This window comes from Planktothricoides raciborskii GIHE-MW2 (genome assembly GCF_040564635.1).
Classification (GTDB): domain Bacteria; phylum Cyanobacteriota; class Cyanobacteriia; order Cyanobacteriales; family Laspinemataceae; genus Planktothricoides; species Planktothricoides raciborskii.
In genome coordinates, this window is record NZ_CP159837.1 from 4,846,220 (window position 1) to 4,903,890 (window position 57,671).

The 57,671-nt window shown below is 43.8% G+C and carries 42 protein-coding genes and 1 riboswitch (1 of these 43 cut by a window edge); of the genes, 25 read left to right on the forward strand and 17 right to left on the reverse strand.

Going from position 1 to position 57,671, the window contains the following annotated elements:
- Positions 1-1,056 precede the first annotated feature (1,056 nt).
- Positions 1,057-6,435: a hypothetical protein gene (locus ABWT76_RS20850; protein WP_354634900.1), complete on the forward strand. Its 5,379-nt coding sequence runs from the start codon at positions 1,057-1,059 to the stop codon at positions 6,433-6,435.
- Between the two features lie 654 nt (positions 6,436-7,089).
- Entirely contained in the window at positions 7,090-7,350 is a 261-nt protein-coding gene (locus ABWT76_RS20855; RefSeq protein WP_054465741.1) for a hypothetical protein, read from the forward strand.
- A gap of 146 nt (positions 7,351-7,496) precedes the next feature.
- On the opposite strand, the gene nadB is transcribed toward ABWT76_RS20855, so the two are convergent.
- From nadB to ABWT76_RS20870, 3 genes are all read right to left on the reverse strand, one after another.
- A complete protein-coding gene (nadB, locus tag ABWT76_RS20860) occupies positions 7,497-9,251 on the reverse strand; it encodes an L-aspartate oxidase (RefSeq protein ID WP_082348805.1) in 1,755 nt (584 codons plus the stop codon).
- 146 nt (positions 9,252-9,397) lie between these two features.
- A complete protein-coding gene (gene psbU / locus ABWT76_RS20865; RefSeq protein ID WP_054465740.1) occupies positions 9,398-9,829 on the reverse strand; it encodes a photosystem II complex extrinsic protein PsbU in 432 nt (143 codons plus the stop codon).
- A gap of 197 nt (positions 9,830-10,026) precedes the next feature.
- On the reverse strand, positions 10,027-10,227 hold the full coding sequence (locus ABWT76_RS20870; protein WP_156331640.1) for a hypothetical protein: 201 nt from the start codon (positions 10,225-10,227) through the stop codon (positions 10,027-10,029).
- Here ABWT76_RS20870 and ABWT76_RS20875 point away from each other — a divergent pair.
- Complete coding sequence (locus ABWT76_RS20875) at positions 10,226-10,975, forward strand: DUF561 domain-containing protein (RefSeq protein ID WP_190878545.1); 750 nt, start codon at positions 10,226-10,228, stop codon at positions 10,973-10,975. The genes ABWT76_RS20870 and ABWT76_RS20875 overlap by 2 nt on opposite strands.
- A 188-nt stretch (positions 10,976-11,163) precedes the next feature.
- On the opposite strand, the gene ABWT76_RS20880 is transcribed toward ABWT76_RS20875, so the two are convergent.
- On the reverse strand, positions 11,164-11,655 hold the full coding sequence (locus ABWT76_RS20880) for an ureidoglycolate lyase (protein ID WP_054465818.1): 492 nt from the start codon (positions 11,653-11,655) through the stop codon (positions 11,164-11,166).
- Between the two features lie 54 nt (positions 11,656-11,709).
- Complete coding sequence (locus ABWT76_RS20885) at positions 11,710-12,870, reverse strand: histidinol-phosphate transaminase (protein WP_054465738.1); 1,161 nt, start codon at positions 12,868-12,870, stop codon at positions 11,710-11,712.
- 247 nt (positions 12,871-13,117) lie between these two features.
- On the opposite strand from ABWT76_RS20885, the gene ABWT76_RS20890 reads away from it, so the two are divergent.
- A complete protein-coding gene (locus tag ABWT76_RS20890) occupies positions 13,118-14,221 on the forward strand; it encodes an inositol-3-phosphate synthase (protein ID WP_354634901.1) in 1,104 nt (367 codons plus the stop codon).
- A 581-nt stretch (positions 14,222-14,802) separates the two neighbouring features.
- Here the strand turns inward: ABWT76_RS20890 and ABWT76_RS20895 are convergent.
- The 3 genes from ABWT76_RS20895 to ABWT76_RS20905 all read right to left on the reverse strand — a co-directional run bounded on the left by ABWT76_RS20895 (position 14,803) and on the right by ABWT76_RS20905 (position 17,010).
- On the reverse strand, positions 14,803-15,024 hold the full coding sequence (locus ABWT76_RS20895) for a DUF6887 family protein (RefSeq protein ID WP_054465736.1): 222 nt from the start codon (positions 15,022-15,024) through the stop codon (positions 14,803-14,805).
- Positions 15,025-15,180: 156 nt separating this feature from the next.
- Positions 15,181-16,650, reverse strand: a complete 1,470-nt coding sequence (locus ABWT76_RS20900) for an ATP-binding cassette domain-containing protein (protein WP_354634902.1) — start codon at positions 16,648-16,650, stop codon at positions 15,181-15,183.
- A gap of 36 nt (positions 16,651-16,686) precedes the next feature.
- On the reverse strand, positions 16,687-17,010 hold the full coding sequence (locus ABWT76_RS20905; RefSeq protein WP_190878553.1) for a hypothetical protein: 324 nt from the start codon (positions 17,008-17,010) through the stop codon (positions 16,687-16,689).
- 918 nt (positions 17,011-17,928) lie between these two features.
- On the opposite strand from ABWT76_RS20905, the gene ABWT76_RS20910 reads away from it, so the two are divergent.
- From ABWT76_RS20910 to ABWT76_RS20920, 3 genes are all read left to right on the forward strand, one after another.
- Positions 17,929-19,302 (forward strand): NB-ARC domain-containing protein, encoded by a 1,374-nt coding sequence (locus tag ABWT76_RS20910; protein ID WP_354634903.1) that lies wholly within the window; start codon positions 17,929-17,931, stop codon positions 19,300-19,302.
- Positions 19,303-19,935: 633 nt separating this feature from the next.
- A complete protein-coding gene (locus tag ABWT76_RS20915) occupies positions 19,936-23,421 on the forward strand; it encodes a S8 family serine peptidase (RefSeq protein ID WP_054465731.1) in 3,486 nt (1,161 codons plus the stop codon).
- 252 nt (positions 23,422-23,673) lie between these two features.
- Positions 23,674-24,312 (forward strand): MarC family protein, encoded by a 639-nt coding sequence (locus ABWT76_RS20920; protein ID WP_156331639.1) that lies wholly within the window; start codon positions 23,674-23,676, stop codon positions 24,310-24,312.
- A 991-nt stretch (positions 24,313-25,303) separates the two neighbouring features.
- Here ABWT76_RS20920 and ABWT76_RS20925 read toward each other — a convergent pair.
- The gene (locus ABWT76_RS20925) at positions 25,304-27,157 is read right to left on the reverse strand and encodes a hypothetical protein (protein WP_354634904.1); all 1,854 of its coding nucleotides are present in this window, start codon (positions 27,155-27,157) and stop codon (positions 25,304-25,306) included.
- Between the two features lie 931 nt (positions 27,158-28,088).
- Positions 28,089-28,643, reverse strand: a complete 555-nt coding sequence (locus ABWT76_RS20930; protein WP_054466864.1) for a phycobiliprotein lyase — start codon at positions 28,641-28,643, stop codon at positions 28,089-28,091.
- 480 nt (positions 28,644-29,123) lie between these two features.
- Here ABWT76_RS20930 and ABWT76_RS20935 point away from each other — a divergent pair, with 480 nt between their 5' ends.
- Entirely contained in the window at positions 29,124-30,782 is a 1,659-nt protein-coding gene (locus ABWT76_RS20935) for an MBL fold metallo-hydrolase (protein ID WP_054466862.1), read from the forward strand.
- A gap of 238 nt (positions 30,783-31,020) precedes the next feature.
- Here ABWT76_RS20935 and ABWT76_RS20940 read toward each other — a convergent pair whose 3' ends face one another.
- Both ABWT76_RS20940 and ABWT76_RS20945 read right to left on the reverse strand, forming a co-directional pair.
- On the reverse strand, positions 31,021-31,332 hold the full coding sequence (locus ABWT76_RS20940) for a DUF6679 family protein (protein WP_054466861.1): 312 nt from the start codon (positions 31,330-31,332) through the stop codon (positions 31,021-31,023).
- 432 nt (positions 31,333-31,764) lie between these two features.
- The gene (locus tag ABWT76_RS20945) at positions 31,765-32,616 is read right to left on the reverse strand and encodes a prephenate/arogenate dehydrogenase (RefSeq protein ID WP_054466860.1); all 852 of its coding nucleotides are present in this window, start codon (positions 32,614-32,616) and stop codon (positions 31,765-31,767) included.
- 569 nt (positions 32,617-33,185) lie between these two features.
- Between ABWT76_RS20945 and ABWT76_RS20950 the strand changes: the two genes are divergently transcribed.
- The 8 genes from ABWT76_RS20950 to ABWT76_RS20985 all read left to right on the forward strand — a co-directional run bounded on the left by ABWT76_RS20950 (position 33,186) and on the right by ABWT76_RS20985 (position 42,943).
- Positions 33,186-34,718, forward strand: a complete 1,533-nt coding sequence (locus ABWT76_RS20950) for a pentapeptide repeat-containing protein (RefSeq protein ID WP_054466859.1) — start codon at positions 33,186-33,188, stop codon at positions 34,716-34,718.
- A 924-nt stretch (positions 34,719-35,642) separates the two neighbouring features.
- On the forward strand, positions 35,643-37,205 hold the full coding sequence (locus ABWT76_RS20955; RefSeq protein WP_054466858.1) for a pentapeptide repeat-containing protein: 1,563 nt from the start codon (positions 35,643-35,645) through the stop codon (positions 37,203-37,205).
- Between the two features lie 55 nt (positions 37,206-37,260).
- Complete coding sequence (locus ABWT76_RS20960; RefSeq protein WP_054466857.1) at positions 37,261-37,866, forward strand: DUF1517 domain-containing protein; 606 nt, start codon at positions 37,261-37,263, stop codon at positions 37,864-37,866.
- Positions 37,867-37,999: 133 nt separating this feature from the next.
- Positions 38,000-38,866 carry a hypothetical protein gene (locus ABWT76_RS20965; RefSeq protein ID WP_190878563.1) on the forward strand — a complete coding sequence of 289 codons (867 nt, stop codon included), beginning with the start codon at positions 38,000-38,002 and terminating at the stop codon, positions 38,864-38,866.
- A gap of 65 nt (positions 38,867-38,931) precedes the next feature.
- Entirely contained in the window at positions 38,932-40,536 is a 1,605-nt protein-coding gene (locus ABWT76_RS20970) for a helicase C-terminal domain-containing protein (RefSeq protein ID WP_054466873.1), read from the forward strand.
- Positions 40,537-40,687: 151 nt separating this feature from the next.
- Positions 40,688-40,900: a DUF2839 domain-containing protein gene (locus ABWT76_RS20975; protein ID WP_054466872.1), complete on the forward strand. Its 213-nt coding sequence runs from the start codon at positions 40,688-40,690 to the stop codon at positions 40,898-40,900.
- A 1,075-nt stretch (positions 40,901-41,975) separates the two neighbouring features.
- Positions 41,976-42,353 carry a DUF1815 family protein gene (locus tag ABWT76_RS20980; protein ID WP_054466855.1) on the forward strand — a complete coding sequence of 126 codons (378 nt, stop codon included), beginning with the start codon at positions 41,976-41,978 and terminating at the stop codon, positions 42,351-42,353.
- A 437-nt stretch (positions 42,354-42,790) separates the two neighbouring features.
- The gene (locus tag ABWT76_RS20985) at positions 42,791-42,943 is read left to right on the forward strand and encodes a hypothetical protein (protein ID WP_156331802.1); all 153 of its coding nucleotides are present in this window, start codon (positions 42,791-42,793) and stop codon (positions 42,941-42,943) included.
- Between the two features lie 165 nt (positions 42,944-43,108).
- Here the strand turns inward: ABWT76_RS20985 and ABWT76_RS20990 are convergent, their stop codons facing one another.
- A complete protein-coding gene (locus ABWT76_RS20990) occupies positions 43,109-43,642 on the reverse strand; it encodes a cyclic nucleotide-binding domain-containing protein (RefSeq protein ID WP_054466854.1) in 534 nt (177 codons plus the stop codon).
- A gap of 809 nt (positions 43,643-44,451) precedes the next feature.
- Here ABWT76_RS20990 and ABWT76_RS20995 point away from each other — a divergent pair.
- Positions 44,452-44,667, forward strand: a complete 216-nt coding sequence (locus ABWT76_RS20995; RefSeq protein ID WP_054466853.1) for a hypothetical protein — start codon at positions 44,452-44,454, stop codon at positions 44,665-44,667.
- A gap of 268 nt (positions 44,668-44,935) precedes the next feature.
- Here the strand turns inward: ABWT76_RS20995 and glgP are convergent, their stop codons facing one another.
- The 3 genes from glgP to ABWT76_RS21010 form a co-directional block, all read right to left on the reverse strand.
- Positions 44,936-47,539, reverse strand: a complete 2,604-nt coding sequence (gene glgP / locus ABWT76_RS21000; RefSeq protein ID WP_054466852.1) for an alpha-glucan family phosphorylase — start codon at positions 47,537-47,539, stop codon at positions 44,936-44,938.
- A 585-nt stretch (positions 47,540-48,124) separates the two neighbouring features.
- A complete protein-coding gene (locus ABWT76_RS21005) occupies positions 48,125-48,535 on the reverse strand; it encodes a GFA family protein (RefSeq protein WP_054466851.1) in 411 nt (136 codons plus the stop codon).
- Between the two features lie 532 nt (positions 48,536-49,067).
- Complete coding sequence (locus tag ABWT76_RS21010) at positions 49,068-50,006, reverse strand: hypothetical protein (RefSeq protein ID WP_190878567.1); 939 nt, start codon at positions 50,004-50,006, stop codon at positions 49,068-49,070.
- A gap of 610 nt (positions 50,007-50,616) precedes the next feature.
- Positions 50,617-50,762, forward strand: a riboswitch (cobalamin riboswitch).
- A 122-nt stretch (positions 50,763-50,884) separates the two neighbouring features.
- Here ABWT76_RS21010 and ABWT76_RS21015 point away from each other — a divergent pair.
- The 6 genes from ABWT76_RS21015 to ABWT76_RS21040 all read left to right on the forward strand — a co-directional run bounded on the left by ABWT76_RS21015 (position 50,885) and on the right by ABWT76_RS21040 (position 54,608).
- Positions 50,885-51,640, forward strand: a complete 756-nt coding sequence (locus ABWT76_RS21015) for an energy-coupling factor ABC transporter permease (RefSeq protein ID WP_054466847.1) — start codon at positions 50,885-50,887, stop codon at positions 51,638-51,640.
- Positions 51,641-51,735: 95 nt separating this feature from the next.
- Positions 51,736-52,065, forward strand: a complete 330-nt coding sequence (locus ABWT76_RS21020) for an energy-coupling factor ABC transporter substrate-binding protein (protein WP_190878569.1) — start codon at positions 51,736-51,738, stop codon at positions 52,063-52,065.
- Between the two features lie 150 nt (positions 52,066-52,215).
- Positions 52,216-53,019, forward strand: coding sequence for a cobalt ECF transporter T component CbiQ (gene cbiQ / locus ABWT76_RS21025; RefSeq protein WP_190878571.1), 804 nt, complete (start codon positions 52,216-52,218; stop codon positions 53,017-53,019).
- Positions 53,003-53,827, forward strand: coding sequence for an energy-coupling factor ABC transporter ATP-binding protein (locus ABWT76_RS21030; protein ID WP_190878573.1), 825 nt, complete (start codon positions 53,003-53,005; stop codon positions 53,825-53,827). The genes cbiQ and ABWT76_RS21030 overlap by 17 nt, the downstream gene beginning before the upstream one ends.
- A gap of 171 nt (positions 53,828-53,998) precedes the next feature.
- On the forward strand, positions 53,999-54,442 hold the full coding sequence (locus ABWT76_RS21035) for an aspartyl protease family protein (protein WP_190878576.1): 444 nt from the start codon (positions 53,999-54,001) through the stop codon (positions 54,440-54,442).
- 37 nt (positions 54,443-54,479) lie between these two features.
- Positions 54,480-54,608: a hypothetical protein gene (locus ABWT76_RS21040; RefSeq protein WP_277926247.1), complete on the forward strand. Its 129-nt coding sequence runs from the start codon at positions 54,480-54,482 to the stop codon at positions 54,606-54,608.
- 23 nt (positions 54,609-54,631) lie between these two features.
- Here ABWT76_RS21040 and ABWT76_RS21045 read toward each other — a convergent pair whose 3' ends face one another.
- Positions 54,632-55,627 (reverse strand): serine/threonine-protein kinase, encoded by a 996-nt coding sequence (locus ABWT76_RS21045; protein ID WP_190878578.1) that lies wholly within the window; start codon positions 55,625-55,627, stop codon positions 54,632-54,634.
- 917 nt (positions 55,628-56,544) lie between these two features.
- On the opposite strand from ABWT76_RS21045, the gene ABWT76_RS21050 reads away from it, so the two are divergent.
- Both ABWT76_RS21050 and ABWT76_RS21055 read left to right on the forward strand, forming a co-directional pair.
- On the forward strand, positions 56,545-57,165 hold the full coding sequence (locus tag ABWT76_RS21050; protein WP_190878580.1) for a COP23 domain-containing protein: 621 nt from the start codon (positions 56,545-56,547) through the stop codon (positions 57,163-57,165).
- 217 nt (positions 57,166-57,382) lie between these two features.
- On the forward strand, positions 57,383-57,671 hold the beginning of the coding sequence (locus tag ABWT76_RS21055) for a trypsin-like peptidase domain-containing protein (protein ID WP_354634905.1). 1,202 nt of this gene lie beyond the right edge of the window; the window shows 289 of its 1,491 coding nt (coding positions 1-289); the start codon lies at positions 57,383-57,385; its stop codon lies beyond the right edge, outside the window.

Genomic DNA, 57,671 nt, shown 5'->3' on the forward strand with positions numbered 1-57,671 from the left:
TAACAGGTCAGCCTAGGTCTGATAATCCAATACTGCTAAGACATCAGAGCCTAGTTTACAAAACTACACAATTGAAATGCTCTGAAAAAAAACTCCACCAGAATATTTTAGGGAACCTATCAATGACCTTTCCCGTCTTGGAGGGAGTAGGTTCACTAGAGTGGTGCCGATCAAATTAGTGAGCCTCCCATCAGAATAGATCGAGGCAAAGCAGATAAAAGGTAGAAAAATGAAGATGGATACTGGTAGCTTTGAAAAAATTAATCACCCTGGCATCCTTCACTCATTAATTCTGGATCAAATCTCCGGTTTAATTGAGATTTTCAGGGGAGTTAATCTGGTGGGTAAAAATTCATTGATTATTTCTATTTAATTAATAAAATACATAATGATTAATGATTCACGAGCCATGTCTTTGGTGCAAAATCTGTGGCTTTAGGTTTTTTTGTTGATTTTTTATGCAAAAAATATAAAATTACTAAAATTAATTTATAAAATATATGATTAAGAATTAAATTTCTAGCTTAATTATATCAATTTTTTTAGTGCTTTTTTTATAAAAAATATTGAATTTTCTGCTGAATGTTTCTTAATTACAAAAAAATACATCTATGTTCACGGCTCTGAATAAAAGCTATTAAAATTTAATAGCTTTTAATTTAATATTTTTGAAGTTTTTATAAAGTTTAAGCTTTATAAAAACTTCAAAAAAACATCTAGACAGTTAGAAAAAAATAAGCTACAGTAGAAAAAATAAGCTACATAAATTATAGGATAGAAATAAAATTTATGCGTTGTCTTGGGCAGAAACAATAGGAAAATCACCGAACACCCAAAAAACGACTGCATTAGATAGACCATATATCAAGAATATTCAGGGTAGCACTTATACAATCCGCAAAAAAACATGAAATTGCGATCGCCTAATCAGTCGATGCCTAAGACAAGGAAGGATGGCAAATGTATATTTTCTGAACAATCCCCAAGAAAATTTTCCTCAGAAAATTACCACAAACATAAGACCAGAGTTTAATTCAGGAAAACCGGAGAATTATTATGGACGACCAAAATCAAAACAATCAATTTGTCACCATCGATCTCATTGACGTGACCAATGGAAATGGCACAACCGCTCAAGTGAAACTTGAACAAGTCGAAGCTGGGGTTCAAGTCAGCCTTGATAAGATAAATCCCATCGGCGATATCCGGGGAGTTTTCTTTAATGTTGCTGACAATGCTGCATTAGAAGGAATGACCGTCACGGGAGACAATGTAACCAGTTCTTCTTTTGCCGCTGATAGTGTTAATGATTTGGGTGGTGGTGTGAATGTTAATCCCGATCTATTTGATGGTGGGGTAGAAATTGGTACAGAAGGAATCGTTACTGATGACATCCAATCCACGACTTTTACTCTATCTAATGCAGCGGGTGATTTAACAGTCGATCAGTTTTTGAGTCAGGACTTCGGATTACGTCTAACCAGTGTTGGGGAAAATCGCTCCGCCAGCAGTAAATTAGCAGGAACCGCCCCAGCAACGACGGAAGCGACTGAAGAAGTAACCGAAGAAACAACGGCGGAAACCACTGCGGAAACCACTGATGATGTAACCGCAGAAGCGACGGCGGAAGTAACGGAAGACGCGACAGAAGCGGAAATTATTTCTGCCGAAATCGCTGAGGTAGAAGATTCCGGTATTTTTGATGAGGATGTTTATCTTGAAGAAAATCCAGATGTAGCTCAAGCGGTGGCAGCCGGTGAAACTACTGCGATTGAACATTTTGTCAAATATGGCAAGTATGAATTCCGTCAATTCAGCCGCATTTTTAGTGTTGAGGCTTACTTAGAACAAAATGCTGATGTGAAGGCAGCGGTAGAAGCGGGTGAAACTAATGCGATCGCGCACTACCTCCAATATGGTCAATTTGAAAAGCGTGAATTTAGCTATATTTTCAAGAGCAGCTACTACCTAGAACAAAATGCAGATGTAGCCGAGGCGGTTGAAAGCGGTGTCACCAGCGCCCTGGAACACTTTAAAAAATACGGCATGAAAGAGGGTCGGAAGTTTAATCCCTTGATTAATACTGAAGAATATCTGAGCTTGAATGCTGATGTGAAGGCAGCAGTAGAAGCCGGTGAAACCAGCGCGATCGAGCATTTGTTTAAGTATGGTTGCAAGGAAAAACGCAAGTTTAGTCGTGCTTTTGATGTCCAAGAATATCTCAGCCTGAACCCTGATGTGGCTGAAGCTGTAGAAGCTGGTCTGACCACAGCATTTGAGCATATGTTTAATTATGGGTTCACAGAGCTACGCAAGATCAGCAAGTTTTTGGATCTGGGCTTCTTTGCTCAAGCGAATAGCAGTTTACTGCAAAGTGTTTTCAATGTGACTGAAGTTGCTCAAATTGATGCGACTGCACTGGTTTCTTATGCGATCGACCAGTCCTTTGCCCAAGGGTTACAAACTTCGGAATCTTTCAACCTCAGCAGTGCGATCGCCAGTCTTTCTGGTTTCAGCAGCCAACAAATTAGCAGCTTGTTTGATGTCAGCAGTGCCACTGAAGTTAGCTTTGGTTCCCTGGTTGAATTCTTTAGCAATCTGTTTACCTCTCTGGAAACTAGCTTCACCAGCCAACAGATTAGCAGCTTCTTTGGTGTAGCTACAGTCAGCGAAATCAGCTTTGAATCTCTGTTAGAATTTGTCAGCACCAGTTTTAGCACTCTAATCAGCAGTTCTTCTAGCACATCCATCTCATTGGAGTCATTGTTAGAGTTCATATCCTCGAGCGAAGGTCAAGAAGCGATCGGCGGTGCAATGGACGATGATGCCGATAATGCCAATAATGCTGATAATGCTGATAATGCCAATGGTGATGCGGAGCTAGTGCTAAATATTCCCCTGCCTTCTGACAGTCAGCCGATCACCCCAGTATCTCCGGAAGAACCGGGCGATCAACCGAGCGAAGAACCGGGCGATGATGCTTCCCCAATCCCAGCACCCACGGCGTTTCTTGATGTTCAATACATTATCAAGAACAACCAAGACAAGTTGGCAGAACAGTTCCCAGAGTTTGATTTCGCGAACCTGACCCAAGAGCAAGTAGACGCTATCTTGAAATTTGCCCAAGACACACGGTTGAACACTTCCGCTTTTGTGAATGTGTCTTACTTCTCAACGGTGATTCAGACCAAAGTCACCAGCAAACTGATTGCCCAAGGCTTGACTGAAACAGAAATTGCCGGACTCAGCCAGGAAGAGTTGATCAAGAAAGGTATTGAACTCGGTTTCAGTCCGACCCCATTGATTAAATTAGGATGGCTGAAGTCAGCGAACGGCAAGAAGCTGGAAGCATTGGGCATTAAGATCGAGAATAACCTCGAACTGTTCGAGTTTATTACCTCTAAGGAAGGTTTAGAACTAGGTCTGAATTTGTCGCCATTCTTTAACCCTGGTTTTGCCAAGAAAATTCACAAGGATAAGATTCGGGAAAAATTCGATATTGCCGACGGGGAAGAAGGCGTTGCTCAACTCGAAGAGGCACAAGTTCTCGACAAAATCTTTAGCAATGGTGGCATCGTTATCGACATCCGCTTCTATAAGGAAGTTCACATAGAAGCACTGAAAGCATTTGCGGCAGATTTAGGGGTTGCAGTTGATGACCTGACCGATGAGCAAATTACTGATTTTGCTCTGAATGAAGGGAAGGAACAAGGACTCGCACTGTGTCCGTTTAAGTTCGATGTTCTAAGTGAGACTTACAGCGATAAACTCAAGGAATTCTTTGGGGTCGAAGATGTCGAAACCCTGACTGAGTATGAACTAAAACAGTTTATCTTTCGGCCTGCTGTAGAAATGGGAATCGATCTTACCCAAGTGGTCGATGTCCAATTCTATAAGACTAAATTTACGGCGGCGCTGACTCAATATGTTGGGGCAAGTTTTACCGATCAAGATGTGATCAATTTTGTGTTCGGTAATGGCGCTCCTTATGTTGATGAGGAGTATTACAAGGCTCAATATGGCGAAGAAGTCACCGCTGATGGTTTGCTGGTGAAAGACCTGGAAGGTGAAGAATTGAAAGCCTATATCTTCACGGAAGGTTTGGAGGCTGGTTTGACGAAACTTTCAGCATTTGATATTGCTAAGTACAGCACAGATCATCAGGACAAATTACTCGCTTTCTTTGGTGTCACCGATGTGGCAGAACTCAGCCAAGGTCAAGTCCGTGAGTTCATGGTCAAGGAAGGCTGGAAGTTTGGCATTAATCTGTCTGATTATGTTTCTGCGGAAGATATCGAACTCTATCGCACAGAAAATGCAGCCCTGCTGAAAGAGTTGTATGGGGTGGAAGATGTCAGTACCCTCAGCGCTGAGTTGGTTCTGGATGCCGAGTTTGGCGGGTTGACTGATGGACTAGATGCTGACTTCTGCTTGAGTGGCTTGGTGACTAAGCTGGGTGAAGCGGCTGTACTGTCAGCCTTTGGGGTAGATTCGATCGCCAAAGTCTCCTATAAGCAATTGGTTGAGTATCTGTACTCCCAACCAACTTTGGAAGGCGTTGAAATCTCACCATTCAAGGTGAGTGAATATGTCAAGGCTAATGGTCAAGCGATCGCCGATGCTTTAGGTATTGATCTCAAGGAAGTGGCAGAACTCAAGCCTGATGAGATTGTTGAGTTTATGCTCGGTGAAGGGGCCGCACTTGGTATCAGTCTTGAAGGGTTCGTGGCAAGTGCTTACTTTGAAACCACCTACGCGGCGGCGATCGCGGCTTCCGGTAAGGATGTTCAGACCTGGTTAGCGGAAGATTACAAGACCATTGATGCTGGCTTCGTCGGCTATCAGTTTGAAAACTTGACCGCTGAGGAGCAAACCACCATCTTAGATGCTTTAGGTATCACTTTGGCTGAAGGCGCTACTTTAAGCACTAAGCAACTGATTGATATTGCCTACAGTGCTGAATTCAAGGAAGTCTTAGGGGTTGAAGAAGTCAAACTGTCTGCGATCGACATTGCTGGCTATGTTGAAGCCAACCAGCAAGCACTGATTGACTACTTTGCGGCACCAGGTATCAAGATTAAGAGTGGCTCTAAGAAGTTTAAGAGCGGTTCTCTCAAGTTTGGTAAGAGCGGTTCCCTCAAACCCAAGAGTGGCTCGCTGAAGTTTGGCAGTAGCTCGATTAAGCTCAAGGGCGATCGCTCGATGAAGCTCAAAGCCAAGTCTCTGAAAGTTCAGAAGAGTGGCAACCTTAAACCCGATCAAATCGCTCCGGTTGATACTTTCGATGTCACCAAGCTGACCGATAAGCAAGTGATCGAGTTCATGTTCGATAAGGGTGTGGAACTCGGAATCAACCCCATAGAATTCGTGGAAGTTGATTACCTGAAGGCAGAATTCGCAGTTAAAATCGCCGAACGTTATGGCATTGATGTGACTGCGGTGGCTGAACTCCCTGATGCCATAGTGGTTGATGCGATCTATGGCGGTCTGTCTAATGACATTGACTATGAGTTTGTCCGGGCTGAGTACGGCGCTGATTTAACCAGTAAGTTTGGGGTGGCGATCGAGCAAGTCACCGACTTACAAGTTCTGCAATATGTCTATGAAGTCGGCGTTGCCAGCGAAGTCAATCCTAGCGGCATCAAGATTACTCCGGTTGATGTGGAAGGCTTTGTTAAGGCTAATGGTGAGGCGATCGCCCAAGAACTCGGCTTGAAACTGGAAGAGTTACCCACCTTCAGTTATGAGGATGTCTTTGGCTTCATCTTCAAGCAAGGTGCTGACCTCGGTCTGAACCTCAAAGGTTTCGTCAACTTCGATTACTTCAAGGCCGAATTCACTCAAAATATTGTCTTCAACTATCGCGAAGAGAATGTCTTCAACATCGGTGCGGACAAAGTTTATGAATTCATAAACTCTCCCGAAGGGCAAGGTTTGTCCGCATCACCCCTGTACGATCCAGCATGGTATCGTGAAACCTACCTAGTCGATCTGAATGTCGATCTCAATGGTGATGGTGCCATTGATGAAGAGGAAGAGCAAGCTGAAATAGTCCTGGATCTCAATGGCGATGGTAAAATCGATGATGTTGAACTCAAAGACTTTGCCACGGGTCAAGGTTTAGACAAAGGTCTGGAAACTTCTAAGCACTATGACTTTGACAAGGACTTCGCGGAGGGTGCGGTTGCTCAAGATAAGCTCTTGGCTTATGCAGGCGTCCAGTCGATTGAGGATGTCACTTTCAGTCAGAAGTTAGAATATCTCACCGGCCAAGGTCTGATTGATGGTTATGTGTTCAGTGGCTTGCAAGCGATCAAGGATAAGCCAGAAAACCAAGATCCGCTGTTGAACAAGACTGGTGCTGCTTCTCTGGATGAAATTACTCCGGTAGATTTGTACCAAGCGGCTACTGAGTTGCAACTGTTCTCTGTCTAACTCACTGTCTAACTGATTGTCTAACTGTGTAACGATTTGTTTATGACACCAAAGGGCTGCAATCTTCAAGTTTTCCTAGGGGCAGCCCTTTGGTAAGCAAAACAGTTAAATTTTGATCTCTCCAATTGTGATTTCTCCAACCCCCCGAAACATCCGGGGAGTTTTTTTATGTCAATGGCCGCAAATTTGTAGCACTTACGCAAGTGGCGATCGATCTCAAGTTCAGCCTTAGTAGAGATAAATTAGGTTGGGTTTCCCCACAACCGGGTTAATTATAATAACTACGCTGATTTTTGCGGGCGCACCCGGAGTAAGGAAACATGGGTGACTGCACCGATCTTTCTAGTAACTTGGCTAGAATCGATCCGTATTTCACTTGCCGCTGACTTGGCTATAATTTGACTTGGCGATCGCTTACCATAAGCAATTATTACCAGGATTGATTGATCTGACGATGCAAAGTTAGCCAAAATATAGTCAAGCGATCGCCACCAGAGTAATCATACTCCGTAAATCTACGGACATTATTGCGTAATATTACGCATATTCGTTAGTTATACTGGACAACTCGGTGGATTTACTGATATACTAGAGGTAGATCGAGTCACCAAGTATAGCTAATTTTCTTGGAAAACGATCAAAGGGGGTTATAAAATGGGTGCTATTTTAAAGCTTACAGCTACAGCATATTTGCTAATTGGGCTAGGAATTGATGCCTCACTTATTTCGTTACGTTCATCAGAGACTCAAGACAGAGCATCTGGCAAATCTTATGATCGGCCAACTTTTGTGCAAATAATTATGCCTCAAATTGTGGCACAGGATCCACCTCCACCAGATAAACCTCACCCGGATGGGGGAAGTGAAGGAGCAGGTGGACGCTGTGTAGTAGAAATATTTGATTTAGCTGTTTAATCAGACTGCCGTCGATCCCGTGAAGCGAAGCTATCGCACTTAGGGGCGAATCGCCACCATTAACCACCAACATTAGCCGTTAACCCTAGTAACCCCTGAGTCTATGGGACAAATTGTCGTGGGCTGATAAATCAGCCATTGGTGATTTATGCGCTACCGGAGTCTGAGTTAGAAACCAGGGCAGACTTCCACCAAGTGTTTCTTTTTACCATTGTGTGAACTTGCCAATTAGGATCCGTGTGCGGAAAATCGCTCCGATAATGCCCCCCTCTACTTTCGGTTCTAAAAGCAGCACTGGTAAGTATTAAATAGGCGACATCTAAGAGATTGCGGGTTTCCGCCCATTGACGTAATTGCCCATCGGCATCCGCGAGAGATAGGCTAATGGGCAGGCTGGGTTCAAGGTCGATCAGATATTGGGTAATGGGTAAAGCGGCAAATTCAGTTTGCCACGCGGTGACTTGGGCGATCGCCTCAGCTAAACCCGCTTGTCCCCGACATATCCCGGCACTTTGCCACACCACGCGAGGTAAATCCTGCCGGATCTGTTGGATTTTGGCTTGTTGACTCGGCCAAGTTTCCCAAACCGAGATGTTCGGGGAACTGTTCGGGGCAGTATTGGTTAACGATTCATTGGGCGGGGAACTGGGTTGAAGATGACCGAGTTGTGCGCCAAATACAATACATTCGAGCAGAGAATTACTGGCTAAACGATTCGCCCCTTGAACTCCGGTGCTGCTGGTTTCCCCCACGGCATATAAACCGGGGATAGAAGTGGCACACATTAAATCGGTGACAATTCCCCCCATCCAATAATGGGCTGCTGGTGCGACGGGGATCGGTTCATTAAATAGGTCAATGCCCCACTTTTGACAAACTCGAATAATGTTGGGAAAACGATAACGAATTTTCTCTACGGGAATTGGGCGTAGATCCAACCAAACATGGCCGGTGACTGGATCTGACCCCCGATGTTGCAAGTGGCTAAATATGGCTCGACTGACGATATCTCTGGGAGCTAGTTCTCCCGATGGGTGGTAGTCAAACACAAATCGACGCCCTTGATCGTCTACCAAGTGCGCCCCTTCTCCCCGGACGGCTTCACTGATCAGGAAGCGGGGGGCACCGGGTTTGGTTAAAGCGGTAGGGTGAAATTGAAAAAATTCTAAGTCTCTTAAAATTGCCCCGGATCGCCAAGCGATCGCTACTCCATCTCCCGTACTCACCGAGGGATTGGTGGTTTGAGCGAAAACTTGACCTCCTCCTCCAGTAGCCAAGACTACGGCACCGGATCTCACCCAGTAAATTTTCCCTTGATAAACTAAGCAGACTCCCTGACATTGAGGCGTCGTGGCCGAATTCTGCGGACTGTCGGGGGGCGAATTTTCTTTGAGCCAAAGACTAATCGCCAGGGCGGGAGAAAAGATTTTAATATTCGGTCGTTTGAGTACCTGCTCGGTTAAGGTACTGACCACGGCTCGCCCAGTGGTGTCGGAGGCATGGAGCACCCGGCGGCGCGAATGGGCTGCTTCTAAGGTCAACGCCAAGTCGTTTTCTTTCCGGTCAAAGCCAACCCCAAGTTTGATTAAAGATTCGACACATTCTTTGCCATGTTCGGCGAGAAATTTGACCGCTGGAAGCTCACAGAGTCCGGCGCCCGCTTTGAGGGTGTCCAGAATATGCAGTTGAGGTGAGTCGTCAGAGGCGATCGCCGCAGCCATTCCCCCCTGAGCCCAATCACTGGCAGAAATTGTTAGCTGATCTTTGGTAATTAAGCCCACTTGTAACGATTCTGGTAGGCACAATGCCGCATAAAGACCGGCGGCTCCAGCACCCACCACCAGGACATCAAAATAGTCCAGAGAGTCTTTAGCAGAAGAGAGTAAGTCTGATGGATTCACCAATGAAAAATCGCCCCTTGTCGGTTGCTTGGTTTGATCTAGAATTATGGATCTATTTAACCTTACTCGGCAAAGGGCGATTTTATTCAAAGTCTAACTTTTTAGTGATGTGGCGACAGGAAATTCTGGCCAATCAAAGCGCAATTTTACTTATAGTAGCCTTTGTTAATGCGATCGTCGCCTTCGATCAACTCTGGCAGTGGTTCGGTGGCGGTGAATTTGTCTAGATTCTCTTGTAAACGAGCTTTTTGCGTTTCGGAGAGTCCAGGAATGTTTAACACATCCTCAACCTTTTCATACGGGGCATTTTTGATAATTTTACTGGCCAGATTCGGATAGAACCCTTGTAACTCGCGAAATGAACGAATATTGGTGTTATTTAAATCGATTTTGTTGCCGATTTCGTAAAATTTGTCTTCCAGGGGATTGCGAAGCTTGACTTCGGCGAATAGGAAGGGCGCATTTTGGGCGAACTGGGTTAAATTAGCCGCTAATGCACTCTGGGCAGAACCCATCCATCCCAACAGACTTAGGCTAAATACACATACAACCGCCAATGAGCGCAGCAATCGTCTCATAAATTACTCCCAATCTGACTCATAAACATTATTGGAAATTATTGCAGAATTCTGGCAATTTAATATCTCTGACTAGCAGATCAATGCCCTTACACCAAGAAAACCCCCTAGGTTTGGTGACGAGAAAGTACCAAACCGGGGGGCAATGATATTTAACAATAATCAGGTATCGAACACAATAGCTTGGCGGTGAGTCGCTACTTTGAAGGCGGCAGGAGCGATCGCTCCCTAGGATGAGTGCCTTGCGGAGAATCCGTGGTAAGGGCGGTGGATGGTTGGTGTCCGCCCTTTTGGGTGAATTGTAAAGATTGATGAATGATTTTGATTCCCAGGCTGACTGGCTTCGATCGCCGGTCAATGTCAAAATGAGGATGATCATTTTCGCAGGGTAGAACCATGACGATTCAACCAAAACTACAGAGAGCATTCCAAGAAGGCCGCGCTCTTAAAATTATTGCCGGACTGACCAACTTCGATCCGACCAGCGTCGCCAAAGTGGTTCGGGCTGCCGATCGCGGTGGGGCTACTTTTCTGGATATTGCCGCTGACCCAGAATTGGTCAAATTAGCCAAAAGCTTAACCAACCTGCCTATCTGCGTTTCTGCGGTAGAAGCCGCCAAGTTTGTCCCGGCAGTCGCTGCCGGTGCGGATTTAATTGAAATCGGTAATTTTGATGCGTTTTATGCCCAAGGCATCCGGTTTGAAGCGGCAGAAGTGCTGCAACTGACCCGCGAAACTCGCGCCCTGTTGCCGGAAATTACCTTATCTGTCACCGTTCCGCACATTCTGGAACTGGATCGACAAGTAGAATTGGCCGAAGCATTGGTCAAAGCTGGGGCGGATATTATCCAAACCGAAGGCGGCACCAGCAGCCAGCCCGCTCACCCCGGCACTCTGGGCTTGATTGAAAAAGCTGCCCCCACTTTGGCAGCAGCGGCGGAAATTTCTCGCGCCGTATCCGTGCCCGTGTTATGTGCCTCCGGCATTTCTAACGTCACAGCCCCAATGGCGATCGCTGCGGGCGCCGCTGGTGTCGGTGTTGGTTCTGCTGTCAACCGTCTGGAAAGCGAAATCGAAATGATCGCTGTGGTGCGTAGTTTGGTTGAAGCCTTGGCTACGGTCAGCCGTTCTCAAGTTGCGGTGTAGGATCAAATTCGCTGAAAAATGTGGATTCCCGCATTCGCGGGAATGACTTAAAAATGTAGGGTGGGCAAGATTTGCCCACCCTACGAAACCGTAAATTAATGTACTGAAAAATGTGGATTCCCGCATTCGCGGGAATGACATATGGCGAGTAAAATGGGCAAAAATTTGCTCACCCGAGGAAACAATTTCTAAACAATTTCAAACTCTAAACCGTCGGATTTACGGAAATTATATGTGAAGTGATCCACCACATTAGTATCACTCAATTCTAGATTATAAAAATCCACAAATTCATGCTCAAAATAGGGGCCAGCGTGCCAAGTTCCTACTTCTAATTTAATAAAACAATTACCGGGAATCCGAAACGCTTTCATCTGTTCCCGGTTGGGGACTGCACTCTGACTGGGTGGGGCAACAACCATAAACCAGTCTTTTCCTTCCAGAGAACCTAAACATTGAGTGCATTGCCCGTGACGGGTAATCTGATGAAATTTTCGCCCTATTTGATTCAGGCGCATAATATAAAATCGGGGAATGCCATTTTTCAGGTTTAATTGAGCATCTTCCGCATCAAACATTTTGCCATGACCCTGGGGGAAAATTACTTGACCGTAAGGGTTAAAATTTTCCTTTGTAATCAATTGCGCGGGGATTTTTTGTAACAATATTGATGGATTCATAGCCAATAAAATTAAGGTTCGGGTGGGATAAAAGCCCACCCAAAAAAGCGATGTTTACAGGTTTAAGCCTTGCAACCGTTCTAAGGTGCGCTGATTTTCCTCTGGGGTGCCGATGGTAATTCTTAAACCACCTCCGGTATGGCGAATCAAAGTCCCCTGGGCTTTGAGTTGTTGGGCAATTTGACTCAAAGCTGGATCCATTTGAGCGGGGCTGGTGTTTTTTAGGCGCACATAAATAAAGTTCGCGCCACTGGGCCAAACTTGCAGTTGGGGAATTTTGACTAAGGCATTATATAGGCGATCGCGTTCCTGAATAATTTCGGGAATAGCTTGAAGTAAAGTTTGGCGGTGAAGTAGGGCGGTTTGGGCCGCTGCTTGGGTGAACCCAGGCAAGTTATAAGGCAAACGGACTTTTTCCAGGATGGCAATTAGTTCGGGATGGGCGATCGCATATCCCACCCGATGACTCGCTAAACGAAACGCTTTGGAAAACGTCCGCAAAATCACCCAGTTGGGATGTTGGGGCAATTTTCCCACCAAAGTGGTTTGGCTAAATTCAAAATAAGCCTCGTCAATCACCACCATAATTTCTGGGGGCAACGTTCCGATCCAGTTTAATTCTGCTTCGCTGAGGGGGTTCGCGGTTGGGGAGTTGGGATGCACCAGAAACACCGCCCGGATTGGGGGATTTTCCGTGGAGGCGATCGCGGAGCGTTGCGGATGCAATATCGCTTCCTGGGCAGCAGTGAGGTCAATTTCAAAAGTTGTTTCAGACCGTCCCACCTCTACCACGGGAATTCCCAGGGTTTTGGCGATAATGGCATACATGGAAAAAGTGGGATTCGCCACCAAAATTGCCCCCGACCCCCCCAAACAAGTGGCAATCAGCAGGGAACGAATCAGTTCATCAGACCCATTGCCCACGGAAATATTCAACCCTTGGACTGGGGACTCTGGAGAAGCTTCATTCACATAAGCGGCGATCGCCTCTTTTAGGGCAATATGTCCCCCGTCGGGATAGCGATTATTCTCAATTTCTTTTTGGTAAACCCAAGCCAACTTTTCTTTTAAATCCCCTGGCAAGTCGTAGGGACATTCATTCGTATCCAGGCGATCGATCGCCATCACCGGGCGATCTGTCTCCGGTTCGCATCCCCCAGGATGAGGAGTATAGGCAGTAAACTGGGCCAGGTCTGACCGAATAAAACTTAGCATGAATCATTCTCTCTGCTTCAAAGCAGCACACTAATATATATCAGTATCCGTTTCTTTAACAACTTCTCGCAACCGGGCGAATAATTTCTGATTATTAATTAGAAATCAACCAAGCCATTGTACGATGCAATCACCCATCACCCTAGGAATATTTACTACGTTTATCTTTATAATGATTGCTGTGGTTATGCTAGGATGAACCCTGACCATTTCGACCCCAAAATTGCATCTAAAATAGGAAGTTGCTGTGGAAAAAATTAAATTAGCAGTGGTAGGCGTTGGTAACTGTGCCAGTTCTCTAATTCAAGGAATTGAATATTACAAAGGAAAAAATCCTGAAGAAGCCATTGGATTAATGAACTGGGAAATCGGCGGCTACAAACCATCAGATATTGAAGTCGTAGCAGCCTTTGATATTGATAAACGCAAAGTTGGCCTAGAAGTTTCTGAAGCCATCTTTGCCCCACCCAATTGTACCATAGTTTTTTGCGATTCACTACCTAAAACTGGTGTAAAAGTCAGTATGGGTAAAGTCCTGGATGGTTTCTCAGATCACATGAAAAACTATGATGAACCATACACCTTTGTTCTCAGTGATGTTCCCGAACCATCTAAAGAAGATGTAGTCAAAATCTTAAAAGAATCTGGCACAACAATTCTGATAAATTATCTTCCCGTGGGTTCGGAAGAAGCCACTTGTTTCTATGCGGAATGTGCCGTAGATGCGGGCGTAGCTTTCATTAACTGTATTCCGGTATTTATTGCCAGTAATCCTTTATGGGCGGAAAAATTTAAACAGAAAAATATCCCGATTATTGGAGATGATATTAAAGCACAAGTTGGCGCCACCATCACCCATAGAACTCTCACTGATTTATTTAAAAAGAGAGGGGTGAAAATTGAACGAACTTATCAAATAAATACTGGCGGCAACACCGATTTTATGAATATGCTAAATCGCAGTCGTCTTTCTTCCAAAAAAGAATCGAAAACCGAAGCGGTGCAATCGGTTATGGGGGAAAGACTCGAAGATGAAAATATTCATATTGGCCCTAGTGATTATGTGCCTTGGCAGAAAGATAATAAAGTGGCCTTTATTCGGATGGAAGGCAAACTTTTCGGAGATGTGCCGATGAATTTAGAACTGCGGTTATCCGTAGAAGATTCTCCTAATTCTGCCGGGGTTTCCATTGATGCCATTCGCTGCTGTCAATTAGCCCTGAATAACCAAAAAGGTGGGATTTTATATTCTCCTTCAGCCTATTTTATGAAGCATCCCCCGCAACAGTTCACTGATGATGAAGCCTATCGCATGACGAACGAATTCATTGCCGGTCAGCGTCAAGAATAGAGACTTTTGTTTGACTTTTTTGTTATTTGTTGTTTGTTATTTGTTATTTGATGGATTATTTCGGGGCTGCCCCTAAACCACGAATAACGAATAACAAATTTTTTTATACTTCCTGGGAGTAAATATACGCCGTAGGGTGCGTTAATGCAATTTTCTCCGCGAGTAAACCACATATAGCAGTCCTATAGAAATCGTAATATTTTTGTAGGGGCAATCCGATGGCGGTGGTTGCCCCGGCGCGTTTAGGGGTAAGCTCACGCTTGCCAAACCTGTTACCCCGACAATTCCACAACTGATATAGGACTGCTATATATCTGTAGGGGCGAAGCATTCCGGCAGATAAATTATTACTTAAAATATTAACCTACCTGCCGGAATGCTTCGCCCGCTCGTGGTTTAGTAATCTGAAAACCCCTGTAAAATATTGTAGGGGCGAAGCATTTCGGCAGTGTAGGGGCGAATGGCCATTCGCCCCTACAATATTTTAAGTAATAAGCTATCTACCGGAATGCTTCGCCCCTACGGAATGCTTCGCCCCTACGGAATGCTTCGCCCTACTTAGGAATGTAAAGCACCGAATTTTAAGCTTGTTTCTTTTTATTTTCGATTTCTTGAATGCGTTGTTTAATTGCTTCCTCAGAAATTTTAATGGTTTCTTCGGTTAAAGGTGCCGGATACCAAGTAGCTTCTGAGTCGGGACTGCGACGATCGTATAATACTCGCAAAGGTTCCATATCTTCTCGATGGGCTAATGCATAAGCTCTTAACTCAGCATTAGTCATTGCTTCAAAGTTCGGTCTCATTTAAAAGCCTCCATTGCCCGTTAGCATATACAACAATTTGCAGTTCTTCACTGGAAAAAAAGGTTAAGGGCGATCGAGATAATCTTTGTCGATGATTTTCTCATTCGCCTAAACCAATTAACTCAAGGAAAAATTAGGAATATTTAACGGAAAATCCTATTCAGTCACACTATCACGTTGATACGCCCAAACAGCAAGAGTAATAAAAATACCGCTCGCCCACAATAGCCAACTCAAATGCAATAAAAGATACGTCTTACCGTCTATGGGAAAATCCGCTGACAAAAATATAAGTTTTTGAGCGTGATACACAGGTGATAAAACCGTAGCTTTTTCCCAAAATAAATTAGGAATTTGAATTGTTCCTGAGAGTAATAAAATAACGAAAAATGCCAAACCATTAACATTATTAACCGATTTTGGATTAACCAAATAGCCAACTGTTAGACTAAATCCAAGCAGGGGAATAGCCACTATGATAAAAGCAGCAAATAAAGCTATCCAATGAAGGGGATCAAAGGTAAATCCAAGTGTTAAAGATCCAACAATTAAGGTAAGTAATACGACTCCGACGGAAATCAGCAAAGAAACAACTATTTTGGCAGCAATATAAATCTCTGAAGAAAGTGGAGTAGATCGGAGCAACTTTAGCCAGCCTTCTGCTCGTTCTGTTGAAATTTGACCGGGCAGTGCTTGTAATGCGAATGCAATCATATATACGAAGGATAATCCAACAAGAATCTCCTTAGCTTCATTGCCTTCTTTTTTTAACGCAATGCTAACAATAATAGCCAAAATAGGCACAACAATTCCTAGCAAATAAAGTGGCGTGCGATAAATTTGCAATATCTCAGACCAAAGCTGTGCAAAAAAAGCATTGTTTGAAGATGTTGGCTGGTCAGCAGCATCTAGATTTAAGTTGGACACAGGACTTACTGGCACGTTGGACTCTTCAATTTCAATTTGAGAGCCTTCTAAATCTTCAGAGAATTTTTTCAGTGTTATATAGCGGGTGGCTAGGCTATTTAGTTGCTCCCAGTCTGATTGGTTATTTGTCACCATTAAAATAGTGATACTTTGCTCTTTGCACCGATAAATTTGCTGCCAAAATTCCTTATATCCATCTTCATCTAGATTTCGAGTTGGTTCATCTAAAATCAGAAGTTGAGGATTGCCAATTAAGGCTAAAGCAAATAATAGCCTTTGCTTCTGCCCCCCAGAAAGAGATATGGCTTTACTGTTCTGTTTATCGGTCAGAGAAACTCGATCGAGCGCTTCTTTGGTAGAAATTGGATTAGAATAGTAACCGCGAAATAGATCGAGCAGTTCTCGAACGCTGAGATGCTTAGGAAACTGGGTTTCCTGTAAAACTACACCTACGCGGTTTTTTGATTCAGGATTTTTGGATTCGATACCCATTAATTCAACTTGGCCACTGGTGGGTTTAATTAAACCCAGAATCAGATTGAGAATTGTGGTTTTACCGGATCCATTATCGCCTCGTAAAACCACAAATTCTCCGGGCTTCACCGTGAAGTTAATATTTTTCAGAATCGTTTTTCCTGTAGAGAAAAAGGATTTCTCAAAGGTCTTAGATACATTTTTGAGTTCAATTAAATTTTCCATGAAGAAGATAGTGCTAATAAAGGGCGAAATCTATGGTCAATGAATGAATTGAAAAATCAAAAAACTGATCGCGCCTAATCCCAGTGCAGGGAGAATAGACATTCCAAATACACCGGCCATCAGGAGAACAGTTAACCCAGCGGCTGTAACAGGAACTAATTCAGCAAAAGGAGTAGTGGCGTGAGGGTTGCTAGAACAAATACTTAGGAGGCACAAAAAGTTATCTCCCTTGACAGCTATGGTAATCGCTAATATCCACAGAGCAATAACTCCTCCTATGGCCAAAATAAATTTAGGAGTCAAAAACCCATATTTTTCTTGCGAGGTTTCTTTTTGAGGTTCAGATTGAGGTTCAGACATAATACTTAAGAATTCCGGAGAAACAACAGGGGATAGAATAGATGATTTAGCCAGATAAAAAAATATTTCTGGCAGCCAATCAAAAAATCAAATGGCAATGGCAATGGATAGTCTAGCTAAGACAACGACTATGATAAATCGTTGCAATTCATGTCACCCCAGTTTATATCTATTTTAAACCAGGAAAATGCCTAGCTTGGTCGCCAAGGAAATGCCAAACTTGGTTGAAGCTTTTTTTCCCTTTGGATATCAAGGAATCATCGGTTTTAGGGTCTTTGTTTGGTTGACTCAATTGAATCATGGGTTCAGGTGAGGGTTGGACTTTCAAGGTTTGGTAAATTAATAGACCAGAACCGAACCAGAATAAAATTATCAACAAAATAGACCAAAAGCTGTTTAATTTTTTGTTGACGGTTGGATTTTGAGAGATTTTTTCGGATTCCATCGGTAATAAGTCAGTAAAAGTTAGTGAGGAAGAGAAAATATAGCATTTACCTTGGTAGTGCTATAGAGTATTGTTTATGGATTGCCGCCTGCGCGGGAATGACAGATGTTGTTTTGTCCCTCATGTGGGTGAGATTGTCTAATAACAATTGCGAATTGATGCGAGGTGATCGGCGCACTGCTGTGATATCGCTGGGATTGGTGCGTTACGGCGGATTTGAAAGCTTATCGGATGTACATAAAATCGATCGCCCGCCTAACACACCCTACCGATCGCGATTGCCCCTTTAGACTCAATCGGTAAAAATTGTATATTTCGATGATAAATCCCTTGGTTTCGAGACTGATAGCCGAAAAATAACTGATTTTCTGGCAATTTTTGTAAAGAAATATTAAGCAAAAACCAGAAAAAACCAGATTTTATTGCCGCAAAGTAAGCTATAATGCTTAAAACCCTTACTCTGCCTCAAGTCTATGACTATTACGGAAGTGTTACAATTTGTCGATCGCCTGGTCGAGAAAGAAACAGGAACACACCTCGACGATCTGCAAAAAGAGGTTATTCAAGGGATTTGGCAGGGAAAAACTTATAAAGAAATTTCTGAAAATATTGCTAATGGTTATAATGAAAACTATATTGGAGATACTAGCCGCAAGTTATTTAAAATATTGTCTAAACAGGTGGGTGAAGATGTTAATAAATCTAATTTTTGTTGGACGATAGAAAGAGTTATCAATTCTCCTCAGTTTGTTGTACTATTTAATGGAAATATTAACTATTGTCCCTATCGCGATCGCGCAGATCCGCAGGATACGATCGCTTCTCCAGAAACAACCAATCCAACTAATAAATATCAAAACGTAAAATACCAGGATTTAACCTTAGCCCCAAAAATTAGACAATTCTGCGATCGCACCTCGGAACTAAGCACCCTATCCCAGGAGTTGTGCGATCGCCCCACGGCGTTAATTTCAGTATTAGGCATTGCGGGAATTGGCAAAACCACCCTAGTTAAACGGTTTGTTGACCTTAACTTAGAAAAATTCGATCTAATCGTCTGGAAAAGCCTGAAACTTTGCCCATCTTTCAACACCATCATCGCGGAAATTTTAACCGGGATTAATCCTGACAGCGATCGCCATGAAAACCAATTAACGCAACTGTTCAATCTTTTGCGTCAGCAAAGATGTTTAATCATCCTGGATGACCTGCAAGAAATCTTTATCCCTGGACAATTTGCCGGACAATATCAACCGAAACATAACGACTATAAAACCTTTTTCACCATGCTGACCCAAATGGAACATCAAAGCAGCGTGATTTTGCTTTCTCAAGAACAATGTCCCGAAATGATCTGCTTAGATGAAGAATTCTACCCGGTAAAATGCTTAGAATTACAGGGTTTAGCAACTCCAGATATTTTGCAAAATTTGGGCTTAAGCGATCGCCAAAGCTGGGGGCAACTCATGGAATTATATGAAGGTCATCCGGTTTACCTCAAAGAAATTGCCCGGACAATCAAAAAAGTTTTCTTGGGCAAAGTCTCTGATTTCTTAACAGAAGATAACCCGATTATTACCGAAGGAATGAAATCTCAATTTCGAGAATTATTCCACCGATTATCCCCGGTAGAACAACAAATTTCTTTAGAATTGAGCAAAGCGGAAATATCCATGTCCAGAGAACAGTTAAAAACCGCTTTATCATTGTCCTCAACGGAATTAATTAATGGATTATACTCTTTACAGCGGCGCTATCTTGTCTCCCCCAAAGCAACCCCAACCATCTCGTTTAATTTATCGCCAATATTTCGAGCTTATTTGCAAATTTATGATAATAATCGATAAATTAATGGGTGGTGGGGAATATCCAAAAAAATATCGTGGCTGGTGTTGGGTTTCGTTCCTCAACCCAACCTACGACTTAACAGCTTCTCTTTGTGTCCTCTGTGTCTCTGTGGTTTTTTTCCCTCTTATTCCCCTCTTTTTATAAGGGTGGTTAGGGGGGCAAACTTATGTTGGGTTTCGTTCCCTATCCCCCACCGCCAATATATATAAGAAATGTTACGTTTTGTATATTTTAATTTAATTTTTGATGAAATAGGGAACAGGACAATCCGACTCAACGACAAAATAACGACAAAATATTTTGTCCCAACTTTCCCAAGTCGTCAAAATCCTCCTTTGCTCATTTTCCGTCAGGTCAATTTGGTGGCGATCGCCTCTACAAAATCAACCTTGTCTTACAGCGGTTGTCTGATGAATAGATCACAGAGAATTTGTATGATTTATAAAGCGTAAGGGCGAAGCATTCCGGCTGGTAGGGGCGAAGCATTCCGGCAGTCAAATTAATAGTTTCAGCATTGTAGGGGCGAATGGCCATTCGCCCCTACTGCCGGAATGCTTCGCCCCTACAGTGTACTTCAAAAGAACCAGATTTTAGTATAAATCCATCTCACCTTTTATCCCAGGGTATATTTTATGTCCATTGACATTAACCAACTATTTGATGCCAGATACTATGCATTAATGAACCCAGATTTAGCGGCAGCGGGAATTAACACTGACGATAAATTATATCGGCATTTTAGAAATAATGGGTTAGCAGAAGGTCGCCCTTTTTCTCCATTTATCGATATCCAGGTTTATCGGGCGGAAAATCCCGACTTAGAAAAGAATGGTCTATACTCTAATGAACAACTTTATCGCCATTTAGAAACCTATGGGATCAAAGAAGGTCGCAAATTTTCTCGACTGATCGATCTGAATTTATATCTGAGCGAAAATCCCGATGTTAACCAAGCTTTTGGGGGCGATCGCGAATTAGCCTTTGAGCATTTACGCAACCTAGGCATCCGCGAAGGTCGTAAATTTTCGCAATTAATGGATTTAGATTATTACTTAGCCCTAAACCCCGATGTAGCGGCGGCATATAATAACGATAAACTCGGTGCTTTTAATCATTGGATTTTTGCCGGACGGGGGGAAGGAAGGCAATATTTTCCTAATAATTTGGGCATATTAACCGGGGCGGATAATATTAACCCGGTTAATTTAGTCAAAACCGATGTAGTTGGCCCCAGCGATCGCGACGATTATTATCAATTTTCTCTCAATGATTTGAGCGATATTAGTATCAAAGTAGCCGGTTTGTCCCAAAAAGCCAATTTAACCCTCATTAAAGATGACAATCAGAATAATTTTCCCGATGATAAGCAGCAGTTATTGCCGATAGTTGCGAAAGATGAAGCAATTGAGGCGATCGACTTATTTGGAGTTTCTCCCGGTAACTATTTTATTCAAGTTTCCGGCAGTGAAGGAGACACTAATTATGATTTAAACATCTATGCAGAAACATCAGAACTATTGCGGAAACCCAGTGGCGCGGGGAACAGTCCGGGGACGGCATTAAATTTGGGATTATTAATAGAATCTCAAGTAGTTCGGGATGTGGTTAATCCAGGGCGATCGCAGAACTTTTATCAATTTCAAACTAATCGCCAGAGTGATGTATATATTACCCTAGAAGGGGTGAATACAGACATCCGCTTACAATTAGTCAGAGATACCAATGGCAATGGACTGCTTGACCCCGATGAAGTCGTAGAAACTATTGCCAACTATAAAGAACCTGTAGATATAGATCGCAATGGAGAAATTGATTTATCGGAATTTTTTGCCTGGTTAGATGGCACCAATCAAGAGGTGCCTTATCCTGATGCAATTATTGCCCAAAATTTACTCCCAGGCAACTACTTTGTCCAAGTGGGTCAAGTCGGTGAACCCACAGGTTACACCCTCAAAATCGATGGGATTCCTGCCCCCGTCCCCGCAGAAGGTGCGACTAATGAAAATCCCGTTTCTTGGGGCAATTTAGGTACTCTCAACAAAAAAGCTAAACCCGTAGTAACTGACTTTGTAGGCTATGGCAACCCTTATGATTTCTATGCTTTTTTCCTAGAAAAAAGTAGTGAAGTAAGTTTACGTTTACAAGGTATTAATAACAAAGCAGATTTAATTTTAATTCACGATATTAATGAAGATGGAGGATTTTCGGGTCGAGAAATCATTAAGTTTCCCTCCGCAGAAGATGGGGCAGACTATACTTTAAATCGCCTCTTGGGACGGGGGACTTATTATGTCGGAGTTGCCAAGGCAAAAGGCGAAACTGCCTATACTTTGAGTGCGGAAGTTATTTCTGAGAATTTGCCCCCAGATGGGGCGGGAAATTTTATCGGTCAAGCGGCTGATTTAGGGGTAGTCAATGGGGTACAAACCCGCCGAGATTTTGTTAGTGCTGAAGACCCGGATGATTTCTATCGTTTCCAAGTCAATGATTTTAGTCAATTGACTCTATTTTTGGATGAACAAACCGCTAATAGCCAAGTTTATTTAATCCAAGATGTGAATGGCAATGGCTTGGTTGATGGGGATGAAGTGATTGTCGGTTCTGAATCCCAAGGGGCTTATCGTGAATATATTAATCGTACCCTAACTCCCGGCACTTATTTTATCCGCGTAGCTCACGCAATGGGGCCAGGTTCCTATTATTTATGGATGGAAAATAACCCAATTACTCCTCCTGCCCAAACCGCCGGAAATAGTTTAGCTACCGCCAAAGATTTGGGAGTATTGAATGGCTGGCAACAGGAAGCAGGATTGGTGACTGGCAATAATGAAGGGGGCGATCGCAATCATCTGTACCGATTTAACCTGGAATCAGCCAGTGATGTGACTATTTTGCTTGATGAAATGTCAGCAAATGCGGATATCCGGTTGGTTCAAGACCGCAACAATAATGGCCAAATTGAACCAGAGGAAATTATCGCGATCGCTGCTGCAACTGGAGCAAGTCCAGAACAAATTAGCCAAAGTAATTTAGCCCCAGGAACTTATTATGTTTGGGTATCTCAAACCCAGGGAAATACGGCCTATCAACTCAACTTAATTCCTAACAATTATAACCGGGATACGGGTCATGGATTAGTCGATGCAGCGGCAGCAGTTGCTCAAGCCATTGGTTCAGAATCGTTTCCCGAAGTTGCGCCCTTGGGTGGGACGGACTGGGGCTTAGATGCGATCGGTGCCCCCAAAGTTTGGCAGCAAGGATATACCGGGAAAGGAGTAGTTGTCGCGGTGATTGATAGTGGTGTTGACTACACTCATCCTGATATCGATGATAATCTTTGGTTTAACGAATCTGAAATTCCCGGAAATGGCATTGATGATGATAATAATGGCTTTATTGATGATTGGCGCGGCTGGGATTTTCTGGATAATGATAACGATCCCAAAGATACAGATCCCGTCGGCGGTCATGGCACTCATGTAGCGGGAATTATTGCCGGGGAAAATAACTCTTTTGGCGTGACTGGAGTTGCCCCCGATGCCAAAATTATGGCCATCCGATCGCTGGGTATTTTCCGAGGCGAAGAAGACCCGATTACTGGTGGGATTCGTTATGCTGTTGATAATGGCGCTGACGTAATTAATCTTAGCTTGGGTTCTCAGGGAGAAAATCCCGAAATTTCCGCAGCGGTGCGCTATGCCAATGAAAACGGTGTAGTAGTAGTCATGGCATCAGGAAATGATGGCCTCAGTGCAATTTCTGGCGGTCAACGTTTTAGCCAAAAAGTTTATCCGGCACAATTAGCATCAGAAATCGGCTTGGCAGTCGGGGCAGTGGAAAAAAACAAGGCGATCGCAGATTTCACTAATCGTGCAGGCAGCACTCCCCAAAATTATGTAGTTGCACCGGGCAAAGAAGTCTATTCTTCCCTATTAAGCGATCGCTATGATTTTTGGGAAGGCACATCAATGGCTGCCCCCCATATTGCTGGAGTAGCGGCCTTAATTATCAGCGCCAATCCTAATTTAAATCTGGCACAAGTGGAAAATTTAATCACCAGTACAGCAAACCCATTTGGGCTGACAGAAAATGGCATTTTTGATCCCTTAGAATTGTAAAATTTCTGGTGAATTTTTGGTAAACTTATAGTAATTAGGGACAGATTAAAGACACCGCAATGCGGTGTCTTTAATATCTTAATACACTTTAATCCATTTTAATACCAAATCCGGTTTATTATAATAGAGTTATTGCAAAATTCTAAAAAGCCTCCCTTAGATCGGGGGGTTGGGGGGTTGGGGGGGTTGGGGGTATCGATCCGGTATTTTGCAATCTTGTCTAATCCCAACTATCCCAATCTTTCAGATTTTATGTCATCAATTATTGTCAACGCTGACCCACAATTTATCTTTACCATTTTCTTTCTCAGTCTAGGGCCTGTCAAAATCATCTTTCCTTTTGTCAAACTCACTCATAATGCCACTCCAGAATATCGGCGAAATGTGGCAATTTGGGCGGCCATCTTCGCCACAATCGTTGTTTTATTGGTAGCATTGTTTGGACATCATTTAATAGCCAAATATCAGCTTTCTCTCGACGCCCAGCGGCTGGCTGGGGGTTTAATACTGCTCATTTCTGCCCTGTTTAACACTTTTCCTCATCTTCAACCACCTTTAGACATTCCCAAAACTGAACTAACAGCCATACAACTGGCGATTCGTCCCATCGTATCTCCGATTATTATTCCCCCTATTGGCATCGCCGCGATTCTGATTTTTACCACCTTGTTTCAAGGTAATTGGGATATGCAATGGATTATTGTAAAAAGTTTGTTAACCATCATGATTTTTGATTTAATCGCGATGCTATTTGCCGATAAAATTATCAAAATACCGGGACTGATTCAATTTCTCACTTTAGCTACTTTAGTCTTAAATTTTATTCAGGTATCTTTGGCTATCGAGGTTATATTAATTTCTTTAAAAAGTTTGGCAATTATTATCAAGTAAATTGGCATAGTCTTCTCACTTTGACCCGTTGGACGATGCCGCCTTGATGGTTCGGTTCGGGCCGTTCGATGTATTGCATTTACAGGCATCGTGGGGGCAATTACTCACTCAGCTTTCGCTCACTTTACGCACAATGAATGTTTTAATTTATTCCTACCTTTGCAGGTGGCTGATAACGTATTCAAGTAAACCATGTTAGGACTAACTTTACCGCCGTATCCCGTCTGCATATACCGGGCATTCCCCCAGTCTTTTGCTTCTAGATACATCTGACCTCCACAAAGGTTTGCGCTTACACTTATCACTAATAAAATTGCTTTGAGAGCCAAGAGGGGGATACTTCGTTCCGTGGTTTCGGGTATAATTAGCTAATAGTCCACCCTATCCCCCTGGGTACTTTTAGGACTTCAATATCAAAGCCTTGTCTACTGCTTACTTTGACTTTTGTGGGTTAATCAAATAATTACCCACTTATTCCCCATGTTCATTTTGAACGCAGCAGATCAACCAGTTTCGCTACTTATTATTAGAGAGGATTCAGGACGGGCGTTTGCTTGCGCTAACCCACGCCTAACCCTAATTGGCTCTTCGGGGATTCCCCATCTGGTTAAGAGTTACCACCAATAAGCCCGCTTCACACTGTAGATAGTAAGTCTCCGGGTGGGGTTGTTGCCTTCTACCCCTGGTTTGTAAATTTTTATTACCATTCCAGGAAATCCGGGCAAATTTTCTACCTTGTTTTAGGATTGCTATATATCTCAAAAAACCCGGTTTTTTATATATATTTATTCCCTTGAAAATCACGAGCAAATTTTTTCAATAAACTTCTTGCAAAATTCTAAAAAGCGCCCCTGCCCCCTTTTTTAAGGGGGGATCAAGGGGCGATCAAGGAGCGATCAAGGAGCGATCGATCCTTTACTTTGTACTCTTGTCTAATAACGACTCTATAAATTACCGACAAACGACTGGCAGTTAGACGGGCAGTTAATCGCTATTTAGAAAAATTCCGCAACTGCCATTTATTCAGCATATTTTCGCCGATGATGGCCATTGAACGGAAATTAGAGACTTCCGCTTGCAACACAGAAATCGAACGAGCTTGTTGTTCAACTTGACGTTGCAACGCTTGATAAATTTCCGAGGACACTGTTTGTGATACCCGGTTTTGGGACTCTTGAAGTTGTTTTTCTAAAGTGGCGATCGCCTGATGTTGCCATTCCGACTTTTGCCGCACCGCATCATACTCAGCCGCTGCCACCTTAGAGTTAGCTTCAGCTTGTAAATGGGTTACTTGTTGCTCAAGTTCACCAATCCGTTGGGCTTGCCATTCCGACTGTTGCTGCACCGCATCATACTCAGCCGCTGCCACCTTAGAGTTAGCTTCAGCTTGTAAATGGGCCACTTGTTGCTCAAGTTCACCAATCCGTTGGGCTTGCCATTCCGACTTTTGCTGCACCGCATCATACTCAGCCGCTGCCACCTTAGAGTTAGCTTCAGCTTGTAAATGGGCTACTTGTTGCTCAAGTTCACCAATCCGTTGGGCTTGCCATTCCGACTTTTGCTGCACCGCATCATACTCAGCCGCTGCCACCTTAGAGTTAGCTTCAGCTTGTAAATGGGCTACTTGTTGCTCAAGTTCACCAATCCGCTGGGCTTGCTGTTGGGACTGTTGCTGCACCGCATCATACTCAGCCGCTGCCACCTTAGAGTTAGCTTCAGCTTGTAAATGGGCTACTTGTTGCTCAAGTTCACCAATCCGCTGGGCTTGCTGTTGGGACTGTTGCTGCACCGCATCATACTCAGCCGCTGCCACCTTAGAGTTAGCTTCAGCTTGTAAATGGGCTACTTGTTGCTCAAGTTCACCAATCCGCTGGGCTTGCTGTTGGGACTGTTGCTGCACCGCATCATACTCAGCCGCTGCCACCTTAGAGTTAGCTTCAGCTTGTAAATGGGCTACTTGTTGCTCAAGTTCACCAATCCGCTGGGCTTGCTGTTGGGACTGTTGCTGCACCGCATCATACTCAGCCGCTGCCACCTTAGAGTTAGCTTCAGCTTGTAAATGGGCTACTTGTTGCTCAAGTTCACCAATCCGCTGGGCTTGCTGTTGGGACTGTTGCTGCACCGCATCATACTCAGCCGCTGCCACCTTAGAGTTAGCTTCAGCTTGTAAATGGGCTACTTGTTGCTCAAGTTCACCAATCCGCTGGGCTTGCTGTTGGGACTGTTGCTGCACCGCATCATACTCAGCCGCTGCCACCTTAGAGTTAGCTTCAGCTTGTAAATGGGCTACTTGTTGCTCAAAGTTGGTAACTTGTTGCTCCAAGTCCTGAATGCGGTTAGCTTGTGCTGCCGAATCTTGCTGTAAAGCTTGGTATTGCTCAGGGGAAACAGAAGAAGTGTTTTGAGTCCCTTGTTGTTGTAACTGTTGCTCTAATTCAGCAATTTTGTGTTTTAAATCGACAATAAAACTGGCTTGTTCCTGAGAATCTTGTGCCTCAGCCATCTCAGGATGCTGCTGTTCTGAGGATAGTTTTTCTGAAAGGCGATGGTTCGGTGTTGCCGTCACTTGAACCACTTGTTTTTTCTGTGTGGACTTGTGACTCGCCGAAGTGTCACTTTCACTGCTATCAACTAGGTTAGTTTTTAAGGTGATCGTGATCTCCGATCCATCACTAGATATATCGATATTCCCTCTGGATAGTTGCTCAAAAAACTGAGTCCGAGACATCTTCACGGCTTCAGCCATTGTAGTGAAAGACTGACTACCAGTGCGGCTAATTGATACTTGCATTTTCATTTGTCCATCTGGATTTGCTTTAATCATATCGCGCTTTTTTTTTGCCATTGACACCCTCCTATGGCTGCCTCTTAATTTCGTCAAATTGAATGATTTCCCCGATGCGTTTTGGTCAGGCGTCCTAATTTGAGGCTCGCCAGAATGAAAACACTATCATTGCTTGAATAATGTTTAGCGTTTTCTTTTTATTTTATGCCCAGATAATTTGCTATAAAATACAGCATTATTTTTTGACTTTTTGCCCGGTTACAAACGCAAAATCAGGGGGGTTTTATGGTTGCGGTTAATTTTAAACTGATTCCTACTATCCTGAAAAAAATTAGCATTCATTATAAAAATGTACTGGTCTTTTGAGCGAATTGTTGTTGAGACAAGTCTGTTAAGACCGATTAAGCTACAGGAAGTAAAAATCCATAAAAGCACCGCTCAATGTTCACATCGTATCATTGAAGGGGTTAGTTTGAATCATATCTTTTGTCCCCGGTTCACTTTTTCCCTTTGCTCAGGATCGGATGATGGGATCGCCCCTGGAGAGATCCCCTGGAGATGAATCAACTCATTGGTTTATCACCGTATGCCATTTGCCGACTGACGGTTACTTAATTGCCAAAATTGTTAAAAAACGTTACAAAAATTAATATTTTTCCTCGTTCGGTCAAATTTGACCAAAAAATCAACTTAGATCCCGCTTAAAGTCTAAAAAAGTCTAAAAAAGTCTAAAAATTTCTGCGGACGAAAAAGAGTATGGACAAATATGGATAAATTTGGCACAAGGACACAAGATCCGGGAAGTAATCCGGGAAGTAATCCGGGAAGTAATCCGGGAAGTAATCCGGGAAGTAATTGACTAAATATCTGAGTTATGCCCATTGAAGGACTTCGTGCATTTCAGAGCTTTCAATGTCGTTAAGGAATTTTCTTGGCAAACTGACTGCAATTGATCGACTTGGGTCATAACCCAGATACCAAATTTGTTCCATTAGAGAACTTTTTGCTCAACCCCAAATCCGACTAATACCACTTGTTCTAAAGGCTGGTCATTGAAGGGACGCTGATAGTTGAGGATTTTGCGAATGCGTAAATTTGGGTTAATCAAGGTAATTGAATCAACGGAAATCACCCGAGTGTAGTTGGTGGTCATTAGTAGTTCCCGGGTGTCCCGATCGAACCGAAAATGGGAGATCATGGGTTTGGCTTCTTCATAAGCCCGATCGCGCAAATAGTCTCCTTCTAAAATAGACCCGTGAGAACTGGTGGGGACAAAAAGCAAATTAAGCTGCTGGGAGACTTGTTCGCCCTTTTCGGAAATGGTTTCAAATTCGAGATGAAATCCGGGCAAAGTATCTAAGTCAGAATGGGGGGGTCGCCCATTGTCTGCTAGAACCTGAGTTTTTTGGGTGGTCGTCAAAGGACTCACCACAAATTCAGTCCGCGATCGCTCCACTTCCTGATAAGTCAAGTAATGATAAGTGCGTTCAGTTTTCCATTGACCGACACAACAGTCAAAAAAGTAGTGAAATTTAGATGTGTCCATGTTTGATCGGTTCCTCATAGTCAAGCTATCATCTGACTATTTTAGGGCTTGAATTATTAGCGATCGCAATTTTTCGGCAAATAAGGCAAATAACTGGGGATCAAAGGAAATGAAACGGGAGAATCAACCGGGAGAATCAATCGGGAGAATCAACGGGAGAATCAACGGGAGAATCAACGGGAAATCGGCCTCTCTATCCTAGAGGATATCTTGCTCTTGAGGATATCTGGTTCAAGATTCTGGTTCAGGATCGCCATCTGGCATCAAAGGCGCAAAGGCGATCCGAATTTGAGCGTTAAACGGTAAGCTGAAAAAGCAGCTAGAGATTACTAGGTTGTTTTAGATGGTTTTCAGATAGAACTGACCCATCGACTCTAGATGCAGCGTCCGTGCGTTACCGCACAGAACAACAACGGACCAATTGCGTTCCATGCATCAGTCCGATCTAAATCCAATCATCGCCATCAATCACAATCAAAAGTGGAAAACCAAGCCAACGTCACACCGCTGGAATGTTTACCCTATAGCGTGGGTTATGAAGATGAGGGAGTTTGTTTACTCCTGCGAATCGGTCCGTACCGAGTTCTACTTGACTGTGGTTTAAAAAATATTGCCCCATTGTCAGAGGCCATATCTGACAATGGGCTACCGGCAGATTTGGTGTTTTGTTCTCATGCCCATCCGGATCATGCCCAAGGTTTATTAGCGTTGCATCAGGCATTTAATCAATTACCGATTTATGCCAGTGAAGTGACCACGCAACTATTACCACTGAATTGGCCGGATCTTTGTATGAGCAATCCCCCAGGGGTGACACCGTTTTTTCAAGCCCTGCCGTGGCGCACCCCGATTGAATTACTGGATGGTTTAACGGCTCAACTATTTCCCTCTGGTCATTTACCTGGGGCTGCCGCTATCTTGTTGAGTTATCTTGACCCCCAAGAATCAAAAAGGTCATCTCATACTTATACCGTCCTGTACACAGGAGATTTTCTGCTGTCCAATTCGCGATTAGTAGAAGGGTTGCCCCTGGAGGAGTTACGAGGATTGCGTCCTGATGTTTTAATTCTCGAAGGCACTTATGGCACTTCTCGGATCCGAAAACGACGCACCCTGGAAAATCAACTGGCAGAACGGATCAATCGGGCGATCGCCCAAGGACAATCGGTAATTCTGCCCTCACCGGCCTTGGGTTTAGGTCAAGAACTCTTGATGTTGCTGCGATCGCACCACCACTTCACCGGGAAAGACTTAGATATCTGGGTGGATGGACAAGTTGCCCTGGGTTGTGATGCCTATTTAAACATACTCTCGGACTTGCCGACCACCGTTCAGAATTTTGCTCAACATCAACCCCTGTTTTGGGATGACCGAGTAAGACCTCGGACGCGGCGATTACTTCCCGAACAAAGACAACTTTTAGGGGGTTCTCCTTGTATCGTCCTCACCGATGAAACTGCGGATTTACAACAGTATTGCCAAACCGCTTCGACCCCTTGGCTAGTCTTAACCCCAGAAAGTCCTGGACAGCCTCGTATCCGACCGTCTGTCCCCCCTGAGAACCCGCAATTATTCGTGGAAACTTACTTACTGGCGGAACATTGCGATGTTTCTGGCACCACCCAACTGATTCACAATATTCGCCCTCAGCACGTTCTATTTTTTCACAGTTCCGCCAACTATTTGGCCGATTTGACCAATTTGGAAGAATTACGCAATCGTTACCAACTGCATTTACCCCAGGGGATGCAACTGGTAGAATTACCCATCGGTGAAACCTTTATCCAACCGGAAAATACCCCAACCACTTATGAAGGGGAATTAACGGAAGAAGATGACTGGGTGACTATTGGGCTACCGGGGGCGATCTCCACGGATCCCCGCTGGCAAACCTTTGCGGACACGGGATTAGTCGAAATCCGTTGGCAAGGGGATGAATTGGTATTACGCGGTTTATCCCAAAGAGAACTACTCAACCAAGGGAATGCCGCCAGAGTCCCCCCAGAAATTGACTGTTGCGGTAACTGCTGGCACTACCGGGGGCAACGTTGCTGGAATCAAAACTCACCGTTGTTCAGTTTTAAGGTGACACCCACGGGATACTGTCCAGCTTTTGAAGCCACTGGAACCCAATCTTAACTTAATTCATTGGTTATTTGTTGTTGGTTATTTGTTGTTGGTTATTGTTTATTAGTTATTTATTAAAGTGAGCCACAAATAACAAATAACCAACAAACAACAACAAATAACCAATAAATAACCAATAAATAACCAATAAAAAAATTAGTCAGACAGGCGATCGCTGACTGACTAATTAATATCTCAAAATATTGCTAGACCACATCCTAGAATCAAGGGATTATATCGGTCTAGAACTTTAGTCTGAATTAGAGTCTGGAGACGACTTTGGCAATTGTTCAGCTTCGGGACAATCGTCAGAAATCGGTAGATCAAAATTACCTGTTGGCACCGATGCTAACTTTTGACTAATCGAGCCAATACTTTCTAAGCGAACGATTTCTTCCCAAGAACAAATCTCATCGTCTTCATCAGTTTCATAGCGCAGGGTGACTAAATCTCCTTCAATATCTAAAATGTGAGCACGTTCAATCCAACGTTGCTGATCCCGCAAGAAAACATAAACTTCACGACCATCACAACAAAGTTGATATATCTTGCGGTGTAGCATGGGTAGTTTCTCCTCGACGGTTAAATTTTTCAAGGTCTATTATTGACTGATTTTCTGTCAAATTATCAACAGTTTATGCTTTGGTGAATGTCAAATCGGTGAGGGAATCACTCACCTATTCACTTCGCTCAATTTAGGATTGATTAGGATTGATTTGGATTGAGAAATCATGTATTGATTGTTACATTCTAGGGGCGGGATCGACCTCTTAGACTGAGTTAGTTGAATAGTTTAACTCGAAAAGTGAGCATTTGGCTGCGTTGATTGCTGAAAAAGCCATCAAAAGCAATCCGCCAATCGAATTTTGCAACAAATGTCCAGAGAAAAATTGTCGCCATTGGTTTGAGAACAATTGAATGCATTTGTTTTGATGAACGATTGTCATCTGTGTGAACTATTTTAACGCTTGTTTGGCGTTTCCAGGCAATGGGGTCAGTTTAAATTTTTGACAAATTCCGGACGTTCCTGGGCGGTGCGTGCGAGTTTTTCTTGGATCCCCGGCCAATTTTCGGCCTCGATCTGGGAAATCAAATCATTGAGAGTGTTTCGATAAACATATAGAGATCGCAGCAATTCCGAGCGATTGTATTGAGCCATCATCAGTCCCAGTTCAGGATTACCCCCACCGACCCGACTGGTATCCCGAAACCCAGAAGAAGCCAATTGTTTCGCCAATTCCAGCACCGTCGGATCCGTTTCACCCTGGGTACAAGCATCCAATAAGCTGGCACTTACCATCACCGGCAGGTGAGAAATCCAAGCCACGGCGCGATCGTGGGATTGGGGGCTACATTGATAAACCTGGGATCCTAGGGAAGCCGCAAGTTGGGCGATCATTGCCACCGCATTCAAAGGAGTGGTGGCGATCGGGGTCAGCACATAAGGTCGCCCGACAAACAAATTGCGTAATGCCGCATCTACACCTGTTTCTGCCGTACCAGCCATCGGATGTCCGGGGACAAAATTCGGCCACAGGGGAGAAACTGCTTCGACGATTGGCATTTTTACTGACCCGACATCCGTTATGATGGCATCAGCAGCCAGATAAGGAATAAGCTGTTTTACCGTCGGCGCAATCAAAGCGATCGGCGTGCAAATAAACACCACCTCTGCGGATGCCATCAGCTTGAGATCCACATCAGATTCATCAACAATGCCGCGTTCTTTGGCAACTCGGCAAGTCGTTTGGCGACGAGAAACCCCTAAAACTTGGTGCCCCTGTGAGCGCAAATCCAACCCTAATGAACCACCAATTAGTCCCAGTCCAACAATCCCAATATTCATTTGCTATCCAAAAAACTGACAATCGGTCATCATAGTGAACTAAGCACATCCTGTGAGTGGTTCAAAGAACCTAGTTTCAAGCGGAGCCATCATAGACCGTGAGATATATTGCTTCACGAGTTTTTATGACGGACTTTGGATGCACCTATAACCTTACCATTGCCATGAGTAGATTTCCGCAGCCAGCGGGAATCTACTCTCACGCAGCCCCCTGAGTCCTCTGGCGAAATCACCCGCCTCGCCCATGCTGTCTGCCCTTATGCTGTCTGCCCAGGAGTCTTTATTGGCCATGTTGACGCGGCAACCCTCTGTCAAAATAAAATATTGGAGCTTTTGTAGATTAGTGTTTTGTTTGGATTCTGGCTAAAAATCTCGAATTCAATCAAATAATTTTTTCAGATTTTTTTCTCTAGCCCCATGAAAGTGATTCGCTAGAGAATTAAAACGCTCGAAAATATTAATCAACCAGACAATTTAATTTATTAACTTTTCTATATGATATATTTAATTTTGAGCTAAAATTAGCTAAAAGTTAAATATATCACATCGGAATTTTTCAGGGTAGGGCGATGGAAGCTGAAGAACTGATCAAAAAATATGCTTTGGGCGAAAGAAATTTTGCTGGTAGTAACCTGACTGAAGTCAATCTTTCCCAGTTAGATTTACGAGATATCGATTTAAGTGGAGCCAACTTGAGTATTGCGAATCTCAGTGGGACGAATCTCTCTGGGGCGAATCTTTCTCATGCAAAAATGAATGTGGCTAAACTGAATAGCGCTCATTTGACAGGGGCGAATCTGTCGAGTGCGGATCTCAATGTTGCTAATTTAATTAGAGCGGATCTGAGTGATGCACAACTAATCAAAGCGGCTTTAATTAGAGCGGAGTTGATGCGAGCAGAATTAAGTGGAGCTAATTTAGCACAAGCGAATTTAAATGGCGCCAATTTACGCGAAGCTAAACTCAGACAAGCCAACTTAGTCAATGCCAATTTAACGGAGGCAGATTTTCGCGGAACTTCTCTGATTGGGGCTAATCTTGAATTATCAAATTTGCGAGAAACGAATTTTAGTGAAGCGGATCTCACCGCCACTAATTTGAGAAATACAGAGTTGAGACAAGCGGATCTCTCTAGTGCCAAATTGATTGGCTCCGACTTGAGTGGGGCGAATTTGCGCTGGGCAGACTTAAGTGAGGCAAATTTGAGTGGGGCTGACCTGACGGGAGCGAAATTGAGTGGGGCGAATTTACGAGGCGCGAATTTGCATCAGGCGAATTTAATTGATGCGAGTTTAGTTTATGCGGATTTACGCCAAGCTAATCTCAGCGAGGTGGATTGGATGGGGGCGGATCTTTCTGGGGCGACCTTAACCGGCGCCAAACTTTATGCGGTGTCTCGTTTTGGTCTGAAGACTGAAGGGTTAACTTGTGAGTGGGTTGATCTGAGTCAAAATGGCGATCGCACACAAGTTTACCGATTTACCGGCCAAGGAGCGGAAAGCTTTTTTCATAATACGTTGCCAACGGTGCAAATTATTATTGATGCTCCCTTGGATGCCGATGCTCATTTAGCGGTTGCCCTGACCTATCATCAAATTGCTCAGAGGTATTCCGCCATGACGATTCCGCCAAATATTGAACTCAGTCAACGGAGAACCAAACTCACTTTTACAATGGACAGTGACCAGAGTTTATTTGCGATCGCCTTCGCCGCTATCCTGCCTTTTGCTGATGCTAAAGTTACCCAAGAAAATCTGATTCATGTGGTGCAAATGATTCAATCTCCTGAAATCTTAAATCGACTGAATCAAGCGATAGAAAGTGTTAAAGAAATCCATAATTCACCAACCTTTACTCGCACAGTCCAAAGAGAAAAATTTTTTCAGGCTCATACCCAAACCCTATTAACCAATTCAGGAAATCGAACCTTGGATGTATATCATAATCCTAACTTTGGCAAACGTTTGTTAATCTCTTTAATTGCTGAAATCTCAGAATTCGTCATTTCTGTCCCCAATTTAAAATTGCCCCCTGTCAATATTATTGTTAACTTTATCAAAGGTTTAGATGGTGGTAATTATCGTCCAGGCAATTACCGATAAATCGGCCATAAACTCAATTTATGGTTAGATTATCTTAGATGATAACTCAACCGCATATCTGCGGGAAATGTAACCAAAGATATCATCAATAACCGGGATTTACGCAAAGTTGCCAAACCAAATTTTTACCTGGTCAATTTGACAAAACCTTCAGGTTTGATTAATTGTCATATGGGGATTTTTTGATTGAGGAATGAGCCAATTTTTAATCCCTTAGACAAAGACAAGCCTTAGACAAAACATACCCCTTTAATGCCCCTTTACTTTAATGCCCCTTTACTTTAATCTTTTGTAGTTTAATCCTTCTTTAGTCAAAATGGTTTGGGGGGAGCCAGCGTCACATTAATCTGTAGTGATCATTTTTGAAATTGGTATTACCCAGTCCAGCTTGAACCCAGGAATTGACCATCGGCCCAGGGGAAGTTTTGAACAGGAAACGTCGCTGAAAGCATCCCAGCCAAAAAATATATCTCCACCTTAAGCGCCCGGATTGCTCCCGGATCTCAGATTTAATCCCTATGATACATATCTTCAGACACGAGTTTTAAAATTTAAATCAATTAGAAATCACGTCATAATCTGAGTCATCATAGAAAGTGAGCGGCGATCATCTTCTCACCTGGAAACATCCTTTCTGGGTCGTTTGAAGTTGAAGTCGATTTAGACTGGGATTTAGACTGGTTTGAACCTAAAAGTCATCAGTCTTTTGCCAAGCAACTACCAACCGAAGACCACGCGATCGCCCTTGAACTGCCTACCTTGTGCCTGCTCAAGCGGATGAAAAGCCTTCGGGCGTGTTTTTTGGATCTTGTTTCCAGCCCAATGCCGGTGGGTCAGCATCTTGAAGCAAAAATTTCATCCCAGCACGCGATCGCTCCCTGGTAGGTTTGAAGTGAAAACCTCATCAAAAATATTAAAGGTACAATGGAAGCAGAGGAAATTCTCAAAAAATATGGCGATGGAGAAAGAAACTTTTCTGGGATCAACATCACAGAAGTTAACCTCAGTCGAGCAAATTTAGCTGGGATCAACTTCTCTGATGCCACCCTGAGTATTGCCAATCTCAGTGGCGCCAATCTTAGCGAAGCAAACCTAACGGGTGCCAAACTCAATGTCGCCAAAATGAGTGGGGCAAATTTTACCCTGGCCAAATTCAATGGCGCCATTCTCAATGTCGCCAACTTAGTCCGGGCTAACCTTAAAGGCACAGAAATGATCCAAGCGGCTTTGATTCGGGCAGAAATGATTAGGGCGGAAATGTCCGAAGCCAACTTGCGGGAAGCCAACCTCAGTGGGGCGGATCTGCGAGAAGCCCAACTCAAACAAGCCAATCTCAGTGGTGCCAACTTGAGTGAGGCGGATATGCGCGGATGTAGTCTAGTGGGCGCCAACTTAGAACACGCCACCTTGAGTGCCACGGATCTCAGTCGATCGGATCTCAGTGGGGCTGATCTGAGTGATACAGAACTCAGGCACGCGAATCTCAGTCGGGTCAATCTCAATGGCGCCAATTTAAGAGGGGCGAATCTGCGCTGGGCTGACCTCAGTGGTGCCAATTTAAGATGGGCTGACCTGAGCGATGCTAAGTTAAGTGGGGCGAATTTACTAGGAGCCGATTTGACCAATGCGACTTTAACCAATGCCAGCTTTGTTCACGCTGATTTAACCCAAGCGAATTTGATTCGCGTTGACTGGGTGGGGGCGGATCTCAGTGGCGCTACATTAACGGGAGCTAAACTTTTTGCCGTAGCCAGATATGATCTCAAAACTGAAGGGATTACCTGTGAATGGGTTGATTTGAGTGCTCACGGCGATCGCAGTAAAATCTACAGATTTACACCAGAACAAGCGAAAAAGTTTTTCAATCAAACCCCACCGACGGTGCGGATTATTGTGGATGAGCCGAACGATCCGGAAGCGAATTTGGCTCTAGCAAATACTTATTATCAAATTTATAAACAATGTAATTTGTGGCACCATTCTCCTAGTATTGAAGTAGGATTTCGCCGCACCCAAATTATTTTCAAGGTTGATAGTGACGAGCAAATTTTCCCAACGGCTTATTTAGCAGTTTTACCCTTTGAAAACGCTAGAGAAACCCAGGCGAATATTGTGCGATTGATGAAAATGTTGCAAGGATATGCGATTAAAAGTCATAGCATGGAAGCTTTGAAGCAAATTAAGCAATTGAGTAGAGCTTTGAGTCAAACGATGCAAATGACTCAAGAAATGAAGCTGGAACTGCCAAAAAACTCTGAAGGAATGAAGCTAAATTTTTTACAGGCTCCTACTCAGGTAAAAATAACGAATTCAAGAGATCGCACCATTGACCTTTATCAAGACCCCAGTTTTGGGCAAAGGTTAATTCCTTCATCGTCGGCCTTTAATTCCGTGAAAGATCGCCACCTGAGAAGCAAAAAGAACGATTCATTGTCTTTGGAAAAGTTAGTGGAGTTTGTTCAAGGATTTTATTATTTAGAAGAATAACCAATGTTAAGGCTTGAATAGAGGATAGTTTTTTTGCATCCATGAGGAAACAAAGATGAAACCCATTACCGATCGCATGAATCAAATGTTTGGCCGGACTCGCTTTGTGGTCTGTCGCTTATTTGTTCACTTGAAAGGGTCAGAGGTGACGCCGCTGCTGGGATTGCTCAATGGCATTGCCAGAGAGGCGATCGCCTCTGACGGCGATCTGTCCGTCATTGGTGAAGGATTGGTAGAAATTTGTCAAAAGCTACTAGAAAATGATGCTTATTGGCAATCTGCTGCCAACGAAGGCGATGTATTTTGGGATGAAGGGCAAGCCGGAGACTATTGGACTGAACTGTTTACCGACTCTGGTCAACGATACTTGAGTGAAATTGATCCCAATCAAGCGGAAACTTCCCCAGACGCACTTTTATCCTTGCCCGTGACTCAGAATTTAGTGGTCATGCTCACCGTTGCTTATGAAGGCGAAGTGCCTGACCTGGAAACGGATTTAAGCGAAGTTGAAGCCCTGGGCGCTGCCCTCAACGCTTTAATCAACTTACACTATCAAGAAAAACTCCGCGCCATTCAAATTCATTTTTCTCCCGCCCAACTCGGCGATCGACTCACCGATGAACAGTTGTTAGAATATTTTCCTGAATTGATTCCGTTATAGGCTTGATTGTGAGACTTTACAGGTCTTACGCCAAAGCCTAAGCATCGCTGGTAGGAGCAAGCGATCGCTTGTTCCTACCCACACAGGTGAGATCCGAATCCAGATGTATTTTTTACCCTTTCTTGATTGATTTATGTTTCTCAAACTCATTGCACTTTTCCTGGGAATCTTGCTCTGTTCGACGACGTTAGCGGCTGGGGAATCAACCGCCGCCATCATACCAGGGGCTAATTTCATCGCCGCCGCCTCTGCCACCAAACTCCCTACAGGCCGCTATCCCGTTCAACAAGGTAGTTATAACGATGGGGATGGTGCTTATAGTTTATTTGTACTCAATGCTCCACAGTCGGTCTTTGTCACCACCGATTTACAGATGGCCCGTTTAACCGATGAAGAAATTTCCCACGGCCAAAGCAGTTATTTGGAAATTGCCTCTGGTCAAGCGGTTTTACACCTGAGTGAAGATTTCAAAATTGAGTATATCCACACGGTGACGGAAACCCAAACCAACCCGCAGACCAATCAACCCCAAACGGTGATTGTGCAACGCGAGTCGAGTTTTTGGACTCCCTTTGCTGGGGCATTAGCCGGACAAATGGTGGCAAATATGTTGTTTACTCCCCATTACTATGTGCCCCCGATTTATCAACCCGGAATCGTTCTCACAGGCTATGGTGGATATGGCAATACTTATAGCCAAGCGGTGCAGCAATATCAAACTCGCTACCAGTCTCCCCCTCCAGCGGTGAAAAATACTTCTCAGTTTCGGACAACGGGTCGAATCCGATCCAATAATCCAGTCACAGGGAAGAGTTCTACTCCTGCGGTGAGCAATAATCGGCCTACGGGTTCGGGGTTTGGTGCGAGTAACCTGAAACGTTCGGAACCTTCCGCCACTAGCCGATTCCAGCGCGGTTCTGGCAGCTTTGGCAGTGGCCGATCGCCCGCCGTGAGAAGTGGCTTTGGTTCGAGGCGCTCTTTTGCTGGACGTAGACGCTAGTTGCTCCGGGGTGCTTGAATGAACTGTTATATACCCCGAGTGAAACTTTAAAAGTTGTTTTGAAAGTGATTGAAGTAGAAGTCCACCAACAACTCCGTGCATTCCTGCGATCGCAGGCGGAACCATACTGGCCCCATCATTTGACGATGGGGCGACTGGTAGCACGGGCGTTGCGTCTGGGTCGGAGTGCCTTGATCCAAACCGGGGTGCCGAGCGTGGGCTTCTACGGACGTCACCGCCTGAGTTATCTGATGCCGATCTTAATGTGGTCTTCCCCGGCCATCTTGGTGGCACCGGATTCCGTGCAACAGCGTTTACAGTTTGTGGAAATTCCTCAGTTACAGCAATGGATTGGCACTCATAAAACCATTCGCACCGGCGATCGCTGGCCTGGGGAGGACTTCCCCGGTCTGCTGATTATTTCTCCAGAATCTTGGTTAGCAGACCGTTTATCTGACAGCGGTCGATTGCCTCGTGGGGTGCCAACCATCCTCGACTGTGCCGATCAATTAGAACAATCGGCGCGTCAGCAACTTAGTTTTAGCCTCAATGAAAGTGACTGGAATCAACTACTTCTCGCCCGTCCCGATCGCGCGGAAACCATCCGTCAAGTTCGGGTAAAACTCACCCATTCGCTGTTTCAGCATCCCGCCAATCCTTATCAGTGCTATTTGCTCGATCAAACGGAGCAAGAAATTCTTCAAGATTTACTCAACGCCCTGGAATTTTCCCCTCAGACTGATTCCGGGTCTATTTCCGATCGCGGTAAAGTCCTCTCTTTGCCCGATAATTGGCATCTTTTTTGGCAACAATTTCACCCCCATAATGCCGCTCAGGAAGGCAACTCGGCTATAGACCGGTCTTCTTTGCTCTGGGCAGAAGTTAACCGCGATCGCGGTCAGTTTACTTTATCCAGTGGCCCGATTGAAGTGGCTTCCGCTTTGGCCAATGTTTGGCCTCAACAGCCCGTGGTGCTGATTGGTGGCGCTTTGGATCTGGACTCAGACGCCTCGATCTATCGGCAAAAAGTTGGCTTGGGAGATTTAACTTGTGTCAAATTTTCCGTCGATCGCCAGAATGAGATCATTCAGCTTTACTTGCCGGAGCGAATTCCTATGCCAAATACGCCCCAATTTCAAGGGGTATTATTAGAGCAACTGCGCCAGTTACTTTGTATTAGTGCCTCAGCCAAGGGACTCACGGTGATTGTGGTAGACGATGTTCCCCTGAAAGCGCGGCTGGGATCGATTCTCGCGGCAGAATTTGGCTCACGGGTGCAGGTGGAAAAACCCCCAGAAAATGACCAAGGAATTTTAGTCACTGGCTGGGAATATTGGTGTCAGCACCCACCATCCTTTTTCCCGCCGCCAAAACTGCTGGCGATCGCTACTTTGCCCATTCCTTCCCTGGAAAATCCCCTGGTAGCCGGTCGGGTGGCTTATTATAAACAAAACCGGCAGGATTGGTTTCGCCTCTATCTTTTGCCCACGGCTTTGAATACCTTACAACAGGCGATCGCACCCCTGCGACAAACTCAAGGGGTGGTCGCCTTGCTGGACAACCGTACACTACACCGCACCTACGGCAAAGAAGTATTGGCCGCCCTCAGTCCCTATGCCCGCATCGACTATCTAGATATAACTTGTTTTGGGGATGCCAAAAATAATTAGTTACTTTGCGATCGGTTATTTGGATGAAAGTGGATTTTCCGCTGCTACGTCCGAAAGTCCTTTCTCCCGCACCGAAAGCACCGTTTACCCCCGCTCCCTTAAAATGTTTCTACAGATAACACAATATTCATTATCAGCAGGGGAATTAACTATGGGAGAAGCAAAACGCCGCAAAGAGGCATTAGGAGAAAAATACGGTCACGAGGATTACATCCTACCTTGGATGCCAGTGACGAAAAGTCAAGCTGATCAGTTTGTCCAATTGACCACTAAAGGAGCTTGGGTGGGGATTGCATTGCTGGTGGTTTGGTGGCTCACTGTCCGATTTATCGGCCCTTCTTTGGGGTGGTGGGCAATTAACTAATCGCCTCAGCCGTAGAGACGCATTTCTCGATCGCGTCTCTACTCTCTACATCCGTCACATCACCCTGTTTGTGGGCTGACCGCTGAATGCTGACCGCTGAATGCTGACCGCTGAATGCGGACTAGCTAATACATACTATTTATAAATTTTTAATATTTAGGACAAAATTGAAAACCCCTATTTTCGGGAAAATCTACTTGGTAAATCAGCGTGGCAAATCAGAGATTGACTTTTTGTTCCGTTTCAATTGAGAAAAAAATAAATAAAATCTAAATATTTTTTGCCCCGTGTCAAGCTAATTTATTTTGAGTTGATTTTTGGATGGATGAGGGATTCTCAGTCGCGATCGCCCATGAATTACTGCCGATCTGCATCTCTGGTTAACTTAAATTTTTCCCAATTAACTCCGCTCTATCGGCACCAAAAATGTTATTGTATCCTGACATATTGGCGGCGGAATTTAAAAAATTAAACCGGAATGAGCTTAATTTTTTCCCAATCAAACCTGGGAAATTAAACCCTCAAACTCCCATGAAATCGATATTAGCCTCAAAACTTTGCCATAATAGGCTTAATTTATGGCCGGGGTTTTTTAATTGCCGATAATTATTTATAAGAATATTTAATCAAATGGCTCAGTATTCCTTAAGTATTGTAACAAAACACCAAGGTTTAAAATGAGCTATGCTATAATAGCAACCAAACGACGCAAATTCTAAATGGTGATGATAAGAATTTTAAATCATCAAATTTTTTTGACGAAAAACATCTGAAAACTACACCATACCAGCCTTTTGTGATCGGTTTCACCCCAAACTGAGAAAAAGATTTACCACTAAAGTTTTCCGGAAATCTAACCCCCTGTTGAGGATCTGAAGGTATAGCACTTTCTGAGTAGATTGTTTTGATACTTTTCGGATCTGAAAAATCGGTTAAATTAGAACCTCGGCAATCTGAGAAAGGTCTGGTGAGTTTTCGCCAGGGTTGGTAGATAAATCTTAGCGGCAGGGGCAAATCTAAAGAAAATATAAAATTTACGCTAAAGTGTATAAGGTGTGGTGAATGGAGGACTACTGTGTTTATAAGACTCGCTGAACAACACCGTCAATTTGTCCGGGATCTGGTGATGAATCTGCAAGCATTGGCAATCGTGCTGGAAAACCGGGGATATCTGGCCTCTTGTTATACCTGTGGAGGAGAGCTCAATAGCGCATCCTTTATGGTCAGCCTAGGGGAAAATCACCTGATTCGATTTTTGGTGTCGGACTATGGGATTACCTGGACGGAAATGCGTGACGATCGCGAATTAATGAAGTTGGAAGGTGCAGAGGCGATCGCTCAACTGCAAGAACTGGCAAATTTAGTCAAGTATCAAATCAAGCCGATGGACGCAGCAAAAGCCAAGGATAAAACCCTGGAATGGGATACTGAACTGAAAACTCAGCACGCCTAAGCCTACCCCGTTCATAGAGAAAGTGGGGTTAAGGAACAGCTTGGGGATTCAACTTGGGGATTCAACTTAGGGATTCAACTTAGGGATTCAACTTGGGGATTCAACTTGGGGATTCAACCGGCTGATTTCTTGACCACCAGCTAGTCTCGCTTTAGATTAATTAGATTAATCTGGCTTTGAATCAATTCTCCAGCCGAAATTGCGAATATCAGCCATCAAATCACCCCGGTTTTCACTATGACCGGGAAAGAATTTGCCGTACCAGACCCGTGCCTTTATCGTACTTTTATCGTACTTTTATCGTACATTTCTATAGATTTCAGGCCGCAGGGATTCGGCTCAGGGATTTGGCTCAGGGATTCGGCTCAGGGATTCTGCTTAGGGACTTAACTGGCGATTTTTGACCAAGATGATTCGGGATGTGGTGCTGAAAATAGATGCTATGGTGTAACGAGGGCGTTATATTTGAGTGGAATTATGGATTCAGCGATCGCGACGCGATTTGCTCAGTTCAACAAGCTTATTGGCGGTTTGGGCTAAATCAGTTATTTACCATTATTGACTTAATTACCATCGGTGGCATAGTTTAATCCGCTTTTTGGTCTGAAAATCATGGCATTTTTATGGTCATAAATCGTTGGATTTTGATTATGCTAAATGATGCCGCCATCTTCAGCAAGTTAATCAGGACTCGTCATCAAGACTCTTAATCAAGGCTCTGATCCCAGAAAAAAAGCCTAAATTTTAGTAAGTTTTTAGTAAGTTGCGTTAGCCATGAGCCAGTTAAACTTAGCTTCGGCTAATTCTAGGTTATGCAAAACAATCGGATTAATGGTTTGGTTGTCATCTAAATCTTCTTCGATATCTTTGCCATAGCCTAATCGCCCCACGGTGCCGCGAATTCTGTCCGCCAGACACATAGAAATTCCCCGATAAAATCGGGCAGCAAATGCCATATTGCGGTTGAGTTTTGATGTCAGTTCCCACCGAGAAATTTCTAAAACCACCGATTCTTCCAGGGCTTTGACGGTGGCGACCGTTGGCCGATTATCAATAAAAGAAATTTCGCCGACGATTTCTCCGGGATAAATTCTCGCTAACTCTTCATCTTCTAACGGCTTAATAGAAACGCTTAAGGTGCCGGTTAAGACCATATAAAGAGCTTGAATTTCTTCTCCTTCGTGGATTAAAATTTCTTCAGCTTGAATGATTCTTTTCCGACTTTTTTCGCTAATCCAGTCTAAGTCTTCATTAATCAATTCGTTGAGAATAAAAAGTGCTTTAGTCATGGTGATATGTTCTCCCGATCTGATTGACAAAAGTATTGAGTAAAGATGAATGAATCACCAGCCAACTCTAATAAATCTGAGGGTGGGGATGAAGGAGGGATAATCTCAACCCCGCGCAATTAGAGTAACATAATTGACCTAAAATCGGTAGCGGTTTTCTCTTGGTTTTGAACCGATTTTTGTCAAATAATCCTCAAATAATCCTCAAATAACGATCATCTTTTGTGATTTCGCGGTCAGCGATCGCACTGGAATCGGCGATCTGTTTCTGGGGGCAAACAATCAGCCTGGAGGACACAGCCCGGATCCTTGGCGAGCCAGCAGCGAGCGATCGCTGACCTCTGTGGTCAGAATAATTAGGGTGCTCCTACGTCTCCGATGAGCCTTTCTGGTGAAACAATCACAGAATACAACCTCCAGGCAATTTTTCCTACCTCCAGGATAAATCCTACCTCCAGGGTAAAACGGACCTTTTCAAGAGTTAGCAGCACAATTTTCACAATTTTCTAGGTGTTCCTGCTTCAGCTACCTTAAAGGCGATCGCGCTCAGAGAATACCAAATCCCCTTTATTCCCTTTCAAAATTAGGGATCAACGCCTGTTCACCCCTACTACAAATTCATCGCCGACGGTGATTCCTTCCCCAATGTTGGGCGGAAGCATCACTTAAGTATATGCTGGAAATCACAAAAAACGGCTATGCATATCACTTCCCTTGATGGCAGAAATCACAACTAAGTTGTCGATGTAATCACGGATTATGTTATGAAAATGTGTCAAGATACAATTAGAGTGTTTCAGCAACCTTGTATGGTAAACGTTAACCTATTACCAGGAGCCATTGGCGAAATGATGGCTCACGTGAGTAAAACCCGACAACTCACAAAGGCTGACCGCTATGGATTAATGGCAGCGATTATGACCGAAGCGATTAATGACGAAGAGCGACAAGCAATTGACCGCTTACTCCGTTCTGTGGTTCGCAGACGGATTAAGATTGGCAATGAAATTTCAGCGATTATTTAAATGATTATTTAAATGATTTTTTCATGATTTTTTATATTTAGACTTGATAACTATCAGAATTATTATATAGCATCGATATAATCCTCTCACGGCATCTAGTTTTTTGATCGTGTTTGACCATAAACAAAAAAAACATCGGCGCCGCATCAATGAAAAAAAATGAAAAAACAATAAAAAAACAATAAAAAAACAATGAAAAAACCCGATTTCCTAAGAAACCGGGTTTTTTCCTCAGACCGATAACCTCAAAGGGAAAAACTCTAAAATATTAGCTATTCGCCCAGAGAATATAACCCGGTTGGTAGGAGTTGCTCAAATATTGATGTTTGGGTAATACCCGCAATGATAACCCTTGTAACCCGGAGGCGGTGTAATTAATGGTGGCCGTGTAAACGCTGTGGTGGTGAGAGTCGAACCCTTGATGATCCATCACCACGGTTTGACCGTTCACAATTTCGCCCTCTGCATCTACGGCGCCTTTATAGAGTTGAATTTCTACATCCGATGGGGATAACCCAGCTAGGTTGATTCGGGCTTTTACGCCTATATTTTGGTTAACCTGAATGTCGGCGGATTCAGAAATATCGATATCGACAATTTTGATGTCGTACCAATTGTTAAATAGCTTTTGTTTCCAGTGGGCAAGTTCTTTGGCGGCAGCATAGTGGTTCCCTGTCATGGTGTCATAGCGATCGCTCACGGTAAAGTAAGCTTTTTCCGCATATTCACCGACCATCCGCGAGGTGTTAAAGGTGGGGCAATTCAGGCGAATGGCGTCTTTCATTTTGGCCACCCAGCGATGGGGAATCCCTTCGGGATCGCGATCGTAGAACAGGGGCACCACTTCTTGTTCGATTAAATCGTAGAGGGCATTGGCTTCGATTTGATCTTGATAATTTTGATCTTCATACATTTCACCACTGCCAATCGGCCACCCGGTGCGTACATAGTCCGCTTCATCCCACCAACCATCGAGAATACTTAGGTTGAGAATGCCATTCATGGCCGCTTTCATGCCGCTGGTGCCGGAGGCTTCGCGAGGGCGCCGAGGGTTATTCAGCCAAACGTCACAACCGGCAACCATTAGCCGAGAAACGTAGATATCGTAGTTGGGAATAAAGACTACACGATCGCCTAATCCCTGTTCCCGAACGGTGTGGATGATGTCGCGAATCATCTGTTTGCCCGGAATATCTTTGGGGTGGGCTTTTCCGGCAATCACGAACTGAACCATGCGTTTTTTATGGCTCCCCAGTCCCCCTTGAAGACGCTCGTGATGCAGGTCAAATAAAATCCGTTTGATGCGGTCTAGGTCGCGGAGGAATAAGTTACCCCGTTTGTAGGTGGCAAAACGACGAGCAAAGCCAATGGTCAATACGGTGGGATCGAGGACATTTTTGGCGTGTTCAATTTCCACCAGGGAAGCACCGCGATCGCGCAAATATTTTTGCAAGCGTTCTCGGACAAACACGACTAATTCCGTCCGGCAGCGTTCGTGAGTCCGCCACAATTCTTCATCAGGAATGGAGTAGACTTTATCCCAAATCGGACGATCTGCTGGGGTGGATGGCCACTTGGGTCCGAGGTAGCGATCGAACAATTCTTGATTGTACTTGCTGACACAACTGCGAGCATGAACCCCATTGGTAATTGAAGTAATCGGCACTTCATTCACCGGCACTTCGGGCCATTGATCCTTAAATAGATCCCGTGACACTTCCCCATGCAGCTTACTGACCCCGTTGTAGAAACTGGCAGTTTTAATCGCTAGGGTTGCCATACTAAATGGGGCATCTAAATCCCCACTTTTTTCCCGTCCCAAGGCGAGAAATTGTTCGCGGGAAATGCCAAAAATTTCTTGATAGTGACCCAAATAATACATCACCTTTTCGGCGGGGAACAGGTCAAACCCTGCGGGAACAGGGGTATGGGTGGTGAATAAATTGCTGGCGGTGACCGCTTCTTTGGCTTCCAGATAACTCAGTCCTTCTTCCTGAATTAATTCTCGAATCCGTTCCAAGGATAAAAAGGCGGAGTGACCTTCATTCATGTGATAAGCTTTGGGCTTCAGTCCCAAGGCTTTCAGCATTTTTGCCCCACCAATCCCCAGCATAATTTCTTGGTGAATCCGCATATCCTGATCTCCTCCGTAGAGTTGATCGGTGATGTCGTGGTCGTAAGGATTGTTGGGCTCGATATTGGTGTCGAGCATATACAATGCCACTGTGCCCACTTGCACTCGCCAAACTCTGGCGTAAACTTGGCGACCGGGATAGTCTACGGCAATTCTCAGTTCTTCGCCGTTCGCATCCCGTTCTAAATGCAGGGGCATATTGTAAAAGTCGTTGATGGGGTAATGCTCTTGTTGCCACCCATCCGGGTTGAGATACTGGCTAAAGTAGCCTTCTTGGTAAAGCAAACCAACCCCAACTAAGGGTAAACCCAAGTCACTGGCGGATTTGAGGTGATCTCCAGCGAGAACCCCTAAGCCCCCAGAGTAGATGGGTAAGCAATCACTCAGACCAAATTCGGCGGAGAAGTAAGCGTAACATTCTTGTTGTTTTTCTTTGGGGCGATGTTTGCGAAACCAGGTGCGTTCTTTGAGATAATCTTCTAGTTGACTGGCGGCTCGGTGCATTTGGGCGAGAAAGCCTTCATCTTCGGAGACTTCGATCAGTCGGGATTGGGCGATCGTGCCTAGCATTAAGACCGGATTGTGACGGCTGGATTCCCACAGGTCAGGATCGAGACGACGAAATAAGTCTTTGGCTTCGGTGTTCCAGTCAAAATAAAGATTATAGGCTAATGTCCTTAGTGGTTCGAGGGTTGAGGGGAGAGCGGGAGATACATTAAATGTGCGAATTGGCTGCATAAGAAGCAACTCCAGAATTTGATAAACAAAGTGAAAAACGCCTAGGAGAAAGTTTCACTCAAGGGTAGGTATTGGCGGTGACAAAGCATCGATCCGTTTTTGAATTCCGTCGGTGATTTGTGTGATTTGTCAAGAAAAGCAGATGATTTGAGTGATGCTTGATCCCGAAAACTGAGAAAACATTGACTTTTCTCGGTTCATATTTACAAATGTTATTACGGCAAATATGAATTTTACAGCCAATTTTTCACGAATTCGTGTATAATGATGGCTTTGGTTATTTTTGGGACATAGTTTAGGGAAGATTCAGTAATTAGATGTCTAAGATTAGAGTAAATGCTTTCTCTGCAAGTTTCTGTGAATCTTAGATTTTCTTAATAGTTGCCATTGTGATATTGCCTGATATTCCCGATCGCCGATCGCCCTTGCTGGGTCGCAAATCATCGGCGATCGCCTCCCCCCATAGTCATTAGACTTCTGGCTTTCCCAGAATAAAAAGCCCCCCTTTTTAAGGGGGGTTGGGGGGAGCGAGGGCAGTATTTTGCCAGAAGTATATCGAGCGGTCTGGGAAAAAATCGGCGATATTTAATCGGCAATCTTGTGGATATTTTTTTCCCAATTTTTGCCATCAAAAGGAATAATCTGAAATTGCTCCAGTATGTCCTCATCTAAGCAGTGGAGATTGATTGAAAATCCGTTTCTGTGCGATCGCGGACGATAAAAGGAGTGAATGCCGCAATTTTTACAAAATAGGTGTTTCGCTACTCCTGTATTAAATTGGTAAGTTGTTAGGGCATCTTCTCCTTTTAATAGGGTAAAGTTTTTGGCGGTGACAATTAAATGTAAAAACCCTTTTTTGTTACAAATTGAGCAGTTACATGAAATTGCTTCATATTTTTCTTTTCTCGGTTTCTTTTCCAGCCGGACGCGAAAACGCACCGCCCCACAGTGACAGCCACCTTCGTATATGACAGGTTTTGCAAGATTTTCAGTCATTGTTTTTTTGTACTTTATAGTTATTTTAATTGTGTGTGATACAAAGCATCAGGGGCGCAAGCATTGCGCCCCTACAGCAGATCAGGAATTACGCAACCAATATATAAGTTTACGGGCAGAAATAAATGCACCACATACCCCATTAGAGGCAAGAGGCAAGAGGCAAGAGGCAAGAGGATGCATAGGAAAGAGGAAAGAGGATGCATAGGAAAGAGGAAAGAGGATGCATAGGAAAGAGGAAAGAGGATGCATAGGAAAGAGGATGCATAGGAAAATTCTCTATTCTCTATTCTCTATTCTCTATTCTCTATTCTCTATTCTCTATTCTCTATTCTCTATTCTCTATTCTCTATTCTCTATTCTCTATTCTCTATTCTCTATTCTCTCTCCTTCCTACAGGCGGGAATCTAAAGCCTATCGGCGGGGAACGAAAAGTGCAATTAATTATGTTTTATGTTCACCTACTTATATGAGGTATTGGTGCGTTACGCTTCGCTAACACACCCTACCGATAGCATTCGTAATTCCTATATTATACAACTGGAGATGGATAATATGGATAGTAACTGGTATTGGCAGAAATGTCTAACTGATAGTCGGACTGATCGAGTTCGGTAAAGATTCTCACATAATAATTACCGCTGCTCAAGGTGCCACTAAATGATGTTCTTGCCCCGGTATAATCATTGGGTGCTCCACTTAATCCACTTGCCCCAGTGATGAATAATTCATCGGTGGCAAGTTGGCCATCGTTATTGCGATCGATGTACATTTCCATGCCCAAAGAACTGCCGCTTAGAGTTAAGTTAAATTGGCTGTAATTTTTGACCACAAATCGGTAGTAATCATTGGGGTCACTATTGCCCACCGATTCATTTAAACTCATATTAAAATTATTGACCGCCATGTCAATGGAAGCGTTCAAGACATCCCCAGTGTCAGTTCCTACCGGATCAAAAGATGGTAATTCCGTATTAGGGGCGATCGGTAAAGACCCCGGAGGTGAGGTATTAGCGGGATACATTGGGGTAATCATCGGTGGGAGGATATAATCATCAACACCTAGTGTTTCTAATTCGGGAGTTATTGCCAGAGAATTATCAACACCTAATCTGCCTTCATTTAAGCCGAAATCCTGGAAATGTTGAAACAGTTGTTCTGAGGTAAAATTGGCTAAATCAGCATTATTCGCTTTGTAGAAACTTAGATCCAAAACATCAGAAAATTTCCGCCCTTCTTTTACGCCAAATTCTTGAAGATGATCGAAAAGTTGTCGGTTGGTGGTTAAGCCAGCCGCCGCTAAATCCGGGTTATTGGCTCGATAAATATCCAGATTCACAATTCGGGAGAATTGCCGATTTTCATTCAGCCCGAAGTTTAGAAAATGTTGCAACGCTTGCTCATCGTTAAATTGCTGCAAGTCTGAGTTAACGGAACGGTAGTAATTAGCATCAAATAGGTTAACTGTCATAGTTTTATTCCTATTGTAATATTTGTTAATTATTTGCCACTAAATATCGAAAATTTGATAGAGTTTATTTTTTATACAAATTACCTCAAAATTTACCGGTTTTTTAAAAGCAAAAATATTAAATAGCAGGTAAATTTTAGTAATTTATTAATTCACTAAATATTGCGATTAAACAATATTTATTAATCTAAAAATTATTTAATTTTGGCATTTTTCCCGGGAAACCTACAGGTTGTACTGTGGCATTTTTCTGATGTAAATTGGAATTTGCATATCTTTGGGCAAGATAGACGAGTAAAGCGAGTAATTGTTCGCTTTTTTTCTATAACCAAAACCGGAGAGGGTCATCCCTGTAAACGCCCTTAGATTGTGCGATTCTGGTGGCGATCGCTCTTATAGCCCTGGTCAGAGTTATGAAGTACAAAAAAACCTGTCGTTCCCGCGCCGGGACAAATCCAGAAAACCGCTGTACTTCATTCGGATCCCGAATCGATCTTATTTTACCTAGGGCGATAATTTTTTTGAACGTTTTGCTGAACCTTTTGCTGAACATTTTATTAACATTTTGTGAATATTTTGTGAATATTTTGTGAATATTTTGTGAACAGTGATATAGTTAACCCACATCGGTTCTAGTGGGAAGTCAGCCACTAGAGGTAACGGGGAAAGTCTGGTGCAAATCCAGCGCTGTCCCGCAACTGTGATGAGGTGCTATGTCTCTAAGTCAGGATGCCCGCCGAATGGACGTAGCAGCAATGTTGTTTATTCATCTGCGAGGTACAGATGCAGCAATTTGAGCGGATCGTTGACTTTACGATCCAGAATTATTTTTTCTTGGCTGTACCTCCTTTTAGTTTTTCTACACAGGAGGATCGGCGATGCGAAAACATGAACGAATCTTGACCCTGGGGGCAATGGCTGGGTTGAGTGCTTTTTTGGTGTTCGGTTCTACACCCCCAGCCCAAGCTATGCATATTATGGAAGGGTTTTTGCCGGTAAAATGGGCAATTTTTTGGTGGGTTGTGGCTTTACCGTTTTTTGTTTTAGGGGTGCGATCGCTGACTCGCATTACGCAAGAAAACCCGGAGTTAAAACTGTTAATCGCTTTATCTGGGGCGTTTAGTTTTGTGCTTTCTGCCTTAAAAATTCCCTCGGTGACGGGGAGTTGTTCCCACCCTACGGGGACGGGTTTGGGGGCGGTGTTGTTTGGCCCGCAAGTGATGACGGTTTTGGGCAGTTTGGTGCTGATATTTCAGGCGGTTTTATTGGCACATGGGGGGATTACGACTTTGGGGGCAAATGCTTTTTCAATGGCGATCGCTGGCCCTTGGGTGGCTTATGGGGTTTATCGTTTAATTCTCTCCACCGGCAGAATTAAGGTGGCAATTTTTCTGGCGGCAATGTTGGGCAATTTTGTCACTTATTTAATCACATCGATTCAATTAGCGTTAGCTTTTCCTGCCGCTACGGGTGGAATTTGGCTGTCGTTTTTAAAGTTTGCGGGTATTTTTGCGGTGACTCAAGTTCCCCTGGCTATTAGCGAAGGGTTATTGACGGTTTTGGTTTGGAATTGGCTGCAAGCTTATGCGACGGAAGAATTGCAAACCCTTAAACTATTGCGATCGCACAGTTAATCCAGAAAAAGCCCATCTTTTTAAGGGGGGAGTGGGGGTATCAATCCCTCAGTAAACGAGCAAAAAATCATCAGCAAAAGGATAATTCAGTAAGTATGCAAACGTCACAAAAAGAAAATTGGTGGTTAGTTGCCGCCGTTATTTTATTAGCGATCGCCCCTCTAATTTTCGTCCGAGGAGAATATGGTGGGGCAGACGGGGAAGCGCAAGAGGCGATCGCTGAAATTCAGCCTAATTATCAACCTTGGTTTAATCCTATTTTAGAATTACCCAGCCAGGAAATAGAAAGTCTTTTGTTTGTTTCCCAAGGGGCGATCGCTGCGGGTACTCTGGGCTATATTATTGGCCTTTATAAAGGTCGCACAGAGAAAGCGAATCAAAAAGCGAATCAAAAAGCGAATCAAAAAGCGAATCAAAAAGATTGATTTTGGTTATTTGTTGTTATTTCTGATTATATCCTAATAACTAGACCTCTTGCAAAATAAATATTTCGACCCCCCAACCCCCCTTTTTAAGGGGGGCTTTTAGGAATTTTGCAATAGGTCTAATAATAACAAATAACCAACAACAAAACAATGCACCATCAAATTGATTCTCTGGTTTATCAAAATCGACTGCGATCGCTGCCCCCAGAACATAAACTCATATTTGCGATCGCTTTATTTTGCCTCAGTTATGTGGCACCAATTGGGGTACAAATTTTGGTGACGGTCTGGCTGGGGATTTGGATTGTGGGTTATGCCCGAATTCCGATAAAAATATATGGAGAACTATTATTAATTCCGCTAAGTTTTTGGCTGGTCAGCGTTCCCGCTTTAGTGATTAGTGGAGTTGGCTTAGAAGATATTTCTCTGGTACAGGCAGATATTTGGCAAGGAATTAAAATCGGTTCATTTTATCTATACTTTAGTCAACAAGGAATTGACCAAGCTAGGGAGTTATTCCCAAGAGCGATCGCCCTAACTTCTTGTTTATATTTTGTTTTATTAACTATTCCGTTTGCGGATATCTTGCGAATTTTAAAATCTTGCGCTTGTCCGACTATAATTATAGAATTACTGGCTTTAATGTATCGGTTTATTTTTGTCTTAACTGCCACTGCTAACGAAATTTTAACCGCCCAATCAGCGCGAATGGGTTATGGTAATTGGCGCCTGGGAATGCGGAGTTTAGCCTTAATTGCCAGTCAATTGTTACGGCGAACTCTGGAAAATTACCGGCAAATTTCTATGGGTTTGGAGTCGCGGGGTTTTCGGGGAGAATTGCGGTTTTGGCATGGGCGAAGGTATCAAGCAAATTGGCGATATATTATGGAAGCTTTGGCGGGTTATTTATTGTTATTAGTTGGGACAGGGTGGCATTATGCTCATGGAATTTGACCAAGTAGAATATACTTATCCCTGTACTCAACAGCCGACGATTAAAAATTTATCTTTGGGCATTCCTCAAGGGCGATGCTGTGCTTTAATTGGGCGGAATGGTTGCGGTAAAACTACCTTATTTCGGTTGGCAAATGGGTTGTATCGTCCCCAAAAAGGGACGATTCGCTGGCAAGGAAAGCCGTTAAAATACGATCGCAGTTCTTTAAACCAATTGCGGCAAGCAGTGGGTTTAGTTTTCCAAGACCCAGAACAACAATTAGTCGGGGCAACGGTGGCAGAAGATTTATCTTATGGGTTGTGTAATTTAGGATTGTCGGACAGTGAAGTGGGCGATCGGGTGATCCAAGGATTGCGGGATTTTGACTTAATGGATTTAGCGGATAGTCCGGTAAATTATCTGAGTTTAGGACAAAAAAAACGGGTTTCTATTGCTGATGTGATGGTATTAAAACCCCAACTATTATTATTAGATGAACCCACCGCTTATTTAGATCCACCCCAAACCCGGAATTTATTAGCCACCTTGGAAAAAATTAGCGCCACTGGTACAACCATTCTCATTGCTACCCACGATTTAGATTTTGTTTATGCTTGGGCTGATTGGTTATTTGTGATGGATCGCGGGCAATTAATCTTAGAAGGAACTCCAGAAACGGTCTTTAGTCAGCGGGAAATCATTGAAGGTTTAGAATTTAGTTTACCCCGCGCTGTTGAGTTTCTGGAAATGGTGACAGAGTTATTGGATGGGGATGAGAATAACCTGGAAATAATTGCTCAAAAAATCCAGCAACGTTTTCGGGCTTAGGGATTTTTTGCTCTTTGTGTTCTTTGTGTCTTTGTGGTGAATAATTTTATTTTTAACCACAGAGACACAGAGGACACGAAGAAGAAAGAAGAGAGGCGATAGGCGATCGCACCCCAGAAAGAAACTCGGTTTCTGGGTTATAATTAAGGTAAAATAATAGAGAGTACAAATATGCGAAACAAAACTGACAAAACAATGGGCAAAGTTTTCACTACCTTAACCATCATTAACCGGGCTGACGAATCTGCTGCAAAACGAGGATTTATTCCTGAAGAACAAATTCGTTCTGTCACCCTAAAAGATGTCCTAGTTGACACAGGAGCAACCACTCTTTGTCTACCTCCTAATATTATCGATCAACTAGGACTTGAACTGCTGAAAGAAGTGGATGTTGCCACCGCTACGGGCTTCAGTACCGCTCGCATTTTTCAGGATGCTAAAATTTCTCTATTCGGACGTGAAGGAACTTTTGAATGTTTAGAATTGCCCGGAGGACGCGATCCATTACTGGGAGTAATTCCCCTGGAAGCTTTAGGTTTAGAACCGGATTTACAAAATCAAACTTTAAAGGTTTTACCAGAAAAATCTATGGATACTTATTTAACGATTTTTTAGCGGCAAATACCCAGGGAAAAGAAACCGGGTTTCTGTTATGGATATTGCAGCAATTTTCTCCGCGAGTAAACCACAAATACCTGTAGGGGCGAAGCATGACCGCAGACAAATTATTGCTGAAAAGATTAATCCAAATACCGGAATGCTTCGCCCGATCGTGGTTTAGTAAGAACGAAACCCGGTTTCTTTTTATAATGGACCAGGTTGATTAATCGGGGGAGGTGGCACAGGTTTAGGGGTAAAATAGCGATAAACTCCCAGAATTGCGGCGCTGCCTAAACCTAATGCTAAAATAGTCGCGGGAATTAATACGATTAAATTCGGTTTTTTAGACGGTTTGCCGTTTGATGTAGCTGGCTTTATAGAAACTTTAGTGGGAGTTAGGGCAGATAATAATTCACTGGCTGTTTGATAGCGTTTTGTGGCATCTATATCAATCATTCTATTTAAAATTGCCGCAAATTCATCACTGACTGAAGCGGGTTTAGTCCAGATAATTTGTGAGGTTTTTGGATCGGTTTGGGTGGGGATACTGCCAGTTAAGGCTTGAATTCCTAGGATGCCTAGGGCATAAATATCACTAGCTAATGTTGGACGGCCTTCTGCTTGTTCTTTCGGCGTATATCCAGCACTACCAATGCCAACTGTGTAGGGATTGGGATTTTGAGGATTTTGAGGATTGGAAATGGCGGTAAAGATTTGTTTGACTGCGCCAAAATCAATTAAATAAATTTGATTGTCGCTTTTGCGGCGAATTAAATTAGCGGGTTTGATGTCGCGATGAATAATATTTTGATCGTGGACAAAGCTTAAGGGCTTTAAGATATCCATTAACAGTTGTTTCACCTGGTCTGCACTCATGGGGCTTTGATTGAGTTCGGCGGTTAAAGTGTCTCCTTCGATGTATTCTTGGACTAAGTAAAATTCTTGGTTTTCTTCAAAGCGATCGAACAATTGGGGAATTTGTGGATGCCCTTTTTCCAACATATTTAGTACATCGCTTTCGGTTTGGAATAAGCGTCTGGCAACCTGTAACACTCCGGGGTCTTGGGATTGGGGTTGTAGTTTTTTCACTACTCTGATTTTATCCAAGTTGATATCTTGGGCAAGGTAGGTTTGGCCAAAGCCACCCCGACTTAGTTCTTCTAAGAGTTTGTAACGGTTTTGTAATAAATTTCCAATCATTTTTCAATCATTATGAGGGAGGAATAAGTGGGTGAGATAGGTGAATGAATTGCCAACTCCGCCTAACCGCTAGAACCTGTCCCCGCGTGGGGGTCGGATAAATCCGATTAATCTAACTAAAATTAATGCTTTTCAGGTAAGAGTTGCCGTCGGTTTCAACTGAGATATTGCACCAGTGGCAACAACCGGCGGGGATTAAAATCCCCGCCTAACATATCAAGTCGGTTGAAACCGACTGAAATGCTTTTAATACAAGGATCAAGAGTCGGTTTTAACCGACTGTAGGGGTCAACGGCCGTTGACCCCTACAGCCAGGGATTTTAATCCCCGGCGGTCGTTGCAACTGGTGCAAGATTTCGGTTTTAACCGACTTGCGCTATGAGCCAGGGATTTTAATCCCTGGCGGTCCTGGCGGAGCGCGGGGATTTCAAGCGGTCCTGGCGGAGCGCGGGGATTTCAAAGGCTGGTTGAGAATGGTGCAAGGTATCAGTAGGGGCGCAAGCCGAAGCGCCCCTACAGGCGGGGATTAGGTGTTGTCAACTGAGATATTGCACCAGTGGCCACAACCGGCGGGGATTAAAATCCCCGCCTAACATATCAAGTCGGTTGAAACCGACTGAAATGCTTTTAATACAAGGATCAAGAGTCGGTTTTAACCGACTGTAGGGGTCAACGGCCGTTGACCCCTACAGCCAGGGATTTTAATCCCCGGCGGTCGTTGCAACTGGTGCAAGATTTCGGTTTTAACCGACTTGCGCTATCAGCCCGGAGATTTTAATCCCTGGCGGGGATTAGGTGTTGTCAATTGGTCTGTATTATTGACCTTTATTCTGACATAAAAAATCCGTGATTCCCTCGTGGTCAAACTAATTACTATCTCGCTAAAATAATAAGAAATTCCTCAGTGAGAGTGAACCATGAACCCTCAATACTTTTGGCAGTTGGCGCCAAAGCTGGCCACTACTTTTGCCCTTTCAGCGTTGATGGCTTGTTCAAATACTTCAACGACTACTAGCCCCACGACTACTCCCACGACTCCTCCTCCGACAACTGAAACAAACTCTGCTAACCCGTCAGAAAAAACCGAGTTTCTCTGTGTGCAGGATGCCCAAGATGGCTGGGTGACAGTGGCCCAACGCAATAATTTAAGAACCATCAAGCCTTTGCTGGTTTGGCAGACTACGGAATTTGGCGAGAATTGGACACCGGAGAAACGCTGTCACCATGTCACTGAGAAACTCAATATAGCGGTGGCAAACAATGGCGGGTATTTGACTAACCTGGCTTTAAGGTACGGACTTGTTGATAACTATACGGTGATTTGTGTGGCGATTTCGCCAGAAACCTGCACGGCGAATAATATGCTGTTTACTTTGAGAGAGGAAAATGCCCAAAAGCCTCAAGAAGTGCTGGCTAAAATTGCTGGTTTTGCCAAAAACCAGGGGTCAGATAATAAGATTATTGAAAAAGGAGATCGTCAATATCTGTTGTTAGAGGATTTGTTGAATGGCGCTTTTTCTAGTGAGACCCGTTTGTAAGGCTGTAGGGGCGATTCGCGAATCGCCTCTACAGAGGGGTGAGGGAGCATCTCATATTTGTAAATCCGATTTTTTGGCTGTAGGGGCAAAGCATTCGGGCAGTTAATTATCGGTTGGAACAATTAAGGTAACTACCCGAATGCTTTGCCCTTACAAATATGGGTTTACCCGGTGTAAGGTGCCAGAATTTTCAGCTAGGTGGTGAGGAGTGATTCCGATGATGAGTTGGCGTTGGCAAAAGGTCGGGCTGCTGTTGGGGTGGCTGGTAATTGGCGGATTGGGTGGTTGTTCCTTGGGCAAAAGTGAGGAAAAAATTGCCAAAAAAGCTAAGGAATTTACGGTGATTATTGATGGCTGCGGTGCGGGGTCAGGGGCAATTATTAAGCGAGAAGGAAATACTTATTCGGTGTTGACTGCCTATCATGTGGTGGAAAAAAGTTGGACTTGTTTAATTTTTACCTCAGACCAAGAAAGCTATCAGGTGAGAGGGAATACGATTATCCAAC

Excerpts from the sequence above, each read along its gene's own strand:
- glgP (WP_054466852.1), bottom strand. The coding sequence starts at position 47,539 with ATGCAGCCAATTCGCACATTTAATGTATCTCCCGCTCTCCCCTCAACC.
- ABWT76_RS20925 (WP_354634904.1), bottom strand. The coding sequence starts at position 27,157 with ATGGCAAAAAAAAAGCGCGATATGATTAAAGCAAATCCAGATGGACAA.
- ABWT76_RS20910 (WP_354634903.1), top strand. The coding sequence starts at position 17,929 with ATGACTATTACGGAAGTGTTACAATTTGTCGATCGCCTGGTCGAGAAA.
- ABWT76_RS21045 (WP_190878578.1), bottom strand. The coding sequence starts at position 55,627 with ATGATTGGAAATTTATTACAAAACCGTTACAAACTCTTAGAAGAACTA.
- ABWT76_RS20960 (WP_054466857.1), top strand. The coding sequence starts at position 37,261 with ATGAAACCCATTACCGATCGCATGAATCAAATGTTTGGCCGGACTCGC.
- ABWT76_RS20850 (WP_354634900.1), top strand. The coding sequence starts at position 1,057 with ATGGACGACCAAAATCAAAACAATCAATTTGTCACCATCGATCTCATT.
- ABWT76_RS20875 (WP_190878545.1), top strand. The coding sequence starts at position 10,226 with ATGACGATTCAACCAAAACTACAGAGAGCATTCCAAGAAGGCCGCGCT.
- ABWT76_RS21010 (WP_190878567.1), bottom strand. The coding sequence starts at position 50,006 with ATGACAGTTAACCTATTTGATGCTAATTACTACCGTTCCGTTAACTCA.
- cbiQ (WP_190878571.1), top strand. The coding sequence starts at position 52,216 with ATGCACCATCAAATTGATTCTCTGGTTTATCAAAATCGACTGCGATCG.
- ABWT76_RS21020 (WP_190878569.1), top strand. The coding sequence starts at position 51,736 with ATGCAAACGTCACAAAAAGAAAATTGGTGGTTAGTTGCCGCCGTTATT.
- ABWT76_RS20900 (WP_354634902.1), bottom strand. The coding sequence starts at position 16,650 with ATGGAAAATTTAATTGAACTCAAAAATGTATCTAAGACCTTTGAGAAA.
- ABWT76_RS21035 (WP_190878576.1), top strand. The coding sequence starts at position 53,999 with ATGCGAAACAAAACTGACAAAACAATGGGCAAAGTTTTCACTACCTTA.
- ABWT76_RS20995 (WP_054466853.1), top strand. The coding sequence starts at position 44,452 with ATGGTAAACGTTAACCTATTACCAGGAGCCATTGGCGAAATGATGGCT.
- ABWT76_RS21005 (WP_054466851.1), bottom strand. The coding sequence starts at position 48,535 with ATGACTGAAAATCTTGCAAAACCTGTCATATACGAAGGTGGCTGTCAC.
- ABWT76_RS20950 (WP_054466859.1), top strand. The coding sequence starts at position 33,186 with ATGGAAGCTGAAGAACTGATCAAAAAATATGCTTTGGGCGAAAGAAAT.
- ABWT76_RS21030 (WP_190878573.1), top strand. The coding sequence starts at position 53,003 with ATGCTCATGGAATTTGACCAAGTAGAATATACTTATCCCTGTACTCAA.
- ABWT76_RS21040 (WP_277926247.1), top strand. The coding sequence starts at position 54,480 with ATGGATATTGCAGCAATTTTCTCCGCGAGTAAACCACAAATACCTGTA.
- ABWT76_RS20965 (WP_190878563.1), top strand. The coding sequence starts at position 38,000 with ATGTTTCTCAAACTCATTGCACTTTTCCTGGGAATCTTGCTCTGTTCG.
- ABWT76_RS20920 (WP_156331639.1), top strand. The coding sequence starts at position 23,674 with ATGTCATCAATTATTGTCAACGCTGACCCACAATTTATCTTTACCATT.
- ABWT76_RS20870 (WP_156331640.1), bottom strand. The coding sequence starts at position 10,227 with ATGGTTCTACCCTGCGAAAATGATCATCCTCATTTTGACATTGACCGG.
- ABWT76_RS20905 (WP_190878553.1), bottom strand. The coding sequence starts at position 17,010 with ATGTCTGAACCTCAATCTGAACCTCAAAAAGAAACCTCGCAAGAAAAA.
- ABWT76_RS21050 (WP_190878580.1), top strand. The coding sequence starts at position 56,545 with ATGAACCCTCAATACTTTTGGCAGTTGGCGCCAAAGCTGGCCACTACT.
- ABWT76_RS20985 (WP_156331802.1), top strand. The coding sequence starts at position 42,791 with ATGCTATGGTGTAACGAGGGCGTTATATTTGAGTGGAATTATGGATTC.
- ABWT76_RS20855 (WP_054465741.1), top strand. The coding sequence starts at position 7,090 with ATGGGTGCTATTTTAAAGCTTACAGCTACAGCATATTTGCTAATTGGG.
- psbU (WP_054465740.1), bottom strand. The coding sequence starts at position 9,829 with ATGAGACGATTGCTGCGCTCATTGGCGGTTGTATGTGTATTTAGCCTA.
- ABWT76_RS20885 (WP_054465738.1), bottom strand. The coding sequence starts at position 12,870 with ATGCTAAGTTTTATTCGGTCAGACCTGGCCCAGTTTACTGCCTATACT.
- ABWT76_RS20895 (WP_054465736.1), bottom strand. The coding sequence starts at position 15,024 with ATGAGACCGAACTTTGAAGCAATGACTAATGCTGAGTTAAGAGCTTAT.
- ABWT76_RS20880 (WP_054465818.1), bottom strand. The coding sequence starts at position 11,655 with ATGAATCCATCAATATTGTTACAAAAAATCCCCGCGCAATTGATTACA.
- ABWT76_RS20990 (WP_054466854.1), bottom strand. The coding sequence starts at position 43,642 with ATGACTAAAGCACTTTTTATTCTCAACGAATTGATTAATGAAGACTTA.
- ABWT76_RS20940 (WP_054466861.1), bottom strand. The coding sequence starts at position 31,332 with ATGCTACACCGCAAGATATATCAACTTTGTTGTGATGGTCGTGAAGTT.
- ABWT76_RS20955 (WP_054466858.1), top strand. The coding sequence starts at position 35,643 with ATGGAAGCAGAGGAAATTCTCAAAAAATATGGCGATGGAGAAAGAAAC.
- ABWT76_RS21015 (WP_054466847.1), top strand. The coding sequence starts at position 50,885 with ATGCGAAAACATGAACGAATCTTGACCCTGGGGGCAATGGCTGGGTTG.
- ABWT76_RS20915 (WP_054465731.1), top strand. The coding sequence starts at position 19,936 with ATGTCCATTGACATTAACCAACTATTTGATGCCAGATACTATGCATTA.
- ABWT76_RS20945 (WP_054466860.1), bottom strand. The coding sequence starts at position 32,616 with ATGAATATTGGGATTGTTGGACTGGGACTAATTGGTGGTTCATTAGGG.
- ABWT76_RS20975 (WP_054466872.1), top strand. The coding sequence starts at position 40,688 with ATGGGAGAAGCAAAACGCCGCAAAGAGGCATTAGGAGAAAAATACGGT.
- ABWT76_RS20930 (WP_054466864.1), bottom strand. The coding sequence starts at position 28,643 with ATGGACACATCTAAATTTCACTACTTTTTTGACTGTTGTGTCGGTCAA.